The following is a 44,445-nucleotide window of genomic DNA, read 5'->3' on the forward strand; positions in this document are numbered from 1 at the left end:
CTGCTGATGGTGACGGTGCTGCGCAGGTTGAAAGGATCGAGTTTACTGGAGGAATATCCGAACCTCTCCGCCTATGTCGCCCGTGGTGAAGCGCGGCCCGCATACAAGCGTGCTTTCGACGCACAGTTGGCGGTGTTCACCGCCGTATCGACCGGCTGACAAAGGCCGTTCTGACTCGAGCGGTCGCGGTCGTGAGCCGGACTTCAGATGATGCCGTGCTTCCTTAAGAGCGCCTGCTCGTCGCCGGACACCCAGCCGAAAACTTTCAGCTCCCCATCGAGGACGAAGTAGTGAACATCGAAATCTATCGCTATGTCCGGTTGATCCTTGCGGGCATAGGTTGCCGTCCAAGCAACATGGGCCACGCAATGATGCGCGTCTATGGGCGAGAGGCGGACATTACGCATCCGCATCTCCTTCGTCCCTATCGCCCGATAGCGCTGATAGCCTTGCGCCATGGCTCGCTTGAATTGATCGTCGTTCTTCCCGGTCATAACTCCGGCAGGCGCGGCACCTATGAACTCGCAAGCATAAAGCGATGCGACTTCGTCCATGTTTGTGTCGCCGCCGAGGGACCGATTGAAAAGGCTCTCGTATCGCTGGAAGAGCTTCCTTACGCTGGGTTCCATGATTTCCTCTCGGAGGAGTGCGGCCATGGTCGGCAGGGGTCGCGCAACAGTCTTCTTCTGCTGCAGGTCAAGCTGCCCGCAGCGTCTTGCTGCGAGCGACTTTAGAGCCCAAAGGTGGTTCATTTAAGTTAGCGCTGGGCCACGCGGCCCGCGCCTCTCTCAAAGTCACTCGCTCACCGAGCCGCGATGATGCTCGAGACGATGCCGCTCGTGATGCCGATGAGCAGGAAGTCGTTGTCGGCCCTGACCCACCGGTAGCCGCGCGGCGGTGGCGACAGGCGGTAGCGGCGGTAGTCGCGGACCTCGGCCATGTGCCGGCGCTCTGCGGCGGTCATGCGATGACCCTTCGTCCAGCGGTATTTGTGGACAACGACCTTCGTCTCGACGATGACCGGTCGGCGGTGTTCGGCGGCACTCGCCTGCGATGCGAAAGCAATCGGCGTAAGCAGGAAGGAGGCGGAAAGCAGGGCTGCGAATATCTTTTTCATCGGGGGATCCCTTGTGCTGAATACGCCCCGAAACTAGGTCTGCGAAGGTGAACCTAAACTGAAAATTAAGTTAAACTTTCGTAATGGAAATCGAAGCTTACGAGCATAGGCTTATATTTTAGTTTCGCCTTTTAAAGCGACCGCGTTAGCCCGACTGAAGATCAAAGCCATATTGACGACGTCGAGATAGCGGCCATCGATATGAACGGCATCCTTACTTACGCCCTCACTGACGAAGCCGACCTTCTCGTAGAGGCGGATTGCGCGGGCATTGTCGGCATGGACGCTGAGCTCGACGCGCCCGATGCCGTATTCCCTCGCCTGCTTCAGCGTCGTCTCCATGAGACGCAATCCGAGACCTTGTCCGCGGTAGGCGGGGATGATGCCCATGCCGAGCGATCCCCGGTGCGCATGTGACGGAAACAAGTGCCGGCGGATATCACACCAGCCGATCACCTCGCCATCCTTCACCGCGACGAACTGCGGATGCTTGTTCTCGATCATGCCGAGAACGAATTTCCGCGCGTCTTCGAGCGGCGGCGCCTCCAGGAAGGTCAGATATCTGCGTTCGCGCGCGACAACGTCGACAGCCCGGCGATAGCTCTCGATGTGCCGGACGGCGATGGGCTCAATGATGATATCGGGTGCCATCTTCAAAGCTCTTCGTAATTGAACCAATCGAAATCGGCCGTCTTGGCGCGGCCCGAGGTGTCGAAGGCGAAGACGCCGGCAAAGGCGCCGGTGAAGGAGCCATGCTCGCCGCGCCCGCCCTCGTCGGAGACGACACCGGCATCGAGAACCGGGCCAATCGGCTGCCAGGCGCCCTTGCCTTCCGTCTGCCAGAAGAACTGCAGGTCGTTGTCGCGGATTTCCATGGAGAGCTGGACGCGGCCTTCCGCCGGAAGGGCGACGCCGCTGCCCGCGGAGAAGCTGAGGCGGCCGTTCGGATAGTCCCCATTGCAGGAAAGGATCGTGACGCAGCGGCCGAGCTTTTCGTGCAGCGTCACGGCAACGGCGTGGAACTTGTGGCGATTGTAGTAATGCGTCAGCCCGGCGACCTGCTGGTAGGTGTCGGGATCGAATTCCACGACCGTCTCGGCGCGGAAGCTGTGATGCTCCTGACGGCGGGCGACGAGCGCCTGCTCGAACCATGAACCGATGCTTTCTCGGGCGATGAGGCGTAGATGGCCGGGGCGGTCGGTGAGGTTGAAGATGCGTTCCGGCCGCGGCGTGCGCAGCCACTGGAAATCTGCAGGCAGCTTGCCGTCATCGAAACTGTATTCGGTGCGAACCGGCTTTTCGATGCAGACTGCACCCATCAGGCCCGGAACCTCGACGTCTGGCACCGTCGTGCCATTTTCGAGATAGAGCCAGCCGTCTTCCTTCCAGGCGCATTTCTGCAAGGCGGCTTCGCGGCCGAGCGTGCAGCGGCGCTTCGGCGGCAGCGGGCGGCCGCAAAGATGGGTGTGATAGACCTGCCCGTCCGGCGTCTCGACATATTGGCCATGCCCTGCCCGCTGCAGAACGGCCTCCGGATTGTCTTTGGAGGTGATGAGATGCATGTTCGGATGCATCTCATAGTGGCCGTCAATGGTGCGCGAACGCGCCATGGTGACCGCATGGTCATAGCCGGTGCCACCTTCGGCGGTCGTGAGATAGTAATAGCCATTGCGCTTGAAGAGATGCGGGCCTTCGACGAGGCCGAGCGGGCTACCGGCGAAGATGTTCTTGATCGGCCCCTTCAGCGCCTTCGTGACCGGGTCCCATTCCTGCAGCAGGATGCCATCAAAGGCCGGATGCTTCGGCGCGCCGCCATAGCTCTCCGTGCGGTGGTTCCATTGCATATTGAGGAACCACTTGCGGCCGTTATCGTCATGGAAGAGTGAGGGATCGAAGCCCGAGGAGTTGACGTAGACTGGCTCCGACCACTCGCCCTCGATCGTCGGCGAGGTGACGATGTAGTTATGCGCGTCCTTGAAGTTGCCGTCGAAGCGCTTGACATCGGTATAGACCAGCCAGAACTGTCCGTCGGCATAGGAGAGGCACGGCGCCCAGATGCCGCAGCTGTCGGGATTGCCGCGCATGTCGAGCTGCGATTGGCGCTCCAGCGGACGGCGCACCAGTGTCCAGTTCACCAGGTCGCGCGAATGGTGGATCTGCACGCCCGGATACCATTCGAAGGTCGAGGTCGCGATGTAATAGTCCTCTCCCACGCGGCAGATGGATGGATCGGGATTGAAACCCGGCAGAATGGGATTGCGGATCATGAGACTTCTCCTCCGGAATGCGGCACGTACATCATGCTCAATTCGCCAGCGCCCGGTCGTTTCTTTCCGGACGCAGCCGTTTCGCTATTCGCGCTCAGCGGACTTTGCCCAGAGGTTGACGTCGGCCTCGCGGGCGTAGACATCGATCTCCTTCAACTCCTCCGCCGTGAAATCAGGATTGTCGAGCGCCTTGGCGCAGTCGACGATCTGCGACGAGCGGCTGGCGCCGATCAGCGCGGAGGTGACCCGGCCGCCGCGCAGCACCCAGGCGATCGCCATCTGCGCCAGCGTCTGGCCGCGGCGTTCGGCAATGCCGTTCAGCTTGCGGATGTTGTCGATGATCGATGGTCGGATGAAGTCGCGCTTCAAGAAGTGGTTCTGCGCGGCACGGCTGTCTTCCGGGATGCCGGCGAGATATTTGGTCGTCAGCATGCCCTGGGCGAGTGGTGAAAAAACGATCGAGCCCATGCCGGCCTCGTCCAGCGTGTCGAGCAGCTTGTCATCTTCAACCCAGCGGTTGAGCATCGAATAGCTCGGCTGGTGGATGAGGCACGGCGTGCCGAGATCCTTGAGGATGGCGGCTGCTTCCCGCGTGCGCTGCGCGCTGTAGGAGGAAATACCGACATAGAGCGCGCGGCCGGAGCGGACGATATAATCGAGCGCGCCGCAGGTCTCCTCGAGCGGCGTATCCGGATCGAAACGGTGCGAATAGAAGATGTCGACATAGTCGAGGCCCATGCGCTTCAGACTCTGGTCGCAGGAGGCGATCAGATACTTGCGGCTGCCCCACTCGCCGTAAGGCCCGGACCACATTTCGTAGCCCGCCTTGGACGAGATGATGAGTTCGTCGCGCAGGCCTGCGAAGTCGGTGCGCAGGATTTCGCCGAAGGCGGTCTCGGCGCTGCCGGGCGGCGGGCCGTAATTATTGGCGAGGTCGAAATGGGTAATGCCGAGATCGAAGGCGGTGCGGCACATGTCGACCTTGCGCTCATGCGGCGTGTCGCCGCCGAAATTGTGCCAGAGACCAAGGGAGACGGCAGGAAGCTTCAGGCCGGAACGGCCCGTGCGGTTATATTTCATCTTCGAATAGCGGTCGGAAGCCGGTTGCCAGCTCATGGTCCTGATCCTTTGGAAAAGTGCGCGCGGGCCAGAAAGGCCCGCGCGGAAAATAGCCCTTTGGAGGCCTACTTCAAGAGCGCCTGAGCCTCTTCGATGCCGAGCGCGGCAGGCTGCGTGCAGGTCGTCGTCAGTTCAACGAACCTGCCCTCCTCGCCCGATTTCAGGATCGAGGTCATGACATCGACGCCATGCAGCGTGCGCTCAAGCGAGCAGCGAGCATCGCGGCCGTCGATGAGCGCGGCCACCATATCGGCAAGGCCTGCCGTGCGGTAGTTGGCGCGCGGCCCCTGCGGGCTTTCCTGGTTGAACTTGCCGAAGGGATGCTCCCAGGCTTCAAGCGGCTTGATCTCCTTGTCGCGCCCGCTGGCCTCGACGGCGCCGCCGAAGAAGTTCGGGTCCGGCACGAAAAGGGTGCCATCGGTGCCGTAAAGCTCCATATTGGCATGGCGATGCGACCAGACGTCCCAGCTTGCCGTCAGCGTCACCGTCGCGCCGCTGACGAATTCCAGCAGTGCCTGGACGGTCGTCGGCGTCTTGACCGGAATCGTCTCGCCGTGGCGCGGCTGGCTGGTGATCGTGCGCGTCTCCGATGCCATGGACGTAATCGCACCGACGCGCTTCACCGGGCCGATGAAATTGATGAGATTGGCGATGTAGTACGGCCCCATATCGAGGATGGGACCGCCACCCGGCAGGAAGAAGAAGTCCGGGTTCGGATGCCACATCTCCATCCCCGGCCCCATGACATAGCAGGAGCCGGAGGTGATGCGGCCGATGCCACCCTCGTCCACATATTTGCGGGCAAGCTGGTGCGCGCCGCCGAGGAAGGTATCCGGCGCGCAGCCCACGGAGAGTTTCTTTTCCTTGGCGATGCGGCGCAGATCCTCGCCCTGTTCCAGCGTCAGAACGAGCGGCTTTTCGGAAAAGACGTGCTTGCCGGCCTCAAGCGCTGCCTTCGAGACCGGATAGTGCGCATCGGGGATCGTCAGATTGACGACGACGTCGATCTCGTCATTGGCGAGAAGCTGCTCGATCGTCTGGGCGGTGACGCCGTATTCCTCGGCACGCAGTTCGGCCGCCTGCACGTTGATATCCGCGCAGGCGAGCATTTTCAGCCCCTTGAAAAGGGGCGCAAGCGAAAGGTAGGTCGTGGAGATGTTGCCGCATCCGATGATGCCGACGCCAAGTTCCTTGGTCATGGTTTGCCTCAGTAGGTCTTGAAGGATGCGATCGAGCGGGCAATCAGGCGCTCGATGTCGCTCGGATTGTCGTGTTCGACGACGTAATGCTTGGCGTTGGTGGCCTTCAGCGCCGCGATCAGCTTCGGCCAGGCAAGCGTGCCGTGACCGACATCGGCCCAGCCGTCCTCGTCCTTGTTCTCGCCGGCGGGCGCGATGTCCTTGACGTGGACAGCGGTGATGCGGGAGCCAAGCTTTTCGATCCAGGCGAAGGGATCGCCGCCGCCGCGGACGACCCAGGCGATGTCCGCTTCCCAGGAAATACCGGGCGCGCCTTCGAAGATGCGCTCGATCGGCAGCGAACCGTCGGCAAGCTTCACGAATTCGAAGTCGTGGTTGTGCCAGCCGAACGCGTAGCCGGCATCCTTGTAGGGCTTGGCCATCTCCTGCAGGCGCTTGCCGAAGGCGAGCCAGCCGGCGCCGTCCGCCGGGCGCTGGTCTGCGGCAAGATGCGGTGCGTAGATCGAATCCATGCCGAGCGTTTTGGCGATCAGCAGCGACTGCTGGACATTGTTCTCGAGGAAATCCGGGCTGAAATGGCCAGTTGCCATCACGAGGCCATTCTTGTCGAGATCGGCGCGCAGGCTCTTCAAACCGGCATCATCGAGCTCGGCATAGATGCCGCCGAAACCTTCGACTTCCGAATAACCGGCCTTGCCGAGCTTTTCGAAGATTGTCGAATAGGGTTGGAAATTGCGGGCGCTGTAAAGCTGAAAACTCAGTTTCGTCATCACTTTCTCCTCGGGCCTCGTGCCCTTTCTTCAAATCAATCTGCCGACTGGCAGGAATGCAGGTCGTAGAAGCGGAAGTCCGGCAGCGTGTTGCCTTCAAGCGGTTTTGCCGGAGTAAAGAGGATGCGGCGGGTCTCGCCAGCCGCCAGATCGAAGGCGTTGTCGGAGTATTTGCCATCCGTCTCGGTCTCGATCATCACGAATAGCGCCAGTCCCTTGGCAGTGACGTTGAGGCAAATCGAGCCGTCTTCCTCGACATATTCACGGGTCACCTGGAGACCGGCAGGCTCCAATTCGAGCGCCTTGTAGGTGCCGTGGACGTAGTGCCCATCGCCGCCCATGCCGTTCGACGCGGTGAAGCGCCAGGCAAGCAGCGTGCCTTCCGGAATGTCCGACACATCGATCGTCGATGCCGTCACGGCGCCATCCGGGGTACAGACGGCCTGGACATCCTTCAGGTGCCCGCGCTCGCCCTTCATCGTCAGAATGGAAATCGAAAGGTCAGCGCTGATTTCCGAAAGCGTGTCGTTGACCAGTGAGAAACCGATCGACTTGCCGTCCTCGGACGGGATGGCGGCGACGGCGACCGGCTGGAAGAAGCGCTTGACGAGATAGTGCATCGCCTTCCAGCGCCCGCCATAGTCGAGGCTCGACCAGGACGCGACCGGCCAGGTGTCGTTGAGCTGCCAGTAGATCGTGCCCATGCAATGGGGTTTGAGCGACCGCCAGTACTCCACCGCCGTCTTGATCGCCAGCCCCTGCTGGATCTGGCTCAGATAGACGAAGTTCGGAAAGTCCTTGGGGAAGCGAAAATAGCGGAACATCGTGCCCGCGATGCGTTCGTTGCCGCCAGCGTTCTTCTGGTGCAATTCCATGACCGGAGACGCGACGTTCATGTCCTTCTTGTCGGCATAAGTCTTGATGACAGGAAGCGACGTGTAGGACTGGAATCCGAATTCCGAGCAGAAGCGCGGGCGCACCGAACGGTAATTGTCGAACGACTTGTTCTCGTGCCAGACCGACCAGTAGTGCATGTCGCCGGAGCCATCGGCGTGCCAAGCATCGCCGAAATCCAGATAGCCGGAGGCCGGGCTGGACGGCCACCAGATGGCATCGGGTGCCGCCTTCTTCATCGCCTGCTCGATCGTGCGGTTCAGCCGGTCGTAGGAGACGAGGTAGCGGTCGCGGTTCTTCTTCGGTTCATCGAACCATGTGAGCGCGCCAACCAGCTCGTTGTCGCCGCACCAGAGCGCGATCGACGGATGGGAGGAGAGCCGCTTGACCTGGTAGTCGACTTCGAGCGCGACTCCATCGAGGAAATCCTCAGTCGACGGGTAAAGATTGCAGGCAAACATGAAATCCTGCCAGATCATGAGGCCGAGGCGATCGCAGAGATCGTAGAACCAGTCGTGCTCGTAGAAGCCGCCGCCCCAGACACGGATGATGTTCATGTTGGCTGCTTTTGCCGATTGCAGCAGGTCCTCGGTCTTCTCCGGCGACGACAGTGAAAAGAGCGCATCCGCCGGAATCCAGTTGGCGCCGCGGCAGAAGATTTCGCGGCCGTTGACCTTGAAGGCGAAACGGCTGCCTGCGGCATCCGGCGTGGTGATGAGCTCGACAGTACGAAGGCCGATCTGCTTCATCACCTCATCTGACGGCAGGTCGACAGCGAGCGCATAAAGCGCCTGCTCGCCGCTGCCGGCGGGCCACCAGAGGCGCGGCTTCTCGACAAGGAAGATATGATTGACCAGCGTCTCGCCGGCGCTGACGCCGACATCGAGCCGGACACGCTCGCCATCCAGCGAAAAATGCACCGGGACGATGCCCGGATCCTTCGCAAAGAGCGTTGCTGTGACCTGCAGCTCGACGCTACCGTCAAGATTGTGCGCCTGGCGGGTCGTGACGTGATCGATGCGCGCGGTTTCGAGCTTCTTCAGCGTGATCGTACCGTAAAGCCCGAGCGGCGCGATTGCGATATTCCAGTCCCAGCCGAAATGGCATTGCGGCTTGCGCAGCATATTGCCGTTGGCGATCGGTGAATTGCCAGGGTGGTAAGGAATGTAAAAGGGCTGTTTGGCCTGCCGTTCAGCGCCGGCGGCGATACTCGAATGCAGCACGATGCGGATCGTGTTTTTGCCGGCCTTCAGCACGCTTGACACATCCGGCCGGTAGCGGCGGAAGCAGTTGTCGGCCGCGAGCACCAGAAAGCCGTTGACGAAGACCGAGGCGACGGTGTCGAGGTAATCGATGTCGAGATACCAGTCGCCGTCGCTCTGCGGCAGCGTGAAGCTCCGCTCGAGCGCCCAATCTCGGTGCGCGACCCACTGCACCTGTTCTTCGTTGCGGCCGAAATAGGGTTCCGGAATGAGTTCCGCTGCGTGAAGCGCCGTATGGACGTCGCCCGGAAGCGTGATCACTGTGGTGACTTCGCCATCGGCTGACGTGAGTTGCCAGGAACCGGAAAGATCGATGCTGGACGCAGTCTGCGGCAAGGAAGTCATAGCATTATCCCGATCAGGCCGCCTTGGGAAGTGCCGGACGATACCGGACCATGGCCGAACTTGGACGGCCGGATGGCCGCATTGAAGATCGGGCGGAGCTTTCGGCCCCGCCCGTATTGCGGTTCAGATCCGGTCTTCGGTCTCTGCATCGAAGATCGATGCCAGCGACATGTCGAAGCTGAGCTTCACCGGCGTTCCCACGTTGAAGCGGCGCGCGCCGTTGATGCGCACCGACATCGTATGGCCGGCATGCTTCAGCCAGAGGAGGTTGTCGGCGCCCATCGGCTCCTCGATATCGACGGTCGCATCATGCACCTCGGGGCCAAGATTTTCGTCGACCTTGATGTGCTCCGGACGCACGCCGAGCACCACCTTGCGTCCTGCCTGTAGCGGTTGGGCCGCATCGTAGCCGTCAAGCGAGAAGCTGACGCCATTCGAGCTGAACACCGTCTTGTCGCTGTTCTTGGTCAATTCGCCATGCAGGAAGTTCATAGACGGTGAGCCGATGAAACCTGCGACGAAAAGGTTGCGCGGCCTGTTGTAGATCGTCGTCGGATCGCCGAGCTGCTGGATGATGCCGTTCTTCATGATCGCGATGCGGTCTGCCAGCGTCAGCGCCTCGATCTGGTCGTGGGTGACATAGATCATCGTGTTCTTCAGAGACTGGTGCAGGCGCTTGATCTCGACGCGCAGCTCCGAACGCAGCTTGGCATCAAGGTTGGACAGCGGCTCGTCGAACAGGAACACATCGACATCGCGCACCAGGGCACGGCCGATCGCCACGCGCTGGCGCTGGCCGCCGGAAAGTTCGGCGGGCTTGCGCTTCAAAAGCGGCTGGATCTGCAGGATTTCGGAGGCACGCGCCACGCGCTTGTCGATCTCGGCCTGCGGCACCTTTGCGACGCGAAGACCAAAGGAGAGGTTCTTCTCGACGCTCATCTGCGGATAGAGCGCATAGGACTGAAACACCATGCCGATGCCGCGGTCCTTGGGCTCCTCCCAAGTGACATTCTTATCCTTGATGAAAATTTGGCCTTCGGTGGGTTCAAGAAGCCCTGCAATGCAGTTGAGCAGCGTGGACTTGCCGCAGCCGGACGAGCCGAGCAGGACCAGGAATTCGCCATCGTGGATGTCGAGATTGAGGTTCTCCAGCACCGTTACCGATCCGAAAGAAAGCGACAGATCGCGAATGGAAACGCTATTCTGTTTGTCGATGGAAACCGTGTTGTGCATCAGGCTTACCCTTTGACTGCGCCGGCGGCGATACCGCGAACGAAAAGCCGACCGGACAGGAAATAGACGATGAGCGGAACTGCGCCCGTCAGCAGCGTTGCCGCCATATTGACGTTGTATTCCTTCACGCCCTGAACCGAATTGACGATATTGTTGAGCTGCACGGTCATCGGATAGGTATCCGGCCGTGTGAAGACGACACCGAACAGGAAGTCGTTCCAGATGCCGGTGACCTGCAGGATCATCGCGACCACGAAGATCGGCAGAGACATGGGAAGCATGATCCGGAAATAGATCTGCCAGAACCCTGCCCCGTCGATACGAGCCGCCTTGAACAGTTCCACCGGAAGCGAAGCGAAATAATTCCGGAAGAGCAGCGTCAGGATCGGCATGCCGAAGATCGTGTGGACGATGACGAGCCCGGTGAGCGTGCCGTAAATCCCCAATTCCCTGAGCACGATGACGATCGGATAGATCATCACCTGATAGGGAATGAAGGCGCCGATGATGAGGATCGAGAAGAACAGTTCCGCTCCCTTGAACCGCCAGTTGGCGAGCGCGTAACCGCTGACCGAGGCAATCGCGATCGAAACGACGACGGAGGGCACCAGGATGCGCACGGAGTTCCAGAACCCGCGGGAAAGACCATCGCAATTCAGCCCGGTGCAAGCCTGCGCCCAGGCTTTCACCCAGGGCTCAAAGGTGATTTCCATCGGCGGCGAGAAGATGTTGCCGAGACGGATTTCGGGCATGCCCTTGAGCGATGTAACGACCATGACGTAAAGCGGCAGGAGGTAGTAGAGCGCCGCAACGGCCAGCGCACCATAAAGCATGATGTTGCGCGGCGAAAAGATGCGGCGAGGCTTGCGGCCGCTGGGACCGCTGGCGAGCTGCGAAGAAACCGCATCAAAGCCTGCGGCAGCGGTGTTGAGGGTGCTGATATTAGCCACGCTTGCGTCCTCCGAACTCGAGGTAGGCCCACGGAACGACGATGATGGCGACCGTCAGCAGCATCATGGTCGAGGCGGCAAAACCCTGGCCGAGGTTCTGGGCCTGGAACATGTAATCGTAGACGTATTTTGCCGGCACCTCCGACGCGTTGCCGGGGCCGCCGCTGGTCTGGGCGACGACGAGGTCGTAGACCTTGACGATGCCGCTCGCGATGATGACGAGCGTGGTGATGAACACCGGGCGCATCATGGGAATGATGATGAGAAGGTAGGTCTTCCACATCGGGATGCCGTCCACGCGCGTCGCCTTCCAGATGTCCTCGTCTATGCCGCGCAGACCCGCCAGCATCAGGCACATGACGAGGCCCGTGCCCTGCCAGAGAGCGGCGATCAGGATGCCATAGATGACGATATCGGGATCATAGAGCGGGTCGAAGGCGAACGAGGTCCAACCGAGCGATCGAATGACAGATTGAATGCCGAATTCGGGGTTGAGCATCCATTGCCACACGAGCCCCGTGACGATGAAGGAAAGAGCGAAGGGATAGAGGAAGATCGTCCGGAAGGCGTTCTCGAACCGGATCTTCTGATCCATCAGCGCCGCCAGTATAAAGCCGATGACCAGGCTGAAGATCAGCGACAGGATGCCGTAGATCGCGAGGTTCTGGATCGAGATCATCCAGCGCGACGAGGCCCATAACCGCTCGTATTGGTCAAGGCCGACGAAATTGAGACGCGGGAGCAGCCTTGAATTGGTGAAGGAATAAAACACCGTCCACAGGGTGCCGCCGAGGAAAATGACCAAGGCGACGAGCATCATCGGAATGGAAGCGATCTTCGCATTGAGGTTGCGGAAGAGCTGGCTGGGTCGGCCGGTCGGGGCATGCGCCGCCATGATCTCTCCTCTTCAGGAATGAACCATTTCTTGAAAACAAATCCTCGTCCGGCCCCTACGCTGTGGGGCCGGAACGAGGCATCCGGGAGGGAATCAGTCAGCCGAGCCGATGATATCCGCGAAGCGCTTCTGCGCAGCTTCCGGCGTAATCGACGCATTGGCGAAGAATTCGGACATCAGGTCCTCCTTCTGCTTGGTCGTATCGGCGGAAACCAACTGGTCGGTGCTGGTTATGACACTGCCCTTCGCGAGAATGTCGAGCCCCTTCTTCATGCAGTCGTTGGCAGCTGCGAGGTCAACGTCGCCGCGAATAGGCAAAGAGCCCTTCTTCAGATTGAACGCAACTTGCGTCTTCGGGTCGACAATGGTCGCGGCGAGAATGTCCTGCGCCTCGGACTTTGCATCGTCCTTCTGGAGCGGGAAGTAAAAGGCGTCGCCGCCGGTGGTCAGAAACTCGTTCAGGCCGAGACCCGGTAGGCAGGTATAATCCGTACCGGCCTTCTTCCCGGCAACCTGAAACTCGCCTTGGGCCCAGTCGCCCATGATCTGGCCGCCGGCCTTGCCGGTGATAACCATGTTGGTGGCCTGGTTCCAATCCTGGACATTACTGCCCTTTGCCATGTCGCGGGCCTGTGCGGCAGCCGCGAATATCTTCGCCATTTCAGGCCCCGCAGCCACTTCCGCGTCCTTGTCCTTGTAGACCTTCTCGTACAGGTCCTTGCCGCCAAGCGAGATGATCAACACATCGAACAGGCCATTTGCCTGCCAAGGCTGTCCGCCGAGCGCCAGAGGCTGGATTCCGGCCTTCTGCAGCGCCGGCGCCGCAGCGACAAATTCGTTCCAGTTCTTCGGTACCGGGGCACCCGCCTTTTCGAAGGCCTCGTTCGAAAGCCACAGCCACTGCCACGAATGGATATTGATCGGCGCGCAATAGATCTTGCCGTCGATCGTGCAGGAATCGAGTAGGCTTAGCGGCCGGATGACGTCCTTCCACTTGCCCTTTTCGGCAACCGCCGTGAGATCGCGCATCAGGCCTTCCTGGACTAGCTCCTCCGCCTGACGGCCATGGTTGAACTGAGTGGCGCCCATGGGATCACCACCGGTAATGCGGCTGATCATGATAGGACGAGCGGTGCTGCCCGAACCGGCAATGGCGCCATCCACCCACTTATTGCCCGTCGTATCGAATGCCTTTGCGAGTTCGCCCACGGCAGCAGCTTCACCGCCGGATGTCCACCAATGGGTGACTTCGAGATCGGTCGCACTGGCCGCACCTAGCGGCAACACGACGGAAGCGGCAAGTACGGCCGCCATCGAACGAAAATTCATGAGTTTTCCTCCCTCACTGAAACGTTGCCGGAAAAACTTAGTGCAATCGACATTTTGGCGCAACTGCCCGCCGGCAAAATTCTCTGTGAAACTCGCTATTGCTACCATTGCCTGTTCTTGTTCCACAAATTCCGCGATCATGGTGTTAAGTTGGGCATTCAAGATCGCATGGTGAATAACGGAGTATCATATTGAGATTTAATCATATTTTTAATTGTGGCGCATGCCATCTGAAGGGATCGTCTTCGCAACTGCAAAAAATCTGAGCGTGAATCCGCGATTCAACCTAAGCGTCTAGCCATGGAGCGAACGTCATAAAAAGTGCTCGACATTTCTACTGTATCGTTACAGATTTCATTGTTCAGGGAGGAGCGTTTTTCAGCGGGACATGTGCTTACGGCGCTGCGAAAAACATTCTATAAGCGGACCAAAATCGCGCGAAGGTGACCTAAAGGGATGGAAAACAAGGGAAATTCGGGAGGAGCGGCAGCCGCTATCCAGCGCGAGCGGCCGACGCTGAAGACGATCGCCTTCATGACGGGCCTAGGTATTACCACCGTTTCGCGGGCCCTCAAGGACGCACCGGATATTGGCGCGGAGACCAAGGAGCGCGTGCGCATGGTGGCGCGCCAGCTCGGTTACCAGCCGAACCGCGCCGGCGTGCGCCTCAGAACCGGCAAGACCAACGTCATCGCGCTCGTCCTTTCCATCGATGAAGAGATCATGGGTTTCTCAAGCCAGATGGTCTTCGGCATCTCCGAAGTGCTGACCGGCACGCCCTACCACATCGTGGTGACGCCCCACTCGCACAGCAACGACCCGATGGCGCCGGTGCGCTATATTCTCGATACAGGCTCTGCCGACGGCGTCATAATTTCCCGCATCGAGCCCGACGATCCGCGCGTTCGGTTGCTCGCCGAACAGAACATGCCCTTCGCGACCCACGGCCGGACGGATGCCGGGCTGGTTCACCCCTATCATGATTTCGACAACGAAGCCTTCGCGCACGAGGCGGTGAAGAGGCTCGTCGAGCGCGGCCGCCGGCGCATCGCCCTGCTCCAGCCGGCGAGCAAGCTCACCTACTATGCTCATACGAGAATCGGCTTCCAGACGGGTCTTCACGACTATGGCGCGGAGGAAGTTCCCCTGCGCGTCAACACCGATACGCCGTTGGAAGAGGTCAAGAACGCAGTCGAAACGATGATGCGCTCGCTTAACCCACCCGACGGGATTGTCTGTTCGGCCGGAAGTGCGGCCATTGCCGTCAACGCCGGCATCGAGGCGGCGAGTAAGCGCGTCGGCTACGATGTCGATATGGTCTCCAAGCAGTCAGCGCCGATCTTGAACTGGATCAGGCCGGAGATCATCACCGCCAATGAAGACGTTCGCCACGCCGGCCGCGAACTGGCCAAGGCCGTCATCGCCCGCATCGACGGCATCGAGCCGGAACTGCTGCAAAGCATCAGCAAACCGGTCTGGCCGAATGACCGCAGATAGGCTGCGCATGCCTCACTACGGTTCGCAACCGCTCTCTCGATGTTTTATGCGCCTGTTATGATCATTTCAGGTGCAGAGGGCATCGCACCTGGTCTTAAAGTGAGCGCCGCACAAGCAACTCCGCCCACAAAGGCAGCTTACTGACTATTTCCGGATTGCGGGCATTACGTGCTGCTGGAGAGGCCTGAACGCCTAAATGAAATCCTGCGAGATGTCATATTCGCTCAGGGTGACCCTCTGTAATTCAAAGAGCATTTTCGCCGCTGAGGCCGGACAGAATTTGGAGTTCTGCGTCCGGCTTCAGCGTGAGCGAGTATATTCCGCCTCAGAACGTCGCCGCACCGCTTCCCCAGGGGCCATGGTGGAAATCCTTGCCGTCGAGGCGGTCGAAGCCGTGGGCGCCGAAGAAGTCGCGCTGCGCCTGGATGAGGTTTGCGGTGCCGCGGCCCTGGCGGTAGGCGTCGAAATAGGTGAGCGCCGAGGTGAGCGCCGGGACCGGCAGACCTGCCTGCAAGGCTGCCGCAACGACGCGGCGGAGCGACGGGATCGACTCCTTGACCATTTCCGAGAAGGCCGGCGCGACGACGAGGTTCGCGGCATCCGGGGCCTTGGTGAAGGCCGAGGTGATCTCGTCCAGGAACTGCGAGCGGATGATGCAGCCGGCGCGCCAGATCTTGGCGATCACCGGCATCGGCAGCGACCAATTGAACTCGCGGGAAGCTTCGGCCATCACCGCAAAGCCCTGCGCATAGGCGCCGATCTTGGCGGCAAAGAGCGCCAGTTCAAGGTCCTTGTCGAGGTCCAGACCGTAAGCGATCGGGAACTCGTATTTCGGCCTGCCGAAGATACTCTCGGCGGCTTCACGCTGGTCTTTCATCGACGAAATGCTGCGGGCCGCAACGGCAGCCTCGATGGCGGTCGCCGGAATGCCCATGTTCTGCGCTTCGATCGCAGACCACTTGCCGGTGCCCTTCTGGCCAGCCTTGTCGAGGATCATGTCGACCATCGGGCCGCCCGACACGGGATCGGCCGCGGCCAGCACCTTTTCGGAAATCTCGATGAGATAGGAGTTCAGGCGGCCCTTGTTCCATTCGCCGAAGATCTTGCTGATCTCGCCGGCGCTCTTACCCAAGCCGTCGCGCAGGATGCCGTAGATTTCGGCGATCATCTGCATGTCGGCATATTCGATACCGTTGTGGATTGTCTTGACGAAGTGGCCGGCGCCGTCATTGCCTAGCCAGGCGACGCAGGGATCGCCGTTGTACTTGGCGGCGATCGAGGTCAGCACCTTTTCGACGCGCTTCCAAGAATCCTCGGTGCCGCCGACCATGATCGACGGGCCGTGGCGGGCGCCTTCCTCTCCGCCGGAAACACCCATGCCGATGAAGGTGAGGTCCGTATCCTTGAGGCGGTCGAACCGGGCGATGGTATCGCGGAAATTGGCGTTACCGGCGTCGATCATGATGTCGCCCTTGGAAAGATGGGGGCGAAGCGCTTCCATCTGCTGGTCGACGGCGTCGCCGGCCTTGATCATGATGATGATCGGGCGCGGCGGGCGGATCGCATCGACGAATTCCTCGATGGTCTTGCAGGGAATGATCTGCTTCTTGAGATCACCGGCGCTTTCGTAGAACTCGTCTGTCTTTTCGGGAGTGCGGTTGAAGACTGCGATCTTGTTGCCTTTTTCCGCGATGTTGAGCGCCAGGTTGGAACCCATGACGGCAAGGCCGATCAGCCCGATTTCTGCCTTTTCCACGATACACCTCCGATGAGTCATTTTGGACCGGTGTTGTGGCATTCTCCGGGTAAAACGGCAAGTCTGGGAGGGCGCCAATCAGTTCGTTAGCGCGCAGTTCGAAAGCACAACGGCCGTTTCCTTCAACGCCGCGTTCCTGTCTGCTATTATCGTCTGCGGAGACACTGAGGAAAATCCGATGAGCACCCTGCCCGCCAAAATCGTCCACTGCTCGATCAGCCAGCACTGGAAGGACGTCTACGACTTTGCCGGCAAGCCGGAGAATATGCCGCTCTGGGCCTCGGGGCTGGCCTCCGGCCTCGAACCGGAAGGAAGCGACTGGGTCGCGTACGGCCCTCTCGGAACCGTGCGCGTGAGCTTCGTTCCGCACAACGAGTTCGGCGTCATCGACCATACGGTCACGATCGAAAGTGGACTGCGGGTTTACAACGCGCTGCGGATCGTGCCGAACGGCAACGGTTGTGAGGTAATGTTCACGCTGTTGAAACGGCCGGGCATGACGGACGAGCAGTTCGCAGAGGATGCGGCCCATGTGCAGAGGGATCTCGGCGCCTTGAAATCACTGATGGAGAAATAACCGATGGAAAAGAGCGCAAACGACCTGAAGATCGACTACATCGAATTCACCGTCGCCGACATAGAGGCGGCTAAGGACTTCTACGGCAGTGCATTCGGTTGGAGTTTCACCGACTACGGCTCCAGCTATTGCGAATTCAACGACGGCCGCCTGGCGGGCGGCTTCACCAATATCCAACCACCGCGCCCCGGTGGCGGTCCGCTTGTGATCCTTTACGCCGACAAACTCGAGGAAGCCCTGGACAAGGTCGAACGTGCCGGAGGCACGATCGCAAAGCCGATCGCCGACTTTCCGGGCGGGCGGCGCTTTCATTTCCTCGATAAGGACGGCTATGAGTTGGCCGTGTGGAGCAAGTCTTAGGGTAAGAAGCCAGCACTGAAAATCCGGCGCTTGGTACAACGCTTCCGGTTGCGCCTCAGCCAAGCCCTCGCCAGTACGGGTTAGACACGGTTCAAGAACTCAATCACCCGTCGGGTAAGCAGCGCAGTGGCATCCGCATCGTACGACGGCAGCGAGCTGTCGGCAAAGTAGTGCTGGTCGCCATCGTACAGGAAAAGCTCAGCATCGGCCACCTTCTCCACGATCTCGCGGGCGGCGTCGATGTCGCCTTCGCCGACGAAGATCGGGTCATTGTCCATGCCATGAATTTGGACCGGGACGCCATCCGGCCAGGGTCCGAAGGCCCACTCGCCGCTAATCGGGAGGCAGGAATATAAGAGCAGGGCTCCGCGGGCTCCGGGCCGTGACTGCGCGAGCTTCTGCGCCGGCAGCACGCCGAATGAGAACCCTGCGTATACGAGCTCGGGGGGCAGTTCGTCCGCGACGCGGACGCCTTTCTCCCGCATGTCGTCGAACCCGATCTCGCCGATGTATGCGACGCCCTCGTCGATGTTTCGGAAGGTGCGTCCGTCAAACAGGTCCGGCGTGTGCACCGTGTGCCCGGCGATCCGCAAGTCGTCAGCGAACGCACGCACACCGGCGGTCAGCCCCTGTGCGTGATGGAACAGTAGAACCTCGGCCATGGGGAAGCTCCAAATCGGACGCGAATTCCAATAGTAATAGCGAATCTGGGCGCGGATCAGCAAGCGTAGGATGCAGACATCTGAGGTGCATCGAACCGGTATTCCAGCTCGGGGGCAACAAACGCCAGATTTTTTGCGACTAAGCCGCAATCGTCGAAATCGCGCCGGCATCGGCAGCTTCCAGAACGACGAGCGCGCCCAGAACCTGCCCGGACAGGTCGCGCAACGGCGACATGCGGCAACGCGTGGCCTTGGTTTCTCCGCGCTGGGCGTAGTTGTATTCGACATGCTGCCCCGCAAAACAGGCATCGAAATTGGCCTTCGCCTGCGTCACGAACAGTTCCTCGCCGATGAACTCCATCACATGGCGGCCGATCATCTCGATCGGCTTTCGTCCGAGATATGCACAGTTCACCGGATTGGAATAAAGATAGCGGTAGTCGCGCGTGAGCACAGCGACGCGATCCGGCAAGGTCTCCAAGATCGCCGAATTCAAAAAATTGCCGTTGTCGACATTGGGCACATAGGCCTTCGGCGCAGGCAGCGGCCATTCCGGGGGTGGCGCAAACTCCGGACGCGGCGACGCACCGAAGTAACGCTCCAAAAGAGATGTGAGAACAGCTGCGTAATGGCTGACGCTGGCCGCATCGTCTGCTTCCTGCTGCAGCAGATAGCCGACAAACTGAAGCTGCATGTACATCTCCATCAGGTTGACTGCCTCGTGGCCCACAATTGCCTGGACCAAACGATCGATTCCACCGTCAAGGGTTGCAACACGCACATCATCCCCGAGACGAATCGCCTCGTCGATCTGCGAGCAGCGTAACGAAAAAGCCTGCAAAAGTTCGAGCAAGGCGCCTCCATGTCCCTCATTCTTCAGAGGGATTCATATTTTCCCCGCTTTTACGGAATTCAACGCAGACGACATTAATATGAATTCCGCTACTCGCCCTAGTAGCGATGGGTAACATGAACAGCGTTCACATTCAACGCGAACGACACATGGGTTTTAGTAGATAAGATATGAGAGGCTGGCGTCTCTTCACTTCAACAATTCGTGCTTTATCTTCCAGCGGTCGTGGTACCAGAGCCATTGGGCTGGATATTCCCGCACCCAGCTTTCGACCTTGTCATTCAGCAACTGCGCAGTCGCCGTCACGTCGAGATTGCCCTTTTCGTCACGCGGCATGTCCAGCTTCGGCTCGATCTCCAGCCGGTAGCGATTGCCGGGAAGCCGGATGCAGCGCGCAGGATAAACCTCGCAGTTGAACTGACGGACGAGTTTCGGCAACAAGGGGTTCGTTTTCACGTCCAGGCCGAAGAAGGTGGTCTTCAGGCCCTTGCGGAACTTCTGGTCGACGAGTACGCCAACGCCCTGCCCGGCTTCGAGCTGACGCGCCAGGGCAAAGGATGAGCCTGCATGCGACGGCACGAGCTTGCCCATGCGGGCGCTGCGGAAATCAAAGACCTTCTGGGCGACATAAGGATTGTTCGGCGGACGGAAGAGAACCGTCACACGCAGGCCGAAGGCAGCGCCGCCAACGGGCAGAAGTTCGAAATTGCCGGTATGCGCCGTAAAGACGATGAACGGCCGGGGATTGTCCCGCAGGTCGAGGAAGATCGGGATGCCCGAGACCTCCACCCTGCCTGGCTCGGTTCTTTCCGGATCGAAATCGAACAGCCGGTCGAGAAAGACGTATTCGGCGGCGAGCCTGCCCATGTTGCCCCAGCTTGCGAAGGCGATCTCTTCTATTTCCGCATCGCTCTTTTCGGGAAAGGCGTTTTTCAGATTGTAGAGCATCAGCTTGTGACGCGGCGTGTACGGACCGATCTTGCGGGTCAGCCAATCAGCAAACCGGATCGCACCGTCAGCCGGAAACAGCTTCAGGAAATTCATGAAGCCGAAGGCAGCCTGAGCGATCAGCCATTGGCGGAAATGCTCGAGCTTCAGAACGATCCGGGTGAGGAAGAGCTTCACCGGTTCAGTCCATCTTCAGGATGATCTTGCCGAAGATCTGCCGGGATTCCATCCGCTCAAGCGCGCGGTCGATATCGTCGAAGCCGACTTCGGTATCGATGACCGGATGAACGAGGCCGCGGCCCATCTTCTGCATGGCGTTTGCCATGTTCTCCATGCGGCAGCCGAAGGAGCCGAGCAGCTTCAGCTGCTGCTGGAAGAGCATCATCAGGTTCATGTCGGTGGAAACGCCCGACGTCGAGCCGCAGGTGACGAGGCGGCCGCCGCGCTTCATGCACAGCATCGAGCCGGCCCAGGTATCCTTGCCCACGTGTTCGAAGACGACATCAACGCCCTTCTTTTTCGTGAGCTTGCGCACGACGCCCTCGAAGCGATCGGTGCGGTAGTTGATGACGTGATCGGCGCCGAGTGCCTTCGCCCTCTCGATCTTGTCGTCCGAGCCGACCGTGGTGATGACTGTGCAGCCGATCTTCTTAGCGAGCTGGATGGCAGCCGTGCCGATGCCTGAACCGCCGGCATGGACAAGAATCGTCTCACCGGGTTCGAGCTTGGCATTGTCGAAAAGCATATGCTCGACCGTGCCGAAGGTGACAGGCGCCAGAGCCGCGCCTATGGCATCGACGCCGGGAGGGGCCGGAACGAGCAGGCGGGCAGGAAGGTTCACCTTCTCTTGCGCGAAACCGTCGAGATGGAAACCGTGAACGCCCGAGACGTGTTCGCAGAGATTGTCGCGGCCTTCGCGGCACGGACGGCAGAGGCCGCAGGTGCGCGCGCCGTAGATCGCAACGAGCTGGCCGGGCAGGACATTCGCAACACCAGGACCAATGGCCTCCACGACGCCTGAAGCCTCCGCTCCGATGACGAGCGGCATCTTGCGCTTTGCAAATGCCATGCCGCGCCAGCCCCAGACATCAATATGGTTGAGGGCGACTGCCTTGACGCGCAGCGTCACCTCGCCGGCAGCCGGAGCATCCGGTTCCGGCAGGTCGGTGATCTCAAGCTTACGGTCGTCGACCAATTGCAAAGCGCGCATACGAAAACCTCTCGCCTTGAAGGCGGTTTATCTCTCTTGTTTTGTCGGCAACCGCTTAAGCCGGTTCGAGCGCCATGACAAGGCTGGCGTTCTGCCCGCCGAAGCCGAAAGAGTTCGAAAGCACGGCTGAAACCTGCTGTTCGCGCTTCTTGTTGGGCACGACATCGAGAACGATCGTCGGATCCGGGTTGTTGTAGTTGATCGTCGGTGGCAGCGTGCCTGTGAGCATGGTCTGCAGCGAGAACACCGCTTCGACCGCGCCGGCCGCCGTCAGCGTATGGCCGATCATCGACTTGTTGGACGACAGCGGAATGGAGGCCATCCGCTCGCCGAAGACGGCAAGCATGGAGCCGTACTCCATCTTGTCGTTTTCCGGCGTCGACGTGCCATGCGCGTTGATGTAGCCGATGCCGCTTGCGTCGATGCCCGCATCGGCAAGTGCTGCACGGATCGTCGCGATCGCCGGGCCGCCGTCGGGCGACGAACGGGTGCGGTGGAAGGAATCGGCTTTTTCGCCGGCGCCCTTCATGATCCCGAGCACCTTGGCGCCGCGCGCGACTGCCGCTTCCAGCGATTCGAGGACCAGCGTTGCTGCACCTTCGGCGATGACGAAACCGTCGCGATCCTTGCTGAAGGGCTTGGAAGCCTTGGTCGGCGGATCGTTCTGCGTCGACAACGCGGACAGCAGCGAGAAGCGGATGAGTGCTTCAGCGCTCAGCGAACCGTCGGTGGCAACAGCAAGGGCACGATCGGTCCGGCCCTGACGGATCGCCTCGATGCCGAGCTGGATCGCCGTCGCGCCCGAGGCGCAGGCGGTCGACAGCGTGACCGGCAGCCCGCGCGTACCGAAACGGTCGGCCAGACGCTCGGAGATCGCGCCGAACAATGCCGCTTCATGGAAGGCCGCATCCGTCCGCTGGCGCATCGCGGCGAGGAACCGCTCGTAGGCGTCACCCGGATGACCGGACGGCGGCGAGCGGTCGGCGAGATCGAAGCGGGCGCTCCATTCCGGCTCGATCGGCGGCGCAGCAAGGAAGAGCGGACCGTTGAAATCGCCGGAGATGCCGGCATCGGTGAGCGCTTCGATCGTCGTTTCGCGCGCAAAGGCATAGGAGCGCTCGACGGCGTTCGGCACCGGGATGTCGATGAAATCGACAGTGCCGGCGATGCGGGTCGAGAGTCCGTCGGTCGGAAAGCGCGTGATGCCGTGGATCCCGGAGGTGCCGGAGGTCAGCGCGGCCCAGTTGTCCTTGAGACCCTGGCCGAGCGAGGTGATGATGCCCATACCCGTGACCGCGACGATCGGCCGGCCGAGATGATCCTTGTAAGTCGCTTCTGTCATATGATCACTCCTCACGCATCCGCGGAAAGAACGGCGACACCCTCGCCGCGCTGGTGGCCGATCGTGGTCACGACTGCGGCCGTGGTACCAGCACTCATCGGCTTTTCATGGGCAGCGTCGAAAGGCGGCACCTTCGCCTTGCTGTCGACGGCGAGTGCCGCAAAGGCAAGGCCAAGGGTAAACTGCGCTTCGATGGCATGGCCGGACACGCCGCTGAAGCCGCGGACGGCCGCACCCGGAAGCTGATGCTCCAGGACAACCTTCTCGCGCTCTGCCAGGTCATGCATACCGGTCGAGCCCGAGAAGATCGCAGTCGTTTCCGGCGCAAGCGTCTTGGCCGGCTGTAGCAGGCGCTCGAGACGGGCCTCGAGGTTACCGGCGTTCCGACTGCCGCGGTCGCCTTCGATGGAATCGATCGTCGCGTAGATATGCGCGCCTCGCGCCTGCGCATGCTCACGCGATTCCAGAATGAGAAACGACCCGGCCGTACCGAGGATCATGCCGCCGCCTTCGCTATCCTTGCGCGACCAAAGCGGCGCCCATTTACCTCGTAGGTGGGCGCCGATCGCTTCGGGCAGCAGGATCATGTCCTGCCGCTCGGCGGCAAAGGCGCCGCCGACGAGTGCGTGCGAGGATTCACCCGACTTGATCCGGTGGAACGCGGTTTCGACGGCGGAGATGCCGGCAGCCTCCTCGCCCATGAAGGTGCGCGAGGAGCCGGTGACCTTGTGGACGATCGAGATATTGCCGGCGAGCAGGTTGGAAAGCTGCGCCAGGAAGAGCGTCGGGCGCAGTTCCGTGGTCAGCTTCTCATTGAGCAAGAGCTCGCGATCATTGCGCTTCAGGCCTTCGTCGACGATCAGCGTATCGACATTGATGTCACGCTCGCCGCCACCGGCCGCCACGATCATGTCCATCGTGCCGCAGGCTTCCGCATTCTCCTTGAAGCCCGCGTCATCGAGCGCCAGGCCGGCGGCAAAGACGCCGATGCGCTGCCAGTTCTCCATCTGGCGCTGATCGCCACGCTTGGCGATCTGCTGCGACCAGTCGATTTCCGGCAGCGGATGCACCGGATAGGGCTTGAACTTCTCCGTCTCGACGATCGGCTCCGGCGCCCGGCCTGCCGTCAAAAGCGCGACATGCGCATCCTTGCCGACGCCCTGACAGGTGACGATACCGACGCCGGTGATGACGACATCATTTTGAGCCTTGCTCATCCCTTTACTCCCTGCGCGGCGATCGCATCCATCAAACCAACCTCGCCCGCACGCTTCTTCACGATATCGCCGAGCGGAACCTCGCTGAAAGGCATGGTGCGCAGCTTCAATTGCGCATCGCAGACCTTCTTGCCGCCGCTCGTGATCTTTGCCCTGGTCACGGCAAAACCGGACCCGTCATGCTCCAGAAACGCCTCGATGTCGAGAACTGCCTCGGGTTCGACAAAGGTGCGCATTTTGGCGCCGTCGACCGACATCAGGAATGGCATCGCGGCAAAATCGGTCGCGGCCAGCACCAGCATGCCGGAAGCCTGCGCCATGGTTTCGATGAGAAGCACGCCCGGAACGAGCGGCATCCCCGGAAAATGGCCTTCGAAGACGGGGCTTTTCGCCGGCACGACGGAACGCGCCTTGAGCACACCCTTTTCGAGGTCGACCGCTTCCACGCGGTCAATCATCTGGAAATATTCCAGCAGCATCGGATCCTCCAGCCCGGCAGGGAAGAGAGCGCCGGATACGCCTAGTTAGGAACAAAACCGCCCGGCCGCTACAGTTCGCAGAGGCAGGGCGGAGAAAAAAAGATAGCTGTGTCGCTCAGGCCTTGGCGGCGCGAAGCTCATCGATCTTGGCACAGAGGTTCTTCAGCACGAAATATTCCTCGGTGGAAACCTTGCCCTCGTTGACTTCCTGCGTCCACTTTTCGAGCGGGATCTTGATGCCGAATTCCTTGTCGATGGCGAAAACGATATCGAGGAAATCGAGGCTGTCGATACCGAGGTCGTCGATCGTATGGCTCTCCGGCGTGATCGTCTCGCGATCGATCTCGCTGGTTTCTGCAATGATGTCGGCAACTTTATCGAATGTAGCGGTCACGCACTGTACCTCTTTGAATGACGAATTTATCCCCCTCATAGGCAAATCCATTTCAAAAGCCAATGCTTTCGCACAATCTGCTTTCAAATTTGACGGACAACTGTTGCCGAAACAGCAGTCCGGGCAAGGCCCGGAACGTCGATCCGGCAGCCTTGCCCGCGATATTCGGCAGCAAATGGCACCAGTTGATTGCGCCGCAGATTGCTTTAATACCGATCATGCCGGCGTCGCCACTCCGTCGTGAACTTGAGGCTATGCTTGCCGCGAGGCAAACATCCGATCAAGACCGGCGCGCACCGCCTCGCCGGCTGGAGATCAGCTTCAGCCACGGCGCCAAATGGAAGGTGCTCATGAGCAAGTACATCGGGACCATTCCGGTCAGCGGTGACGCATCGGCTGCGGCAGAGCATATCATGTCCGCACCGCCGGAGACCCCTGTCAGCAGCGCCATGACCGCGAAGGTCGGGGCCGCCGCAAGGGATAGCCAATCGGCGGCACCGAGGGCGGCCAGGTTGCCGCTTCCGCCGGAGGCGCCCGCAGTTTCACGCTGAGCAGCAATCATGGTTGTGAACCTCCCGGCGAACTTGCTTGCCGTACTCGTCGTGGTGGCGCCACCAGACGCCGTGCTCGTTGCGCCCCTTGGGCGCACGGTCGAGCCACTGGTACATTCCCCACAGGCCGTCCAGTCCGCGCGCATAACTGGAATAGGTATGGTAGACGACGCCGTCTTCGAGCACGAACGTGCTGAGACCAGGCCTGTCGCGCGTGTAGGTGGGAACGTCCGTTCCGGTCATGGCCGCGATCTGCGCGACCGGCCCATCGCTGCCGCGCAACTGCCATTCCTGAACGGTCTTTCCGGCGAGCGGCTCGGGTGCCGGCGGTTCACGGCGGAAGTTGTATTCAATGTTGCCCTCACGCTGTTCCTCCTCGGTGAACCAGACGCTGAAGTCACGGTTGAAGTCGCCGCCGTTCGACGACGCCCAGGGAAAGGTCCAGCCCATCCGCTGCTTGAACGCCTGCAGCTTTGCGAGCGGCGCGCGCGAGACCGCCGAGAAGGCGACGTCGTGGTTCTCAAGATGGACGACGATGCCGTTGAACCCATCGGCGATCGAAGAGCATGACGGGCATCCGGCCGTATAGTCGGGGCCGAACATGAAGTGGTAGACGAGAAGCTGCGAGCGCCCGCCGAAAAGGTCCGCCAGCGAGGCGCTTCCTTCGCCGGTTTCGAACCGGTAGTCCTTGTCGATCCGGACCCGGGGCAATTCCTGACGGCGCAGCGCCAAAGCGTCGCTGCGCCGCGTCAGTTCCTTCTCATCCTCAAGCAGGTCGAGCCGTGCCGACAACCACTCTTCGCGTGTTCCGGTTACGTGTGCCGTCATCGTTCTTCTCCTTTGGTTGTTTGTCGCCGTCCATTTTTGGTGCGGCGTGTTGCTTGCTGGTCGTGAATAGACTAGGGCCGGTTATCGACATGGTGGGAGTTACAAGTGTGACGGGATTCCGATGGACTCGCTGATCACTGCTGCGGCACGTGCCCTCGCGGCGGGCGATCCCCTCGGCGCACTGAAGCGGGTCGCCCTCCGTGACGACGCGCCGGCGCTCGCGCTCAGAGGCATCGCGATGGCGCAGCTCGGCGATCTCGACCGAGCCAAGGCTCTACTCAAGAGTGCGGCGCGCGCCTTCGGTCCGAGAGAGGCTACGGCCCGCGCGAGGTGCGTCGTCGCCGAGGCCGAGATCGCACTCGTCTCGCGAGACCTTACCTGGCCGGCGAAGGCGCTCGACGCCGCGCGGGCGACACTCGAAGCACACGGCGACCATATCAACGCCGCGCATGCCAGCAATCTCGAGGTCCGGCGGCTGCTCCTGATCGGCCGCCTCGACGAAGCTGAGCGCATTCTCGCAGGCCTCGATCCCACGCCGTTCCCGCCTGCTTCGAGGGTCGCCCATGAGTTGGTAGCCGCGGGGATCGCGATCCGGCGCCTGCAGACGAAGGCGGCGCGGGCCGCGCTCGTTCGTGCCGAACACGCCGCACGCGAAGCGGCTATCCCGGCGCTGAGCGCGGAGGTCGAAAGAGCGTCCCTCCTCCTGATAACGCCGGCGGCGCGCCTGATTTCGCGTGGCGAGGAACGTCCCCTCCTGCTCGATGAGGTCGAAACGCTCCTGGCGTCGGAGGCGCTCGTCGTGGACGCGTGCCGCCACGTCGTGTGGAACGCAGGCGTGGCGGTCTCGCTCGCCACGCGCCCGGTCTTGTTCGCGCTTGCCCGCGCGCTCAGCGAAGCCTGGCCCGGGGACGTGTCGAGGGGCACGCTTCTCGCTCGCGCGTTCCGGGCAAAACATGCCGATGAATCGCATCGCGCGCGGCTGAGGGTGGAAATCGGCCGGCTGCGCGCTGAGCTTCGGGCGCTGGCAGACGTTAGGGCAACGAAGCGAGGCTTCGCGCTGGCACCGCGTCATACCCGCGAGATCGTCGTGCTGGCGCCGCCCGTCGAAGAGCAGCATGCGGCGGTGCTCGCCTTTCTCGCCGATGGCGAGTCGTGGTCGAGCTCGGCACTCGCCATTGCGCTTGGAGCAAGTCCTCGCACCGTGCAAAGGGCGCTCGAGCAGCTTGCGGCAGCAGGCAAGGTGCAGTCTTATGGCCGCGGACGGGCGCGCCGCTGGATGACCCCGCCTGTGCCGGGATTCCCGACAATCTTGTTACTCCCCGGTCCGCTGCCGGGTAATTAAGGTCAGGGCCTGAGTTGAAACCTGAAATGACAGGGTGGAATCATGAAAAGATCCGCAGCTGAAATCCTCCGTGAATATGGACCCTTTCCGGGTGCCGAGGACGTGGCCGGCGTCACCTTCGATGGCCAGCACGTCTGGTTTGCCTCCGGAGACAAACTGAACGCCCTCGACCCCGGGAGTGGAGAGATGGTGCGCTCCATTGATGTTGCCGCGCACGCAGGGACGGCCTTCGACGGCGAGCACCTGTTTCAGATCGCTGAGGATAGAATCCAGAAGATCGACCCGAAGACCGGCCGCGTGCTCGCCACGATACCGGCACCCGGCGGCGGCGACTCCGGGCTTGCTTGGGCCGAGGGGACGCTCTGGGTGGGGCAGTACCGGGATCGGAAAATCCATCAGATCGATCCGCAAACGGGCGCTATTCTTCGCACCATCGATTCCAACCGCTTCGTCACCGGCGTCACCTGGGTCGACGGCGAGCTCTGGCACGCCACCTGGGAAGCCGACGAAAGCGAGGTGAGGCATATCGATCCGGAAACGGGCAAGGTTCTGGAGAGCGTCGAAATGCCGCCTGGAATGGGCATTTCAGGGCTCGAGTCGAACGGCAGCGATCAATTCTACTGCGGCGGCGGACGAAGCGGGAAAGTGCGGGCCATTCGCCGTCCCACCTGAGAATCGGCGGCCGGCAGCGGCACCGAAGCATCCGCCGGCTCCACAAACAGGTAGTCGAAGCGGCCTTGCGGAACCGCCGTCAGAGCAGAACAGCGAATGCCAGAAACACCGTGATCGCCAGTATCATGCAGCTCGCATTGAAGACCGCAACGCCGTCCTCGACATCCTTGACGGTCGCGGTGCCGCGGCCTGCGCCATTGATCATCGGTTCGCTGACGACGATGCCGGAATAGACGCGCGGGCCCGCCAGTTGAACATCGAGCGCACCGGCCATCGCCGCCTCGGGCCGGCCGGAATTCGGCGAGCGATGCAGACCGCCGTCGCGGATCGCAACCCGCAAGGCCTCACGGCTGGCGTTTGCACCGCGCCGAAGCCAGGCGCCTGCGGCAATCAGCAGGATGGTAAGACGCGCAGCGGGCCAGTTCGCCAAGTCATCCAGGCGGGCAGAAGCCCAGCCGAAATCGACATACTTGTCCGACTTATGGCCGATCATCGAGTCCGCGGTATTCAGCATCTTGTAGATGAACAGGCCGGGCAGGCCGAGGACGGCATACCAGAGCGCCGGCGCAACGACGCCGTCGGAGAAATTCTCGGCGAGGCTTTCGATCGCCGCGCGGCAGACCCCCGGCTCGTCCAGTGTTTCCGGATCGCGGCCGACAATGCGGGAGACGGCCCTGCGTCCGCCGACTATACCCTCGCCGCGCAAGCCTTCTGCTACCGCGGAGACATGATCCGCTAGGCTCTTCTGCGCCAGGAAGACCGCGACGCAGACAACCTCGAGCAGAATGCCGACAAAGCCGAACAGGCCGAAGAACCAGTGCAGCACGAGTCCGGCGACGGCGCTGAATGCGAGCAGGACAGTGATCGACACCGTGCCGTTCAGCCGCCGCTCGGCCTTCGTCAGCGTCTCGCGGTTGAACTGCCGGTCGAAATGCGAAATCGCCTTTCCAAAAATGACTACGGGATGCGGCAGCCGCGACCACAGCCAATCCGGGTCGCCGACGATCCGGTCCAAAAGGAGTGCCAGCAAAAGCACGAGGAGATTTTCGTCGATCGTCATCCGTCAAAACTTTCCAAAGCGGCCGCAAGCCTTTTGTCTGCAGCAGAATCGGGCGCGAGGCCGAAACGCAGCCATTCCGGCGCATAGTCGAACTTGCGGACAAGAATATGGTGGCGGCAGAGATGCAGATGAATGCCGCCGGCGCGGCTGTCTTCGACAAGCGCGAAGAGCGGCGTACCGCCAGCTATTTTCAAACCGGCACTTTTTAGCGCGCCCCGCAAGGCATCCTGGCGCTCGGCGATTCGGCGGATGATGGGAGTGCTATCCGACCGCAGCAAGGACGCGGCAATCGACAGCGCCGGGCCGGACACGGCCCAGGGACCAAGCCAATCCTCGAAACGCTCGCGGATATCGCTTGCCGCTACAACGAAGCCGAGCCGTAGACCTGCGAACCCGAAGAATTTTCCGAACGAACGGAAGATGATGAGATTTGAAAGCCGGGATGCCAGCGGCACGAGACTCAAATTCGGCTCGGCATCGCCGAAGGCTTCGTCGACGATGAGATAACCGCCCTGCCCTTTGAGCCGTTCATGCAGTGCGGCCAGTTCGTCCGGCCGATGGCTTCGGCCGTCGGGATTGTTCGGACTGACGACGACGGCAAGCGCATGCCGGTCATCGACAGCGCCGATCCCATTGACCGCATCAACGACAAAGCCCGCCGACCGGAACGCCTTTTCGTATTCGCCATAGGTCGGCGAGACGATCGCGATGCGCCTGCCGGGCTCGACCAGCCGCGGCAGAAGCTGGATGACGGACTGCGTGCCGGGAACAGGCAGCGGCAGGAGGTCGCCGCTGCGGTAATAGTCGCGGGCAGCGGCAACGGCGGATTGCACCAGATGCTCATCCGGCAGGCGATGCCAGGATTCCGCCGGGATGTCCGGCAGCGCGGCCGGGCTTGGATTGATGCCGGTCGAAAGATCAAGCCAATCCTCCGGCCTTCCGCCGAAGGCAGCGGCAGCGGCCGTGATCCCGCCGCCATGCATGATCGGAGCGCTCATGCAGTCGCTCCGGCAAGGTCGATCAGATGCATGTAGGAGCCAGCGATTTGGCCGCGGCGAAGGCCGGCCTTGCCGAGATCGATGTCCAGCGCGTCACTCACACAGAAAAGCCGGTCGGCCTCGCCTTCCCGAACAACAGTGGAGTAATGATACTCATGGGCCGTCATGGCATGATCAAAAAGTGCCCCGTCGACGGGCTGAACGCGGCGATAGCCGAGATGCCGGCTGCGCTCTTCATAGCTGGTGACGAGCGGCAGAAGGCCGAGCATCTCGTGCCGTGCGCCGCCGGCATCGATCAATCCTTCGCCAAGGACCATGTAGCCGCCGCACTCGCCGTAAATGCGCGTGCCGCGTCCCGCAGCCTCGATCATCCCCCGGCGGAAATTCTGCGCGCCTGCGATCTCTCCGGCATGCAGTTCCGGATAGCCGCCCGGCAGGTAGATCGCGTCGGCATCGGCGGCGGGTGCTTCGTCGGCCAGCGGCGAGAAGAAGGAGATCGTTGCCCCGCGCCGCCGCCAGCCGAGCAGCATATGTTCGTAGGAAAAGGCGAAGGCGATGTCGCGGGCAACGGCAATCCGGCTTCCGAGCGGCGCCAGCCGATGGATGTTCGCCGCCGAGGGGACGTTGAGGCCTTGCCGCGCGATGCGCAGAAGAAATTCGAAATTGCATTCGGCCGAGACTGCCTTGGCGGCGTGCTCGATAAAGGCTTCCAGCCCCTGATGCTCGCCAGCCTGGACGAGGCCGAGATGCCGCTCAGGAAGCGCCAGCGTCTTGTCGCTGCGGATGATCGCGATGACCGGCATGCGGATGGCATCGAGGGCCTGGCGCAGCATCGTCTCGTGTCGCTCGCTGCCCACCTTGTTGAGAATGACGCCTGCGATCCGCACATCGGCGCGAAAACCCGCAAAGCCGCTGACGAGCGGCGCAACCGAATGCGACATGCGCGAGGCGTCGACGACGAGCACGACCGATAGACGGAGCATAGCGGCGAGATCGGCCGCGGTCCCCTTGCCATCGGCGGCACCGTCGAAGAGGCCCATCATCGCCTCGATGACGAGAATGCGATCGCCCGACCGGTGCAGCGCGGCATTGGCGGAAATCAGCTCGGGCCGCATCGCCCAGGCATCGAAATTCAGGCAGGGCGTGCCGCTGGCGGCGGCGTGAAAGGCAGGGTCGATATAATCCGGGCCCGCCTTTCCGGGAGCGATCGCGACGCCACGGTTGCGAAGCGCCCGAAGCAGGCCGAGTGTGATCGTGGTCTTGCCGGAGCCGGAGGACGGCGCAGCGATCAGCAATCCGCTCATGCCGTCACCTTTCCTTCCGTGCGGCGAAACGGATCGGGCTCAAGCCTGCGGCCTGCGAGCGCGCCCAACCAATCGAGCGACGCGCGCAGTCTCACGACCTCGCCGACGACGACAATCGCAGGCGGCTCAAGGCCCGAGGCTATGATGGCCGCCGGTGCCTCGCCAAGCGTCGTTTCCAGAACCTGCTGTCCGCTGGTTGCCGCATTGCAAACGAAGGCGACCGGCTCCGACGCCTTGCGGCCCGCAGCGATCAGGTTGGTGCTGATCTGGGCGATATGTTTCATCGCCATATAGATGACGATCACCGGCGAACCGCGGCCGATCGCCTCCCAGTTGATCGCATCCGGCACGATGCCGGAAGAATCATGGCCGGTGAGGAACGTGACCGCATGGTTGATGTCGCGATGAGTGACCGGAATACCCGCATAAGCAAGCCCGCCGATGCCGGCCGTGATCCCCGGCACGATGCGGAACGGGATGTTGTGCTCGACCAGCGTAAGTGCCTCTTCGCCACCGCGGCCGAAAACGAAGGGATCGCCGCCCTTCAGCCTGAGAACGCGCTTGCCGGAGCGCGCGAGTTCGACCAGGCGAAGCGAGATGTCCCGCTGCTTCGCGGAAGGCTTGCCGCCCCGTTTGCCGGCATATTCGAGAACGGTGTCATCCCGCGCGAGCTTCAGACATTCCTCGTCCACCAGCGCATCGTGGACGATCACATCGGCTTCCGCCATCGCCTTGGCGGCAAGCAGCGTCAGGAGGCCAGGATCGCCCGGCCCGGCGCCGACGAGCCAGACGCTGCCCGGCTCCAGCGCCGGCAGATGTGAGAACGCGTTTTCGATCATTCAGGTGATCTATGCCCGGCTGCAGGCAAGGTCAACGGCGAGGACAACTCGCGATCGCAGGTTGTCGAATTTAATCATACTCAATTTTTGAAGACGCCGAGCCATCCCATTGATTAGACTCGGCAAGAACGGACCGGCAGAAGCCGCCGGCCGGTCCGTATTTCCTCAGACGCGCAGCAGCGTCTCACGAATGAGGTCGTTGACCTTTTCTGATTCGACGCCGGTGCAGACGATCTGGCTCGGCAGGCCGTCCCACTTTCCCGGCGGGAAACGGCGGCCATCCGGCTTGACGATCGTCTGACCGTCGGCAATGCCGCCGCAGACGACCCGAACGGAGCCGGTGATGGTCGTGAAGAGTTCCGGCGCCACGACATAGACGCAGGCGCAGCTGTCATGCACCATCATGCCGTCATCAACCGCATGCGTGTAGAAATCGATGTAGAACTGTGAGAGGTCGTTCAGCATCTTCACGGCCTTGTCGCCCTTTGCAGCGGCAGCGGCGAGATAGCTCCGGCTCATGGTCGTGATCGAGGTCACGTCGAGGCCGACGACGGTCACCTCCCACGGCGCGGTCAAGACGATATCGGCAGCTTCGGGATCGCCGTGAATATTGGCTTCCGCGACCGGGGAGACATTGCCCGGCACATAGAAATTGCCGCCCATGATGACGACGGCTTTCACGAGCTTGGCGATTTCCGGATCGTCCTTGAGCGCCAGCGCAAGGTTCGTCATGCGGCCGACGGCAACGAGCGTCACCTCCCCCGGATTGGCGCGCACCGTGTCGATGATGAATCGGTAGGCCGGACGCGGATCAAGCGGCAGATCCACCGTTTCCGGTACTTCGATATTGCCGAGACCGTTGTCGCCGTGAACCAAAGTTGGCCAGCCAATTTCCTCGCGCGAAGGATCGATCGTGATACTAGCACCCTTGGCAACAGGTGCCGGGATATTCCATTCGCGCTTCAGAAACAGCGCGTTGCGCGTCGTCGCTTTGATCGAGGCATTGCCGAAGATGGTCGTGATGCCGATCAGATCGATGTCCGAATGACGATGCAGGAAAAGGAGCGCCATGGCGTCATCGACGCCCGGGTCCGTGTCATAAATGACCTTGTGCATGAGATTTCCTTTTTATGCTGTCCGCTGCCGTCCAAGGGACGACTAGCGAAATGGGGCACCATAACGCCCGTTATTCTTTCTGCAACCGCATGCGGGCGATCGCCGCGGTTGCATGCGCGGATTTGATCTTGGGCACCGCGAGCTCCGCCACCTGGCCGGCAGCAGCAAGCGCAGCGGATTCAGCAACGCCGTGGCAGCCGATGCGGGCAAAGACAATATCGGATGGATTCTTAAGGCGCGGCGTCTCTTCCTCAAGGCGTGCGGCGCTGAAAAACAGCATCGGCAAGCTGAGGTGTCTGGCGGCTTCAAGAATAGCAGGTTCCCCGGCCCGGCCGTCGATCGACGCGATGGCGGCGAGTTCACCGGGCGCCAGACCGGCCAGCCGCAACGCCTCGGCCGCAAGCGCCATGACCTCATCGGCCGGCGTGCCGCGCTCGCAACCGAGGCCGAGGACGTGGCGGCGCGAAATATCGAACGTGATTTCGGTCATTAGCCCGTTTTGAAAGACTGCATGCGTGTCCTGCCAGCCATTGCAGCCGGAGACCGGAAATGCAACATGGCGCGGACTTCAATCGCGCCTTCGAGTTCGCCTTGTCCGATATCGCTCCCCATCTGCTTCTTCTCCTTTGCCTCGCTGGCTTCTTCGCCGGCTTCGTTGATGCCATCGCGGGCGGCGGCGGGCTCATCACCGTCCCGGCGATGCTGATCGCCGGGATTCCACCGCTCCAGGCACTCGGCACGAATAAGGTGCAATCCGTTTTCGGAGCAGCATCCGCCACCATCGCCTATGCGCGGAAAGGCCATGTGAACCTTCGCAAACAACTGCCGATGGCCATGATGGCGGCGATGGGCGGAGCGCTCGGCGCGGCTCTTGCGACGATCGTGCCCGGCGATGTCTTGCGCGCCATCATGCCGGTGCTGCTTATCGCGATCGCGCTCTATTTCGCCTTCAAGCCGAACCTCAACGACCTCGATAAGCACCGCCGTATCACCCCCTTCGTCTTCGGCATGACCTTCGTGCCGCTGATCGGCTTCTACGACGGCGTTTTCGGCCCCGGCACGGGCTCCTTCTTCATGCTGTCCTTCGTGACGCTTGCAGGCTTCGGCATGCTGAAGGCAACGGCGCATACCAAGCTTCTGAACCTCGGCTCGAACATCGGCGCACTCATCGTCTTCGCCTCCTTCGGCGCAACGCTCTGGACGATCGGGCTCATGATGGGTGTCTGCCAGTTCCTCGGCGCCCAGTTTGGCTCACGGCTTGCGATGCGCACCGGCGCCAGGCTCATCAAGCCGCTGCTTGTGACGGTCTGCATTGCGTTCACGATCAAGCTCCTGTCCGATCCGACGAACCCTCTTCGCCTGTGGAGCCTGGCAATGGCCGTCGATTACCTGCCGGGTCATTGACCCGCCGTCAGAACTCCACGCCGGGCTGTCCCTTGATGCCGGAGCGGAACGGATGCTTGATCAGTTCCATCTCCGTGACAAGGTCGGCGATCTCGATCAACTCGTCCTTGGCGTTCCGGCCGGTCAGCACGACGTGCGTCATGTGGGGTTTTTCGGCCTTGAGAAATGCGATGACCTCGTTCACGTCGAGATAGTCGTAGCGGAGCGCGATGTTGATCTCATCGAGCAGCACCATGGAGTTGCGCTCGTCGCGGATCAACTCCTTCGCCTTTTCCCAGGCAGCGGCGGCGGCGGCCATATCGCGGGCGCGGTCCTGTGTTTCCCAGGTGAAGCCCTCGCCCATTGTGTGGAACTGGCAGACGTCGGAGAAATGCTTCTCGATCAGGTCGCGCTCGCCGGTCCACATCGCGCCCTTGATGAACTGCACGACGGCCGACGGCTTGCGGTGGGCGATATGGCGGAAGATCATGCCGAAGGCCGCGGACGATTTGCCCTTGCCCTTTCCAGTGTGGACGATGATCAGACCCTTCTCGTCCGTCTTCGTCGCCATGATCTTGTCGCGCGCGGCCTTCTTTTTAGCCATCTTTTCGGCGTGACGTGCATCGTCCTTCTGGCCGGTTTCCACTGGTTCTTCGCTCATTGTTCTTCCCTGGTTTATACCGTTTCTGCGTGACGTGACGGCGCGAGATCGAAGCGCGCCGAATTGCTGCGCGGCGTCCAGAGCCTGCGCTCGATCGCTTCGAGCAGCCGCTCCTTCATTTCCCTTAAAGCCGCCGGGTTCTTTTCCGCCATGAAATCGCGGACTTTCGGATCGGCGACGAAGGCCTGGTAGACGGCTTCGAAATGATGGTCTCCGACGACCCCCGTCGTTGCCGCGAAGGCAAAGAGATAATCGACGGTCGCGACGATCTCGAAAGCGCCCTTGTAGCCATGGCGCATAACGCCATCGATCCACTTCGGATTGACGGCACGCCCGCGCACGACGCGGCCGATCTCCTCTTCCAGCGAGCGGATCACCGGCTTTTCCGGCCGCGAGTGATCGTTGTGGTAGATCGCGGGACGCGTTCCACCCAATTGCTCCGCGGCCGCCGCCATGCCGCCTTCGAACTGGTAGTAGTCGTCGCTGTCGAGCAGGTCGTGCTCACGGTTGTCCTGGTTCTGCACCACGGCCTGGATGGAGCGCAGGCGCTCCTCGAAGACACCGCGTTCGGCCTTGCCTTCGTCTGCCGCGCCATAGGCGTAGCTGCCCCAGACGAGATAGGCTTCCGCCAGGTCGGCGCGACGCTCCCATCCCTTTTCGTCGATCAGAGCCTGCAGGCCCGCGCCATAGGCGCCGGGTTTGGAGCCGAAGATGCGGTACCCGGCGCGCTTCTGCGCGGATGCCTCGTCGAGCCCGGCTGCGGCGAGCCGCGCAGCCTCACCGCGCATGCGAGCGGCAATCGGGTTGTCGGCGGCATCTTCATCCAGCGCGCCGACGGCGCGGATTGCCCGGTCGAACAAGGCGATCTGTTCCGGAAAGGCATCGCGGAAGAAGCCGGAGACGCGCAGCGTCACGTCGACCCGTGGGCGCCGCAGCAGCGCCGGCGGAATTATCTCGTAGCCGGTGACGCGCCGCGAGGTCATGTCCCAGAGCGGCTTGACGCCGATCAGCGCCAGCGCCTGGGCGATATCGTCTCCGCCGGTGCGCATATTCGAGGTTCCCCAGGCCGTCAGACCGAAGGAGACCGGCCATTCGCCGTGATCCTGAGCGTAGCGGCGAACGAGCAATTCGGCCGATTTCTTGCCGAGTTCGTAGGCCGCAGGCGTGGGGACGGCGCGGCTGTCGACCGAATAAAAGTTCCGTCCCGTCGGCAGCACATCTGGCCGGCCGCGCGTCGGCGCACCGGAGGGGCCTGGCGCGACGAACCGGCCGTCGAGACCGCGCAGAAAGCCCGCGATTTCGGCCTTGCCGCAAGCGAGGATGGAGGGCTTCAGGCGGTTTTCGATCTCGGAGAGCACCGCGCGCGTGGCGGCCCAGTCCAGCGGGCATGGAAGTTCGCCGGAAACCAGCTTTGCGGCAAGCAGTTCGATGCGCTCGACAGTGTCGCCGCTGGTGCGCCAGGGGGCGTTGGAAGTCTCTGCCAACTGCGATGGCCGCGGACCGAGCCAGGGCGCCGACATATCGCAGTCTAGTGGATCGAAATGTGGAGCGTGGGGCTTATCCCCCTCCGCTGCAAACGCATCCGCCGCAATCGCCCGCTGCAAACTCTGATCCCCGCCCTCGCCCAAACCACGCGGGACGCGCGCCAGTGCCACCGTGAGATCAATCAGCAACCGGCCTTCCGGCGCGACGCCGAAGATGTGCAGGCCGTCGCGGATCTGCATTTCCTTGAGGTCGCAGAGATAGGCGTCGAGCTTCTTCAGCGCCTCATCCTCGGTCTCGCCCTTAGCGATCCCGGCATCCTGGTCGAGGCCGATGTCGGCGACGAGATCGAGGATCTGCTTGCTGAGCAGCCGGATTCGTCGCGGATCGCTGCCGGAGGCTTCGTAATATTCGTCGACCAGCGCTTCCAGGTCCTTGAGAGGACCGTAGCTTTCGGCCCGCGTCAGCGGCGGCGTCAGGTGGTCGATAATGACGGCGCTTGCGCGGCGCTTGGCCTGCGTGCCCTCGCCCGGATCGTTGACGATGAAGGGATAGAGATGCGGGAGCGGGCCGAGGATTGCCTCGGGATAGCATTCCGCAGACAGCGCCAGCGCCTTTCCCGGCAACCATTCCAGATTGCCGTGCTTGCCCATATGGATCACGGCATCAGCGCCGAACTTCTCACGGAGAAAGGCATAAAAGGCAAGATAGCCATGCGGCGGCACGAGGTCCGGCGAATGGTAGCTTTCCTTCGGGTCGATGTTGTAGCCACGTGCAGGCTGAATGCCGATGAGGACATTACCGAAACGCGTGAAAGGCAGGGCGAAACCGCCATCCGTGAAATACGGATCGGATGCCGGATCGCCCCAACGGGCGGTAACTTCGTTCTGAACCTTTTTCGGAAGAGACGCGAGGAACAATTTGTATCCGCTCAATGAAAGCGTCTCGCGGATCACCCTTCCATCGCGTCCGGAGTTGGTCGGCCCGTCGGCGAGGTGCCGCATCAGCGCATCGCCATCGGCCGGGAAATCGGAAACCGTGTAACCCGCATCCCGCATCGCCTCCAGCACCTCGATGGTGCTGGCCGGCGTATCGAGACCGACGCCGTTGCCGAGGCGCCCGTCGCGGTTCGGATAATTCGCAAGCACCAACGCGATGCGGCGGTCCGCAACCTGCCTGCTTCGCAGACACGCCCAGTTAGCGGCGAGTTTCGCCGTGTAACGCATACGATCGGCATCCGGCTCGCTGGCGACGATATTGGCTTCGACGGCCGCGTCGTAGCGGGCGGCGGATTTGAACGAAACGGCGCGCGCCAGCACGCGGCCATCGACCTCGGGCAGCGCGACGTTCATGCCGAGATCGCGGGCGGAAAGACCTTGGGACGACAAGGCCCATGCTTCCTTGGACGAAGCGGAGAAAATCGCCTGGAGAACGACGGCGCCGTTGGATTCTAGGACCGTTGCCGCGCGATCGGCGCCGGGCGCGGAGACGGCAAAGCCCGTCGTGTTGATCACCACGTCAGGCGGCGCTTCTGTTAAGATGCGTTCGAGAATGCCGGTCGATACCGGGTCCTTGAGGCTATAGGCGAAGACCGGCAGAGGACGCAGGCCTTCCGCCGCCAGCGCTTCGATGAGCGCTTCGATGGGGGCCGTTTCACCGCTCTGGACGAGGGCGCGGTAGAAGCTGATGGCGACGGTCGGGAGTTCGCCGGAACTTCCCTTCCCCCCAAGGGGGAGAAGGTGGCCCGAAGGGTCGGATGAAGGGGAAGCACGGCAATCGCCAGCATCACCTTCGCGGCCCTGTTCGCTCCTTGCGTCGCTCACGCCCCTCATTTGCCCTGAAGGGCATCTTCTCCCCGCTGGAGAGAAGATGGAGGCTGCGGCGGCCTTCCACTCCTCAATCCCAATCACACCTCTGCCCGGCCACCAGATGCCGGCCTTCATCAACGGCGCTGCCGCGCCCGGCTTCCCGTCACCGGCAAGCATCGCCGCGGCATAATCGAGAAAGCCCCGCGAATTCCCGTCGCCGCCTTCGATCAGATAGGACCAGAGCGCATTCAGATCATCGAGCGGCACATTCGAAAAAGGCGCCAATCCCGCATCCGGCTTGGAATCCCCGGGCAGCACCGCGATCATCGCGTCATGCCGCGCAGCGCAGGTGTGCAGCGCCTCCAGCGCGTAGTGGAAATAGCTCGCGCCCCCAAGCGCCCGGACGATGATCAGCTTGGCATGCCGCGCAGTCCGCTCGATATAGGCATCGACGGACATCGGGTGCTTGAGGCTCATAAGGCTGGCGAGCCGGAGCGAAAAAGGCCTGCCGCCTTGTGCGTGAGCCGCGGCGATCGCCGAAAGCTCCGTGTCCGCTGCGGACAAGAACAGGATATCGCCCGGCGATTGGCCGAGGTCGATCGCCTCCTCGCCATCGCTGATCGTTCCTTTCTGGGCAAGAAGCAGATGCATGGCCGAGCCTTAGACGAGTGCCTGGATGGCATTGCGGACCGTGCCCTGATCCATCTCATGCAGACCGATCACTACAAGGCGCGTGCCGCGTGCTTCGCCTGGCGCCCAGGCGCGGTCGAAATACTGGTCGATGCGACTGCCGACCGCCTGGACCTGCAAACGCATCGGCTTGCCCGCGACATCGGCAAAGCCCTTCAGGCGCAGGACGTCGTGCTTGGCAATCACGCCTTTCAGCTTCTCGGCGAAGCCTGCCGGATCGGTGATCGGACCGAGTTCGACGACGAAGCTGTCGAACTCGTCATGGTCGTGCGGCGTGCCGTCCTCATGCTCCAGCTCGTGATGGGATTTGCGGTTGACGATGTCCCCTTCCGTGCCGATTCCGAGGCCGAGCAGCACGCTTGCGGGAACCTCGCCGTTTCTCGCCTCGATCATCGCCGGCTTGCGGGCAATGCGGGAGGTTACTTCGCGGCGCACGCGGCCGAGCCCCTCGCCGTCAAGGAGGTCGGTCTTGTTGAGCACGATGAGGTCGGCGCAGGTCAATTGATCCTCGAAGAGTTCTTCTATCGGGCTTTCATGATCGAGGGATGCGTCATCGGCGCGGCGCGCATCCACCGCATCGTGGTCATCGGCGAAACGGCCGGCGGCGACGGCCGCGCTGTCGACGACGGTGATGACCCCATCGACCGTCACCTCGCTGCGGATATCCGGCCAGTTGAAGGCGGCAACGAGCGGCTGCGGCAGGGCAAGGCCGGAGGTTTCGATGATGATGTGGTCCGGGCGCTGCGCGCGCTCCAAAAGCTTCGTCATGGTCGGGATGAAATCATCGGCAACGGTACAGCAGATGCAGCCATTGGTAAGCTCGATGATGTCGTCCTCGGTGCAGTTTTCCGCGCCGCAACCCTTCAATACGTCGCCGTCGACGCCGAGATCGCCGAATTCGTTGATGATCAGCGCGATCTTCTTGCCGCCGGTATTGGAAAGCAGATTGCGGATCATCGTCGTCTTGCCGGCGCCAAGGAAGCCGGTGATGACCGTTGCGGGGATCTTCTGCTGGTTCATAGGTTCAACCCTTCATTTTCAGCGGCAGACCGGCCGCGATGAAATACACGTCCGCGGCTTCCGCCGCGATCATCTGGTGCAGCCGTCCGGCATGATCGCGGAAATCCCGCGCCATCCGACTTTCCGGCACGATGCCGAGGCCGACTTCATTGGAAACGATGACGAGCCGCGCCTTGGCCTTTGGCAAAAACGACGCAAGGGCAACGAATTCCGCCGCCATCTCGCGCTCTTCCATCATCAAATTGGTGACCCAGAGCGTCAGGCAATCGACGAGGATCGCCCGACCCTTGCGGTCGATCGCGGAGAGACGGGAGAGGAGATCCAGTGGCTCCTCGTGTGTCGTCCAGAGCGGACCCCGATCGGCCTTATGCTGCTCGATGCGCGCACGCATCTCTTCGTCCCACGCCCGGCCGGTCGCGACGTAGTGGCGCTCAAGGTCGCTATCGGCGATCAGCCGCTCGGCGAAGCGGGATTTGCCGGAACGCGCGCCGCCGAGGACGAAGGCAGTGCCGGGTGAAGATGAGGTCATCAGGATGCAGACCCCGGAAGGGATAGCACCACACAACCTCTCCGTCCCTCATTCCTGTGCTTGTCACAGGAATCCAGCCACGGCGCGTCTTCGCCGTGAATGACCTTTTTCGTTTTTGGGAGTCTTCTGCGCCCAAGGTCTTGGGCGCACTGGATTCCTGTGCTGGTTCCCGGGCAAAGTCCGAGGACAGGAATGCGGGAAGTCGAAAGTGCGGTGTCCCGCAAAGAAGCCGCAAAATACGGCATAAAATTCCATCGTTCAGCCATGACAACCTCCGTGCTGGCAGCGGGGAACAATGCCCCAGAATGGGCTCTTCGCCCGGCACGCATGGCAGGTCTCCTGGCTCGCGGGTTTGGCACGACAGGGCGACCATTGAGGTCGCCCTATCGTGCCAGCGGGTCTTCCTCGCCTTCCCGGCTGCGTCTTCGTGAAAGGGCGGACGATTCGTAGAAATAGAGGCGTCCTGCCCCGGCTGATCACGATGCATTTCCAGTGGCTTTTCCGGCGCCTTGCCGCTTCACCCGCTCCGCGACATGCGAAACAGCCGTGAATTGGCCCGAACGCCGGATGGAAGACCCTGACCGCTCTACAGTCGCGGGGTCGGCTGTGATGAAGACGCCCGGCTTGGGTCCGTCCCTTCACATTCCCTTTTCATCCGGCACGGCATCTGCCGTTCCGGAACCATCCGTAAGATTGTTCATCGTTAGGCAAGCCGCCTGTCGAAGTCAATCGCGCACGCCAAACGGAACCAGCGGAGAACAGGTTCAAGGTCGCGGTGCGGTTCGCGCCGGCCTTTCGCCATATTTCGGGAGCACGTGCCCTAATCGCCCTTGACGGTGTTGGCCGTTACCTAGTTCTTTGCATATGCTCACGAAATTGAATTTCCCGCGCCTCCACCAGCTCTATCGCCTGCTTGATGCAGGGCGGATTCGCGCGCTTGCCCGCCGCAGCGAAATGGGCATGGTCTTTGCCGGGATCGCCGTCGGCGTGACGTCGGGCCTCGCGGTCACCGGCATGAGCCTGCTCTCGCGCGAGCTGCACCGCCTGATCTTCGGCATCAGCGAGATCGAGAGGCTGAGTGCGTCGCAGATAAACGACAAATTCCTGCTTCTGATCGCGCCAGTCTGCGGTGGGATTCTTCTCGGCCTTGTGTTTTTTATTCTCGCGCGAACCCGCAAGAAGCCCATGGTCGACCCGATCGAAGCAAATGCTTTGCATGGCGGCCGACTGTCGCTGACGGACAGCATCATCGTCGCCGTCCAGAATCTGGTTTCGAACGGCTTCGGCGCCTCTGTCGGCCTTGAGGCCGGCTACGTCCAGCTCGCGGCAGGCATCGCCTCCAAGCTCGGACTGAAGCTGCAGCTTCGCCGCGCCGATCTGCGCGTCCTTGTCGGCTGCGGCGCAGCCGGTGCGATCGCCGCCGCCTTCAACGCGCCGCTGACCGGCGCCTTCTACGCTTTCGAACTCATCATCGGAACGTACACGATCGTTTCGCTGACGCCGGTCGTCGTTTCTGCGCTCGTCTCGACGCTCGTCGCGCGCCTGCTGGCGGGAAGCGACTTCATGATCGACGTCGGTGAATTCGGCACGGTGGTTCCGGCCGATTATATCCCTGCCCTGCTGCTTGGCGCCTTCTGCGCCGGCGTCGGTATCCTCATCATGCAGGGCGTAGCCTTCATCGAGGAACTCGCGCGTAAAAGTTCGGTTCCGACGCCGCTTCGCCCGGCACTCGGCGGCATCGTCGTCGGCCTTCTGGCGATGATTACGCCTCAGGTGCTTTCCGCGGGCCATGGCGCCTTGCATCTCAATCTCGACCGCGATGTCGCCGTCACGGTCCTGATCGGCCTCTTCCTGCTGAAATCTTTCGCTTCGGCCGTCTCGATCGGTTCCGGCTTCAGGGGCGGCCTCTTCTTCGCCTCACTCTTCATGGGAGCGCTGCTCGGCAAGCTTTTCGCCTATTCGGCACCCTATTTCGCGCACGCGACGCTGACGCCGGTGATCTATGCCGTGGTCGGTATGAGTTCGCTCGCCGTTGCCGTCATCGGCGGGCCGCTGACGATGACCTTCCTGGCGCTCGAGATAACCGGCGACTTTCCGATCACCGCGCTGGTGCTGGCGGCTGTCATCACCTCGTCGCTCGTCGTCCGGAGCACCTTCGGTTACTCCTTCGCCACCTGGCGTTTTCATCTTCGCGGCGAGAGCATCCGCAGCGCCCATGATGTCGGCTGGATCCGCAATCTGACGGTCGACAAGCTGATGCGCTCGGACGTGAAGACGGCAAAGGCCAATATCACGATCGACGAATTCAAGAAGGCCTTTCCGATCGGTTCGCGGCAGCGCGTCATCCTGGTCGACGACGCCGACAAATATGCCGGCATCGTGCACGTTCCGGAAATCTACGCGAGCCCGGTCGACACTGACGACGAGGGTAAGGGTCTGAAGGATTTCATCCGCTACCGGAACGATTTCCTGCAGCCGCAGATGAACGCAAAGCAGGCGGCGGCGATCTTCGACAAGACGGAGAGCGAAGCGCTCGCCGTGCTCAACAATCTGATCGAGCGCCGCGTGGTCGGCCAGCTCAGCGAAAGCTATACGCTTCGCCGCTACAGCGAAGAGCTCGATCGCAGACGCCGCGAGGTTTCGGGCGAAATCTAGTGATGTCGAACTAGTCTTACCAACCTAGATTGCAGGGACCCAGACCGCCGGCAGCCAGTATCCTTGCTGATAAGATGTGATGGCGCAGAGCGAAATGACGCTTGCCACTTCCAACGCGGTTCAAGCTCCAGCAAATTGCAGTCGGTTGAAGATTGGAAGGACAATGGAAACGGCATGGAGATCACATTGATTACGGGACCGGCCGGCGTTGGCAAGTCCACGCTGTGCTGGGAGATGAGCTTGCAACTCGCCACGGTGAATGTCGCTCACACCGTCATCGAGACAGATGAACTTGATCGGAACGTGTCCGCCGCAAACCTCGTCCTTCCGGGCGGGGTAAGGCGGACGGGACGCCGTTAACCATGTTCCGGTCCGGCATCCGCGGGCGCTTGCGGAACATATGAAGAACATTCTATGGTCGTTCCGATGAAGGAACGGCTGGGCTATCGATACAGGATCTACCCGGACGCGCGGCAGGCGCGGCTGTTCCGCCAGACCGTCGGCTGCTGCCGCCTCGTCTACAACCTCTGCCTCGAGCAGCGGAGCATGGCGTATGCGATGCCGTCCAGGCACCGCCTGTCCTCGTTCGACCAGATCAAGGAACTGCCGGGCCTGAAGGCCCATCTGCCGTTCCTCAAGGACGTTCCGAACCACTGCCTGCAGCAGGCGGCCGTCGACCTCGACAAGGCGTTCAAGAACTTCTTCAAGGGCCACGCGGCGTACCCGAAGGCGAGACGGAAGTTCCAGAACGAATCCTTCCGCTTCCCAGACCCGAAGCAGATCTCCTTCGGTGAGAAGGGAATCCTGCTGCCGAAGGCGGGCTGGGTGAAGC

43 protein-coding genes, 1 pseudogene and 1 riboswitch are annotated in these 44,445 nt (G+C 61.7%); of the genes and pseudogenes, 11 read left to right on the plus strand and 33 right to left on the minus strand.

Features of this window, described 5'->3' with window-relative positions; genetic code table 11:
* Window positions 1-159 (plus strand): annotated as a pseudogene (locus tag BN1800_RS42945) (glutathione S-transferase family protein); the annotation flags it as partial.
* Between the two features lie 44 nt (window positions 160-203).
* Here BN1800_RS42945 and BN1800_RS29960 read toward each other — a convergent pair.
* The 12 genes from BN1800_RS29960 to BN1800_RS30015 form a co-directional block, all read right to left on the minus strand.
* Entirely contained in the window at window positions 204-629 is a 426-nt protein-coding gene (locus tag BN1800_RS29960; protein ID WP_087002717.1) for a hypothetical protein, read from the minus strand.
* Window positions 630-802: 173 nt separating this feature from the next.
* Window positions 803-1,117 (minus strand): RcnB family protein, encoded by a 315-nt coding sequence (locus tag BN1800_RS29965; protein WP_087002662.1) that lies wholly within the window; start codon window positions 1,115-1,117, stop codon window positions 803-805.
* A gap of 111 nt (window positions 1,118-1,228) precedes the next feature.
* Window positions 1,229-1,768, minus strand: coding sequence for a GNAT family N-acetyltransferase (locus BN1800_RS29970; RefSeq protein WP_087002664.1), 540 nt, complete (start codon window positions 1,766-1,768; stop codon window positions 1,229-1,231).
* Between the two features lie 2 nt (window positions 1,769-1,770).
* Window positions 1,771-3,384: a glycoside hydrolase family 43 protein gene (locus BN1800_RS29975; protein WP_087002666.1), complete on the minus strand. Its 1,614-nt coding sequence runs from the start codon at window positions 3,382-3,384 to the stop codon at window positions 1,771-1,773.
* Between the two features lie 84 nt (window positions 3,385-3,468).
* Window positions 3,469-4,500, minus strand: coding sequence for an L-glyceraldehyde 3-phosphate reductase (gene mgrA, locus BN1800_RS29980; protein ID WP_087002668.1), 1,032 nt, complete (start codon window positions 4,498-4,500; stop codon window positions 3,469-3,471).
* A 68-nt stretch (window positions 4,501-4,568) separates the two neighbouring features.
* Window positions 4,569-5,702, minus strand: a complete 1,134-nt coding sequence (locus BN1800_RS29985; RefSeq protein WP_027513260.1) for a Gfo/Idh/MocA family protein — start codon at window positions 5,700-5,702, stop codon at window positions 4,569-4,571.
* Window positions 5,703-5,710: 8 nt separating this feature from the next.
* The gene (locus tag BN1800_RS29990) at window positions 5,711-6,472 is read right to left on the minus strand and encodes a sugar phosphate isomerase/epimerase family protein (RefSeq protein WP_087002670.1); all 762 of its coding nucleotides are present in this window, start codon (window positions 6,470-6,472) and stop codon (window positions 5,711-5,713) included.
* Window positions 6,473-6,507: 35 nt separating this feature from the next.
* Complete coding sequence (locus BN1800_RS29995) at window positions 6,508-8,973, minus strand: beta-mannosidase (RefSeq protein WP_087002671.1); 2,466 nt, start codon at window positions 8,971-8,973, stop codon at window positions 6,508-6,510.
* A 123-nt stretch (window positions 8,974-9,096) separates the two neighbouring features.
* Window positions 9,097-10,206 (minus strand): ABC transporter ATP-binding protein, encoded by a 1,110-nt coding sequence (locus tag BN1800_RS30000; protein ID WP_087002673.1) that lies wholly within the window; start codon window positions 10,204-10,206, stop codon window positions 9,097-9,099.
* Window positions 10,207-10,211: 5 nt separating this feature from the next.
* On the minus strand, window positions 10,212-11,156 hold the full coding sequence (locus tag BN1800_RS30005) for a carbohydrate ABC transporter permease (protein WP_087002675.1): 945 nt from the start codon (window positions 11,154-11,156) through the stop codon (window positions 10,212-10,214).
* A complete protein-coding gene (locus tag BN1800_RS30010) occupies window positions 11,149-12,051 on the minus strand; it encodes a carbohydrate ABC transporter permease (protein WP_027513265.1) in 903 nt (300 codons plus the stop codon). Before BN1800_RS30010 ends, BN1800_RS30005 begins: the two co-directional genes overlap by 8 nt.
* A gap of 93 nt (window positions 12,052-12,144) precedes the next feature.
* The gene (locus BN1800_RS30015; protein ID WP_087002677.1) at window positions 12,145-13,380 is read right to left on the minus strand and encodes an ABC transporter substrate-binding protein; all 1,236 of its coding nucleotides are present in this window, start codon (window positions 13,378-13,380) and stop codon (window positions 12,145-12,147) included.
* 456 nt (window positions 13,381-13,836) lie between these two features.
* Here BN1800_RS30015 and BN1800_RS30020 point away from each other — a divergent pair, with 456 nt between their 5' ends.
* Entirely contained in the window at window positions 13,837-14,877 is a 1,041-nt protein-coding gene (locus tag BN1800_RS30020) for a LacI family transcriptional regulator (RefSeq protein ID WP_027513267.1), read from the plus strand.
* A gap of 325 nt (window positions 14,878-15,202) precedes the next feature.
* Here BN1800_RS30020 and gndA read toward each other — a convergent pair whose 3' ends face one another.
* Window positions 15,203-16,654 (minus strand): NADP-dependent phosphogluconate dehydrogenase, encoded by a 1,452-nt coding sequence (gndA, locus tag BN1800_RS30025; RefSeq protein WP_179213925.1) that lies wholly within the window; start codon window positions 16,652-16,654, stop codon window positions 15,203-15,205.
* A gap of 157 nt (window positions 16,655-16,811) precedes the next feature.
* Between gndA and BN1800_RS30030 the strand changes: the two genes are divergently transcribed.
* The gene (locus BN1800_RS30030; protein ID WP_087002680.1) at window positions 16,812-17,210 is read left to right on the plus strand and encodes an SRPBCC family protein; all 399 of its coding nucleotides are present in this window, start codon (window positions 16,812-16,814) and stop codon (window positions 17,208-17,210) included.
* Between the two features lie 3 nt (window positions 17,211-17,213).
* Complete coding sequence (locus BN1800_RS30035; protein ID WP_027513270.1) at window positions 17,214-17,570, plus strand: VOC family protein; 357 nt, start codon at window positions 17,214-17,216, stop codon at window positions 17,568-17,570.
* Between the two features lie 80 nt (window positions 17,571-17,650).
* Here BN1800_RS30035 and BN1800_RS30040 read toward each other — a convergent pair whose 3' ends face one another.
* The 8 genes from BN1800_RS30040 to BN1800_RS30075 all read right to left on the minus strand — a co-directional run bounded on the left by BN1800_RS30040 (window position 17,651) and on the right by BN1800_RS30075 (window position 24,714).
* Entirely contained in the window at window positions 17,651-18,232 is a 582-nt protein-coding gene (locus BN1800_RS30040) for a dienelactone hydrolase family protein (RefSeq protein WP_087002682.1), read from the minus strand.
* 139 nt (window positions 18,233-18,371) lie between these two features.
* Complete coding sequence (locus BN1800_RS30045; protein WP_087002684.1) at window positions 18,372-19,085, minus strand: PAS domain-containing protein; 714 nt, start codon at window positions 19,083-19,085, stop codon at window positions 18,372-18,374.
* Window positions 19,086-19,274: 189 nt separating this feature from the next.
* Entirely contained in the window at window positions 19,275-20,210 is a 936-nt protein-coding gene (locus BN1800_RS30050) for a lipid A biosynthesis lauroyl acyltransferase (RefSeq protein WP_087002686.1), read from the minus strand.
* 4 nt (window positions 20,211-20,214) lie between these two features.
* Window positions 20,215-21,243 (minus strand): zinc-binding dehydrogenase, encoded by a 1,029-nt coding sequence (locus BN1800_RS30055; RefSeq protein ID WP_087002688.1) that lies wholly within the window; start codon window positions 21,241-21,243, stop codon window positions 20,215-20,217.
* Between the two features lie 55 nt (window positions 21,244-21,298).
* Window positions 21,299-22,585, minus strand: coding sequence for a beta-ketoacyl-ACP synthase (locus BN1800_RS30060; protein ID WP_087002690.1), 1,287 nt, complete (start codon window positions 22,583-22,585; stop codon window positions 21,299-21,301).
* Between the two features lie 11 nt (window positions 22,586-22,596).
* A complete protein-coding gene (locus tag BN1800_RS30065) occupies window positions 22,597-23,802 on the minus strand; it encodes a beta-ketoacyl-ACP synthase (RefSeq protein ID WP_087002692.1) in 1,206 nt (401 codons plus the stop codon).
* Window positions 23,799-24,281: a 3-hydroxyacyl-ACP dehydratase FabZ family protein gene (locus BN1800_RS30070; protein WP_027513276.1), complete on the minus strand. Its 483-nt coding sequence runs from the start codon at window positions 24,279-24,281 to the stop codon at window positions 23,799-23,801. Before BN1800_RS30070 ends, BN1800_RS30065 begins: the two co-directional genes overlap by 4 nt.
* A 115-nt stretch (window positions 24,282-24,396) precedes the next feature.
* Window positions 24,397-24,714, minus strand: a complete 318-nt coding sequence (locus BN1800_RS30075; RefSeq protein ID WP_087002718.1) for an acyl carrier protein — start codon at window positions 24,712-24,714, stop codon at window positions 24,397-24,399.
* On the opposite strand from BN1800_RS30075, the gene BN1800_RS41625 reads away from it, so the two are divergent.
* Entirely contained in the window at window positions 24,689-24,919 is a 231-nt protein-coding gene (locus BN1800_RS41625; RefSeq protein ID WP_179213924.1) for a hypothetical protein, read from the plus strand. The genes BN1800_RS30075 and BN1800_RS41625 overlap by 26 nt on opposite strands.
* 36 nt (window positions 24,920-24,955) lie before the next feature.
* Here the strand turns inward: BN1800_RS41625 and BN1800_RS30080 are convergent, their stop codons facing one another.
* Both BN1800_RS30080 and BN1800_RS30085 read right to left on the minus strand, forming a co-directional pair.
* Entirely contained in the window at window positions 24,956-25,237 is a 282-nt protein-coding gene (locus BN1800_RS30080; RefSeq protein ID WP_087002694.1) for a hypothetical protein, read from the minus strand.
* Window positions 25,218-26,054, minus strand: coding sequence for a DUF899 domain-containing protein (locus BN1800_RS30085; RefSeq protein WP_087002696.1), 837 nt, complete (start codon window positions 26,052-26,054; stop codon window positions 25,218-25,220). Before BN1800_RS30085 ends, BN1800_RS30080 begins: the two co-directional genes overlap by 20 nt.
* Before the next feature lie 121 nt (window positions 26,055-26,175).
* Between BN1800_RS30085 and BN1800_RS30090 the strand changes: the two genes are divergently transcribed.
* Together BN1800_RS30090 and BN1800_RS30095 are read left to right on the plus strand one after the other, a co-directional pair.
* Complete coding sequence (locus BN1800_RS30090; RefSeq protein WP_087002698.1) at window positions 26,176-27,396, plus strand: helix-turn-helix domain-containing protein; 1,221 nt, start codon at window positions 26,176-26,178, stop codon at window positions 27,394-27,396.
* Between the two features lie 42 nt (window positions 27,397-27,438).
* A complete protein-coding gene (locus tag BN1800_RS30095; RefSeq protein WP_027513280.1) occupies window positions 27,439-28,068 on the plus strand; it encodes a Vgb family protein in 630 nt (209 codons plus the stop codon).
* Between the two features lie 79 nt (window positions 28,069-28,147).
* Here BN1800_RS30095 and cbiB read toward each other — a convergent pair whose 3' ends face one another.
* The 6 genes from cbiB to BN1800_RS30125 all read right to left on the minus strand — a co-directional run bounded on the left by cbiB (window position 28,148) and on the right by BN1800_RS30125 (window position 33,875).
* Window positions 28,148-29,128 carry an adenosylcobinamide-phosphate synthase CbiB gene (cbiB, locus tag BN1800_RS30100; RefSeq protein ID WP_087002701.1) on the minus strand — a complete coding sequence of 327 codons (981 nt, stop codon included), beginning with the start codon at window positions 29,126-29,128 and terminating at the stop codon, window positions 28,148-28,150.
* Entirely contained in the window at window positions 29,125-30,126 is a 1,002-nt protein-coding gene (gene cobD, locus BN1800_RS30105; RefSeq protein WP_087002702.1) for a threonine-phosphate decarboxylase CobD, read from the minus strand. Before cobD ends, cbiB begins: the two co-directional genes overlap by 4 nt.
* Window positions 30,123-31,430 (minus strand): cobyrinic acid a,c-diamide synthase CobB, encoded by a 1,308-nt coding sequence (locus tag BN1800_RS30110; protein ID WP_087002703.1) that lies wholly within the window; start codon window positions 31,428-31,430, stop codon window positions 30,123-30,125. Before BN1800_RS30110 ends, cobD begins: the two co-directional genes overlap by 4 nt.
* Window positions 31,427-32,269, minus strand: coding sequence for a uroporphyrinogen-III C-methyltransferase (cobA, locus tag BN1800_RS30115; protein WP_027513284.1), 843 nt, complete (start codon window positions 32,267-32,269; stop codon window positions 31,427-31,429). Before cobA ends, BN1800_RS30110 begins: the two co-directional genes overlap by 4 nt.
* A 165-nt stretch (window positions 32,270-32,434) precedes the next feature.
* A complete protein-coding gene (locus tag BN1800_RS30120; protein WP_087002705.1) occupies window positions 32,435-33,385 on the minus strand; it encodes a nucleoside hydrolase in 951 nt (316 codons plus the stop codon).
* A gap of 70 nt (window positions 33,386-33,455) precedes the next feature.
* Window positions 33,456-33,875: a cobalamin biosynthesis protein gene (locus BN1800_RS30125; protein ID WP_027513286.1), complete on the minus strand. Its 420-nt coding sequence runs from the start codon at window positions 33,873-33,875 to the stop codon at window positions 33,456-33,458.
* A 101-nt stretch (window positions 33,876-33,976) separates the two neighbouring features.
* Here BN1800_RS30125 and BN1800_RS30130 point away from each other — a divergent pair, with 101 nt between their 5' ends.
* A complete protein-coding gene (locus tag BN1800_RS30130; RefSeq protein ID WP_087002720.1) occupies window positions 33,977-34,789 on the plus strand; it encodes a TSUP family transporter in 813 nt (270 codons plus the stop codon).
* Window positions 34,790-34,796: 7 nt separating this feature from the next.
* Here BN1800_RS30130 and cobO read toward each other — a convergent pair whose 3' ends face one another.
* The 4 genes from cobO to cobU are packed head-to-tail and all read right to left on the minus strand — an operon-like array spanning window position 34,797 to window position 40,958.
* Window positions 34,797-35,429 (minus strand): cob(I)yrinic acid a,c-diamide adenosyltransferase, encoded by a 633-nt coding sequence (gene cobO, locus BN1800_RS30135; RefSeq protein WP_087002707.1) that lies wholly within the window; start codon window positions 35,427-35,429, stop codon window positions 34,797-34,799.
* 14 nt (window positions 35,430-35,443) lie between these two features.
* On the minus strand, window positions 35,444-39,370 hold the full coding sequence (cobN, locus tag BN1800_RS30140; RefSeq protein ID WP_087002709.1) for a cobaltochelatase subunit CobN: 3,927 nt from the start codon (window positions 39,368-39,370) through the stop codon (window positions 35,444-35,446).
* Between the two features lie 9 nt (window positions 39,371-39,379).
* Window positions 39,380-40,429 (minus strand): cobalamin biosynthesis protein CobW, encoded by a 1,050-nt coding sequence (cobW, locus tag BN1800_RS30145; RefSeq protein WP_027513290.1) that lies wholly within the window; start codon window positions 40,427-40,429, stop codon window positions 39,380-39,382.
* 4 nt (window positions 40,430-40,433) lie between these two features.
* Window positions 40,434-40,958, minus strand: a complete 525-nt coding sequence (gene cobU, locus BN1800_RS30150; RefSeq protein WP_087002711.1) for a bifunctional adenosylcobinamide kinase/adenosylcobinamide-phosphate guanylyltransferase — start codon at window positions 40,956-40,958, stop codon at window positions 40,434-40,436.
* Between the two features lie 312 nt (window positions 40,959-41,270).
* Window positions 41,271-41,659, minus strand: a riboswitch (cobalamin riboswitch).
* 163 nt (window positions 41,660-41,822) lie between these two features.
* Between cobU and BN1800_RS30155 the strand changes: the two genes are divergently transcribed.
* The 3 genes from BN1800_RS30155 to BN1800_RS30165 all read left to right on the plus strand — a co-directional run.
* Window positions 41,823-43,613 carry a chloride channel protein gene (locus BN1800_RS30155; protein WP_087002713.1) on the plus strand — a complete coding sequence of 597 codons (1,791 nt, stop codon included), beginning with the start codon at window positions 41,823-41,825 and terminating at the stop codon, window positions 43,611-43,613.
* A 174-nt stretch (window positions 43,614-43,787) separates the two neighbouring features.
* Window positions 43,788-43,973: a P-loop NTPase family protein gene (locus BN1800_RS30160; protein ID WP_087002715.1), complete on the plus strand. Its 186-nt coding sequence runs from the start codon at window positions 43,788-43,790 to the stop codon at window positions 43,971-43,973.
* 54 nt (window positions 43,974-44,027) lie between these two features.
* A partial coding sequence (locus tag BN1800_RS30165; protein WP_143534154.1) for an RNA-guided endonuclease InsQ/TnpB family protein occupies window positions 44,028-44,445 on the plus strand: 418 nt, incomplete at its 3' end.

Origin of the sequence: Rhizobium sullae (assembly GCF_900169785.1) — a bacterium.
GTDB classification, from domain to species: Bacteria; Pseudomonadota; Alphaproteobacteria; order Rhizobiales; family Rhizobiaceae; genus Rhizobium; species Rhizobium sullae.

What these genes read in the sequence shown, in the direction of transcription:
- BN1800_RS30120 (WP_087002705.1), bottom strand. Translation starts at nt 33,385, where the DNA reads ATGCACAAGGTCATTTATGACACGGACCCGGGCGTCGATGACGCCATG.
- BN1800_RS29990 (WP_087002670.1), bottom strand. Translation starts at nt 6,472, where the DNA reads ATGACGAAACTGAGTTTTCAGCTTTACAGCGCCCGCAATTTCCAACCC.
- BN1800_RS30070 (WP_027513276.1), bottom strand. Translation starts at nt 24,281, where the DNA reads ATGCTGCTGGAATATTTCCAGATGATTGACCGCGTGGAAGCGGTCGAC.
- BN1800_RS30000 (WP_087002673.1), bottom strand. Translation starts at nt 10,206, where the DNA reads ATGCACAACACGGTTTCCATCGACAAACAGAATAGCGTTTCCATTCGC.
- BN1800_RS30040 (WP_087002682.1), bottom strand. Translation starts at nt 18,232, where the DNA reads ATGGCCGAGGTTCTACTGTTCCATCACGCACAGGGGCTGACCGCCGGT.
- BN1800_RS30020 (WP_027513267.1), top strand. Translation starts at nt 13,837, where the DNA reads ATGGAAAACAAGGGAAATTCGGGAGGAGCGGCAGCCGCTATCCAGCGC.
- BN1800_RS30010 (WP_027513265.1), bottom strand. Translation starts at nt 12,051, where the DNA reads ATGGCGGCGCATGCCCCGACCGGCCGACCCAGCCAGCTCTTCCGCAAC.
- BN1800_RS29975 (WP_087002666.1), bottom strand. Translation starts at nt 3,384, where the DNA reads ATGATCCGCAATCCCATTCTGCCGGGTTTCAATCCCGATCCATCCATC.
- cobU (WP_087002711.1), bottom strand. Translation starts at nt 40,958, where the DNA reads ATGACCTCATCTTCACCCGGCACTGCCTTCGTCCTCGGCGGCGCGCGT.
- BN1800_RS29995 (WP_087002671.1), bottom strand. Translation starts at nt 8,973, where the DNA reads ATGACTTCCTTGCCGCAGACTGCGTCCAGCATCGATCTTTCCGGTTCC.
- BN1800_RS30075 (WP_087002718.1), bottom strand. Translation starts at nt 24,714, where the DNA reads ATGAGGGGGATAAATTCGTCATTCAAAGAGGTACAGTGCGTGACCGCT.
- cobA (WP_027513284.1), bottom strand. Translation starts at nt 32,269, where the DNA reads ATGATCGAAAACGCGTTCTCACATCTGCCGGCGCTGGAGCCGGGCAGC.
- cobD (WP_087002702.1), bottom strand. Translation starts at nt 30,126, where the DNA reads ATGAGCGCTCCGATCATGCATGGCGGCGGGATCACGGCCGCTGCCGCT.
- BN1800_RS30015 (WP_087002677.1), bottom strand. Translation starts at nt 13,380, where the DNA reads ATGAATTTTCGTTCGATGGCGGCCGTACTTGCCGCTTCCGTCGTGTTG.
- BN1800_RS30030 (WP_087002680.1), top strand. Translation starts at nt 16,812, where the DNA reads ATGAGCACCCTGCCCGCCAAAATCGTCCACTGCTCGATCAGCCAGCAC.
- BN1800_RS30060 (WP_087002690.1), bottom strand. Translation starts at nt 22,585, where the DNA reads ATGACAGAAGCGACTTACAAGGATCATCTCGGCCGGCCGATCGTCGCG.
- BN1800_RS30085 (WP_087002696.1), bottom strand. Translation starts at nt 26,054, where the DNA reads ATGACGGCACACGTAACCGGAACACGCGAAGAGTGGTTGTCGGCACGG.
- cbiB (WP_087002701.1), bottom strand. Translation starts at nt 29,128, where the DNA reads ATGACGATCGACGAAAATCTCCTCGTGCTTTTGCTGGCACTCCTTTTG.
- cobN (WP_087002709.1), bottom strand. Translation starts at nt 39,370, where the DNA reads ATGCATCTGCTTCTTGCCCAGAAAGGAACGATCAGCGATGGCGAGGAG.
- BN1800_RS30095 (WP_027513280.1), top strand. Translation starts at nt 27,439, where the DNA reads ATGAAAAGATCCGCAGCTGAAATCCTCCGTGAATATGGACCCTTTCCG.
- BN1800_RS30080 (WP_087002694.1), bottom strand. Translation starts at nt 25,237, where the DNA reads ATGATTGCTGCTCAGCGTGAAACTGCGGGCGCCTCCGGCGGAAGCGGC.
- BN1800_RS30035 (WP_027513270.1), top strand. Translation starts at nt 17,214, where the DNA reads ATGGAAAAGAGCGCAAACGACCTGAAGATCGACTACATCGAATTCACC.
- BN1800_RS29965 (WP_087002662.1), bottom strand. Translation starts at nt 1,117, where the DNA reads ATGAAAAAGATATTCGCAGCCCTGCTTTCCGCCTCCTTCCTGCTTACG.
- BN1800_RS29960 (WP_087002717.1), bottom strand. Translation starts at nt 629, where the DNA reads ATGGAACCCAGCGTAAGGAAGCTCTTCCAGCGATACGAGAGCCTTTTC.
- gndA (WP_179213925.1), bottom strand. Translation starts at nt 16,654, where the DNA reads ATGACTCATCGGAGGTGTATCGTGGAAAAGGCAGAAATCGGGCTGATC.
- BN1800_RS30055 (WP_087002688.1), bottom strand. Translation starts at nt 21,243, where the DNA reads ATGCGCGCTTTGCAATTGGTCGACGACCGTAAGCTTGAGATCACCGAC.
- BN1800_RS30065 (WP_087002692.1), bottom strand. Translation starts at nt 23,802, where the DNA reads ATGAGCAAGGCTCAAAATGATGTCGTCATCACCGGCGTCGGTATCGTC.
- BN1800_RS29985 (WP_027513260.1), bottom strand. Translation starts at nt 5,702, where the DNA reads ATGACCAAGGAACTTGGCGTCGGCATCATCGGATGCGGCAACATCTCC.
- BN1800_RS30155 (WP_087002713.1), top strand. Translation starts at nt 41,823, where the DNA reads ATGCTCACGAAATTGAATTTCCCGCGCCTCCACCAGCTCTATCGCCTG.
- cobW (WP_027513290.1), bottom strand. Translation starts at nt 40,429, where the DNA reads ATGAACCAGCAGAAGATCCCCGCAACGGTCATCACCGGCTTCCTTGGC.
- BN1800_RS29970 (WP_087002664.1), bottom strand. Translation starts at nt 1,768, where the DNA reads ATGGCACCCGATATCATCATTGAGCCCATCGCCGTCCGGCACATCGAG.
- BN1800_RS30125 (WP_027513286.1), bottom strand. Translation starts at nt 33,875, where the DNA reads ATGACCGAAATCACGTTCGATATTTCGCGCCGCCACGTCCTCGGCCTC.
- mgrA (WP_087002668.1), bottom strand. Translation starts at nt 4,500, where the DNA reads ATGAGCTGGCAACCGGCTTCCGACCGCTATTCGAAGATGAAATATAAC.
- cobO (WP_087002707.1), bottom strand. Translation starts at nt 35,429, where the DNA reads ATGAGCGAAGAACCAGTGGAAACCGGCCAGAAGGACGATGCACGTCAC.
- BN1800_RS30160 (WP_087002715.1), top strand. Translation starts at nt 43,788, where the DNA reads ATGGAGATCACATTGATTACGGGACCGGCCGGCGTTGGCAAGTCCACG.
- BN1800_RS30110 (WP_087002703.1), bottom strand. Translation starts at nt 31,430, where the DNA reads ATGAGCGGATTGCTGATCGCTGCGCCGTCCTCCGGCTCCGGCAAGACC.
- BN1800_RS30090 (WP_087002698.1), top strand. Translation starts at nt 26,176, where the DNA reads ATGGACTCGCTGATCACTGCTGCGGCACGTGCCCTCGCGGCGGGCGAT.